The organism is Brevundimonas sp. Marseille-Q4549, from assembly GCF_976940555.1.
Window position 1 is genome coordinate 1 of the sequence record NZ_CDRHXG010000002.1, and the last position, 50,227, is coordinate 50,227.

Below are 50,227 nucleotides of genomic sequence, written 5' to 3' on the forward strand. Positions count from 1 at the left end.
CAGCCAGTGGGCCAGGACCAGGCCGGAGAAGCCGTGTGCGGACGCCGCCGCCTCCAGCGCCTCGCGTGTGCCCGCCGTCGCCCGAGGCGCAAACGCGCGGAACCTGTCAGCCGGTATAAGGCTCATGGTCAGTCTCCAGATTTGGAGGTTAGCTGGCCGCCATGAGGGCAGCCGGTTCGTCAGTCGGCGGGCGGAGTGGCAGGCGGGACCGGGTCGATGCGGATCAGCCGGTCGTAATCGGGCGCAGGTTCGGCGAAGCTGGTGACGACCTTCTCCAGAGAGCGCTCCACGGCCGGCGGGATCGTCTCCTCCACCGCTTCCTTCATGTCCTGAACGTCGGCGGCTCGGGTCTCTGCCCGGCGCACCTCCAGCACCTCGCGCCCATCGTGGACGAACATGCTGATCAGCATGGCGGTCGAGGTCAAGGCGGCGATGACGAAGAACCAGGCGACGGCGTCGGGCACATGCGCGCCGCCGACGATTTCGAAGATGACGAACACCGTCACCAGGGCGACGGCGTCCATGCCGAACCGCACGAACCCGTTGCTGGCGTAGGAACTGCGAACGCGCGGCGAAACCAACTCCGCACGGGCGAGAACGGTCAGGCCGACCAGCCCGGCGGCGATGACGGTGACGATATCGACAGGGGTCATGGGTTGGCCCTCGTGCCGCCCAACCAGCGCAGGGCCAGATCGCGAAGGGTGGCAGGGTTGGACAGCAGTTTGACGGCCCCAAACAGACCAGGCGCGAAGCGCCACGCCCCCATCCCGATCCCGAAGCCGATGGCTCTGAGGTCGGACGGGTTGATGTCAGGCGCCAGTCGCAGGGCGATGGGCGCGGCCCAGAACCGGGCGACCAGCGCGCCGACGACGACGGCGAACACGCCCTCGATCACCGCGCGCATGATCTCGCGCGAGGTCGCCGGTTCGGACCCCAGCGAGACCACGCCAACGTGGACTAGGGCGGACACGATGCCGCCCGCCGCGCCCGCGAGGAAAATCCAGTCGGGGTCGATCCGGTCCGCCCCGATGACGCCGGCATAGGCCGCCGCGCTCAGGATCAGGTTCAGCAGCGCGCCGATCCCGAACACGGTGAAGGGTTCCGCCACCCAGCGGATGAATCGAGCCATGGAGGTCTCCGAATGTCAGGCCGTGGTCGAACAGCCGTTGGGCGGCTTCGGTCGGGGTCAGTCAGCGCCTTGCGGCAGCGGATCGGGATGCAGCACGGGACCGTGCAACTGGGCATGGACCAGCACCCGATCCAGCGGCGCGGTCAGGCCGTCGCGGAAAAGGTCGGGATCGGCCTTGGCCTCGGTCAGAATGGCCGCGATCTCGCGCAGCTTGGCGCCGACGGCCAAGGCCACGGCCTCGCGCGCGGCGTAGTTCTGTTCCAGCTTGTTCGTGGCCATGGGGCGCTCCTTGTCTCGGCAGGCTCAGCCCGCCTTGGTCCATTCGGCGTAGAAGGTGACGTGGGCGCCCGCGCCGCCGATGTAGTTCGACCCCGATGCCCGGCGGACCTGAAGCACCAGCGAGGTCTGCCCCGTGGCGGCCGGGATGATCGGCGCTGTCGGCATCAGCAGGGCCAAGCTGGCGTCGCCGCCCGACGCGAAGGCCGACACCGAACCTGTCGCAATGGTGGCCCCGGCCTGCTGAACCCTGAACTCGCCATCGAATGACGACCCCAATCCTTCGATGGTCATGCCAGGGTTCGCGGACGCCTCGGCGAACAGCTTGAAGAGGCCGCCGCTGGGCAGGTTCGAATAGGAAGCCGTGCACCAGGTGGTCCAGTTCGTGTCATCGGTCGTTCCTGCGGCGCCGTTCACCGCAATCGACGACAACAGGGCGCTGGCCTGGATGGAGACGACATTGTCGAACACATAGGGCGCCGTGGTCATGCGACCGTTCAGGCCGTTCGCCGGGGTCATGGCGCCTCGCGCAACGGTCTTAGGCCCCCACCACTCCACGAGATTGGACGCCGCACCGAACGGGGCGCCGAGCGCCAGCACGCGGATGTAGTCGCCAACCGTCGTTTCCAGCGTGTCCGACGCATCGACGAAGACGGTGTTCTCGCCCCAGAAGATGTAGGGGGCCTCGAAGGCTATGTAGGAGCCCAAGGTGGAAGAGACCCATCGGCCCCGCGCAGGCTTGCCGCCCTCGGCGTCCGCGACGATCTCCACCCGCGCCAACGCCTGCTGACCTTCCAGATCGAGCACGGCCGCCTTGGTGATCGACGCTTCGGCCTCCAGCACGGCCGCCGAATAGTCGTCGCTGAAGTCCGTGGCCACATCGCCGAAGTTGACCTTGATGGCCCACACCGGCAGCACGCCGCCGGCCGGCGGCGCGACGACCAGACGAAAACCGGTCGTTCCGGCGGGCGCCGTCGCAGGCGTGACCGACCGTCGCCGTTCGGCCTTCTCCGCGAGCGTGTTGTCCACCCGCACGCCCTCGACCAATCCCCCGGACGTCACATATTGCAGGCGAACATGCCCCCCGCCGACCGGCGACGCGTTGTAGCCCAGACTGTGCTTCTGCCCCGGCGAGGCCGGATAGACCTGCGACACCATGTAGTCGCCGACCACGAAGATATGGCCCACCTCGGGGTCGTTGATCGCATCCGTGTTCGGACCGCCCTCCTTGATCCAACTGCGGAAGTCCGCTGCGCCGTTCGGATTGTCGATCAGGTTGGCGGCGTGGTTCGAACGGGCCGCCAGCGCGTCGATCTGCTCCTGACGAATGATCGTCTCGCTCGCCTGCAAGTCCGCCAGCGCGTCGATCTCGCCTCGGATGCCGATGATGGTGGGAGCGTTCGGACCAGGGTCTAGGGCCGGCGCTGTGAACGGCCCGTAGACGTGGCGTTCCGAATAGTTCTGGTTCCGCTGATACTGAATCGCAACGAAATAGGGCGCACCCGGCTGGAGCCCGTCGACCGGGATGTTCGTGACCGTCGGCGGACCTTGATAGGCCTGCGTCCACGGACCATCGGCGGCCATACCCGTCTCCACGATGATCGCCGTCGCCGTGTCATTCGAGACAACTCCGGTTACGTCGAAACCGGGAATCTGACCACCACCCGACGCGGGTGGGCGCGGGGTGATCGTCCAGTCTCCGGCCCCCGGCGGGCTGACGAAGCGGGGATCGACCGGCGTCAGAACCTGCGGAACCGGCGGCGTCGGGTCCTGCCCCAGGGCGAAAGGATATTTGGCGTCGGTCTCGCTGACGAACGACACCCGCACCACGCCCGTCGCTGGATCGTAGTCGGTGTTCAGGCACAGGCACTTCAGCCCGTTCAGGACGAAGCCCGCCTCGGTGATCGTGAACGCGTCGCCTGGGCGGATGCGTTGCAGGTGCGGCTTCAGCGGGATCACGCCCGCGACGCCTTCGCGCGTGTTGGCGATCTGCAGCGCGGTCAGCTGAGCGGTCTGGGTCGCGTCCGACACGAACGGCCAGTCGATGCCCCGCGAACGGGTTCGGCCGCCGTCTTCGTCCCGATAGGCCTGGGCAGTGATCTCGCCGTCCAGCGCCGTCATCTGCCATCGGTGCGCCGGGCTCCAGAAGCGGGGGCGAAGGGTGTTGATGCGGTCGATCCGGCTGGCTGCCGTGTCGATCTCCAGGGGGCCGGCCGTATCGCGGACCGAGATCGTGACCAGGCTGGCTCGTGGCGCGGCCCGGCTGATGCAGCTGATTTTGCCCGCCCGCTGCGCATAGGTCGCGCCGCCGGATTGAAGGAACGTCTCCAGCACCTGGTGCTTGTCGTCGTCGGTGTTGGGATAGGCCGAGACGGTCCAGTTGTTCGCCTTGGCCACGTTGGACGCCGCCACGAAGGCCGGCACGTCCACCCCCGACAGCCTAGCGCCGATGCCGCCGACCTGATGATCAGTCGCGCTGTCGTGCGCGGGCGCGCCCTTCAGTTCGGGACCTTCCCACAGCCCGAGAGCCCACTTCAGACCCCACAGGATGGGACAGGTCAGCGTGACCCAGGTCGAGGCGTCGTGAAGCCGGCACGGGCCGTCGCCGCCGGGATAGGTGCTGTCCAGCGTGGGGTCCCACCCCTTCAGGCCGAGCAGCTGGATCAGCGGCTTGATCTCGCCGGTCGGGAAGGCCGAACCCTTGCTGTTCTCGGCCATGACGATCAGCCCGGCCGCCTTGCCCGACAGCTTGTGCGCCGACGTCCATCCGGGCAGCGTCGCGCCCTTCTTGAGACCGCTGGGCGTGGTCAGGGCGGCGGGGGCGGGCTGGAAACCCAGGACGGACCGGAAGAACAGTTCCTGGCGGTAGGGTTCGGTCGTCGCGCCGCCGTTGGCGTCGAACGCCATCGGATGATCGTCCGCCATGAAGGACTCGATGGCGGTGATCGGCCCCGCGCCCGACAGGACGAACGGGATGCCGTAATACATCAGGTCGGGGCCGAAGGTGTCGCGGTGGATCACCGAGCCCGACACGCCGACGCGGCCGGCGGCGAAGGGGATCGGTCCGTCCGGATCGATAACGAACTCGACCTGCCGCGCCGACGCCCCCACGGCGGGCGAAAAGACCGACAAGGCCGAACTGATCGCCAAGCTGGTCAGGGCGTTGAAAGCGACCGACTTCAGCGTCCCCATGACGGTCGCCTTGGCCGCCGTGGCGGCGGCGGTCGGCGCGGCCTGGGCGATGGCGCTGGCGGCGGCGGGCAGAAGGTGCGGCACTCAGACCCTCCAGGCGCAGACGAACAGGTGCGGGATCATCGGCTCGATCAAGTTCGTCGCCGGGTTCAGACCCAGCACCCGGCCGTTCTCCAGCGCCACGGCCAGTGAACAACCGAAGCCGTTCGCCTCATCGGTCGGCATGGCGATGATGTCGCCCGGCAGGGCCGCGGCCGGCGGAATCCGCTGCAGCTCCATGGCGTCGATCAGCTCGACCAGGGACGCGAACCCGGTTCGTTTCAGATAGGCCAGGGCCCCGCGCCAGCTACGGTGTTTCGAGGCGTTCAGCAGTTTGGCGGATCGGCCCTGCTTGTGCAGGGCGTGAGCCGCCAGCTTGCCGCAATCCCGCACGCCGGGTTCGACGGGCTTGTAGGCGAAACGGTCCATGCAGGCCTGCGTCGCCGCAGCCCGCTTGAGCATCGTGTTCATGATGGTTTCCCTCAGTCGGGCAGCAGCGGGACCAGCGACTTCAACAGACGTTTGAACACGCCCGGGTTTTCGGGTCGGCTGCGCCATTCCTTTTTACGGGTGACGCCGTCGACGTAGGACAGGCCCAGTTCGCCGGGCCAGATCAGTTGATGAAAGGCGTTGTTCAACCGCCAGTCGGCGTTCGGCTCCAGCTGGCGCTCGGCCTGGGTTCCGCATTCCAGCGTCAGGCTCCAGCTGTCGCTGACCTGGAACCGCGCCTTGTCGATCTCCCCGTCGAACTTCAGTTCGGGGACGCCGATCAGGAGACCGCTGTCAGGATCGACGGCGCCCTCCCACCACTGGATACGCGTGCCTTGAGTCGTTGGCGAAGCCAGAGCTGCGGCGGCGGTGTCCGAGGCGGGCAGAAGAGCGATGTCGATGCGTGTGGTCTGGGCCTCGGCGCCGTCTTTGACGCCGCCGACAGTGTCCAGCGATCCATAGACGGGATGGTAGGCGACATACCCCTCCGGCCCATCGCCTTCGCCGGCGTCGAACACAACGAAACCGCCGTCCGTCAGGCAGACGGCGCCGCCCGCCATATCGAACCGCACCAGGGTCGCTTTGACAAAGGCGGGCTGCTGATAGGCGGCGATCAGGTTCGCGTCCATCAGCGCTCCCTCACCGTGAACTGCAGCCCGACCAAACGATCGACGCCGACCGACCATTCGCCCAGGTCACGGACGAAGCCCTCGATCATCGGCTGAGCGATCTCGACCACGTCGTTATCCGCCGGCGGGAAGCGCAGCATGGTGCGCAGCAAGACGTTGGCCCGACCGTTCTCCAGCACCAGAGCGGCGCTCGCTGCGCGATACAGGAACCGCCGGCCCTGCGTGACGATCGACAGGAACTGGCCTTTGTGGATCACATAGCCCGGCGTCATACCCTTCAAGGCGATGATGCGACCAGATTGGCCCGACGTGTTCACACGAGGCGTGCCCGGCGCGCCGGTGTCGAAGCCGGGCTGATGCACCTTCATGACGACCGTGTCGCCTTCGGCCATCAGGTCGTCCCAGTCCATCGACGTGACGTAGCGCATCGGCGGCATCTGGAAGGTCAGGGCGTAGCGGCTGCCCTTGCGCAGAAGCTCTTGTTCTCCGTCACCAAAGGCCGGAGCCAGGACATTCTTCGCCGTGATCATGGCGATGCCCATATTCGCGGGCGCCGGATCGGTCGGCAGGACCAGAACGGCCATCAGCGACGACGCCCCAGCGTGTAGCGGTCAGTTCGCGCCATGTCGGCCGGGACGGTCTTGCGAGCGGTGCTGAAGGCAGCAGCGGCCGGCCGGGCGGCCCGGTCGTCGACGTAGGCGTTGAACCGGTCGTCGTTCGTCGTCACCACAATGCGCGACACGCTGCTCCTGCTGCCCATAGCCTGGACCGCATGAGCGGGGATCACGTCCGTGCCCTGAGGTAGATTGGCCAGGATTTCGCCGGCATGGACATAGGCGAGCCCTCCGCCGAAGTTGCTGACGCCGCTGGAGAAGCCGGGGATCTTCAGCGCCGACTTGATGGCCGAAAAGATCGACGAGCCGATACCGCCACCTGATCCAGACCCAACCCCAGAGCCCGAGCCGCCGAACAGCATGTCCGCCAGCGGCTCGGTGATTCCCCTGCGAACCGAAATCTTCAGCAAATCGGCAAGGATTTGCCGCGCCACGTTAGAGAAAACTTCACCCAGGTTGCGGCTGTTCATGATCGCATCGACGAGGCCATCGTTAAGCGCGTCCAGGCCGCGGGCCGCGACATTCTCATAGGCTTCCGCGATCTCGTCAGCCGTCTTCAGGCTCTCGTCGCGCCAGCGTTCCAGGGGTGACAGATTGTTGCGGATGACGGCGTCGCGCTCGCCGCGCTCGATCCGGCCATTCGTCGCCATGGCGGCTTCGCGCTGCGCCTGGGTCAGATTGGGGTTGCGCTCCAGCTCCAGACGGAGAGCTTCGCGTCGCTCCCGCTGCCTGATTTCCAGCAGGTCGAGTTCAATCCGCTGGCGCTCCTTGGCCGTACGGGCGGCGCCGGATTGAAGCGACAGCAGGTCAGCGGTCAGTCCGGAGAGCAGCTTCTCCGTCGCCAAGCGCTCGTCTTGGATTTCGCGGAAGGCGTTGTCGGTCAGCAGACGATCTTCGAGGGCGTCGGCCTCGGCATTTGCGGCGTCGAGCTGGCGGCGCTCAGCGGCCTTGATCTCGCCCCGGTCGGCTTTGCTCTGGATCTCCGCATCGCGTGCCTCGCGGTCCATTTTCAGCTGCTCACGCGCCAAGTCATAGCGCTGCTGGGCAGTCAAAATGTCGTCTTCGGCAACGCGGAGCAGGCGCTGGCGGGCTTTGAAGATTTCCTGCTCGACACGTTCGGCGCGGCGCGCTTCACGCTCGGCGGCCCGTTGGGCGCTGTTGTCGGCGCGGGGCGGCGGAAGGGTTAGGCTTCCACCTGACGAACGGTTTGTGAGGGAAGGGGCTGCAGTGTCTTCTCTCGCCTTGATCTGCTCGAAAATCTCGTTGAGGCGGCGCTGGTTGTTCTCATAGGTCTCGCGCGCGCCCGGCTGCATGCTCCGCACGACCATGGCGCCCCCGACACCGGCCGCACCCCCGGATGATCCGGGTACCGTGGGACGGTCGGCTTCCCGGCCGTTCATCCCGAGCGGAGAGCCATATCGGCTGATCAGGTTGTTGTTCTCAGCAGAGAGCCGAGCGGCTTCGCGTTGAAGGCCTCGGGTCGTCTTGCTGTCGAGGTCACGCCAAGCGTCCATGGCATCGCTGAGAGCGCGAGCCAGATCAGCGACCAGGCCAATGGCGGCCATGATGGCCGGCGCCAGATCGATGAAAGCGCTCTTCAGATTGACGTCGATGATCTGGCTGAGGGTATCGAACTCGCCTTGGGCCTGGCTGGCGCGACGGACCATTTCCTGGTCCATCACGATGCCAAGGCTCTGGGCTTCATCCCGCAGCTTGGCGATGTCCACAGCGCCGTCGCGTAGCGCGGATGAGAGCGAGCCCAGTCCCAGCGCTTCAGCAACGGCGGCGCGGTCGGCTTCTGACTTCAGCCCCTTGATGCGGTCGGTGATGGTGTCGAGGGCGTCCTCAGTGGATTTGAACGACCGCAACTCCTCCGGTCCGATGCCCAGCAGATTGAACGCCTTGGTCGCGCTCTTTGACGTTCCCGCCGTGGCCTGGGCCAGCTTGTCCGCAAACTTGTCCAGGGCAGCGTCGGCGTCCTTTGCGTCACCGCCTGTCTGCTTTGCGACGAAGCGCCACTCCTGCAGCGCGTTCGTCCCGACGCCGATTTTGCGGGCGGTGTTGGCGATGTCGTCCGCCATCTGCATGCCCTGCATGCCGAGATTGAACGCTCCGACAGCAGCCAAGCCCAGCAGCGTCACAAGGCCGGTCAGAACCGTCGTGACGGACAGCGCCATGGATGAGATGGCACCCCCGATCCGTCCAGCGCCCGCGCCCGCTGTGCGCTCCGCGCCGTCGACGAAACCCTTGAGGTCGCGCTCCGACTCACGAAGATCTTGCTTCAGCTTGTCCTTGGTGGCGCGAAGCTCGAACGACGCGGAGCCGACGACGGGAGAATCGGTCATTCAGCGCTCCATGCGAAAAGGGCGATCCAGATGGACCGCCCTTCGTTCAGATCATCGTGTCAGCGCCGGGAGGCTATTAGTCTACCTGCCGGTGCGAGCGTCTGAGACGCCCTTCAGGGCCGAGCATCGCTCAGCGGAGTCGTCTTCGCAGACCACTTCCACGGTAACGAACCGGACGCGGTCGCCTTCAGTCACCGCGCATTCCAGGATGGGAAAGGTGTCTGTTCCGCCAACCTTCACGATCGACCAAGGCACGACGACCGCTGACCGATCCGCATTGATCTGACCCTTGCCGCCCGCTTCGACTAAGGCATTCGCGCAATGGCTGGCGTAGGTGAGGCGGTTGAAATCTTTGCCGCTGTCGTCGTCACGTTTGTCGTTCGCAGGGATGACCGCGGCGCAATGGCTGAGCGTTGCGAAGCCTACGATGACGAACACAATCGCCGCCAGGACGCCGAAGCATCCGAAGAACCCGCGCGTGAAGCCGGTTTTCGCTTCGCTCATCCATTCCTCCCGAAAGAGGGACAGGCTAGGGCGCCGCGCCCTCATCCGACAAGTCCACGATCTCCACGCCAAAGACGCGGGCGATGCGGTTGAACTCGGCGTCGGCCATGGCCTCGGCATCTGAGGCGTTGCCGGACAGATCGAAGAACTCGCGGAAATAGTGCTGCGGTCCTGACAGGGTCGGCTCTCGCTCAACAGCGAGACGGGCGACCATCCATCCGGTCCAGAGCGCCGAGGCAGCTTCACCGCGCCCGCGTTCGGTCAAGATCATGCCCAGACGATAGGGCGTCAGCTTCCAGAACTCGGCTTCGGACAGTCCGCCCTTCAGCGCCGCCCGAAGAGCCGCCTCCACAGCGTCGGCCGGCGCGTCTGAGGGTTTGCGGGGCCAGCTTCGGCGGACCTCCCGCCCGGGCCGTATTGGGCAAGCTCCCACGCATCCCAGCAGGCCTTCATGCAGGGCGACAGAGGGAAAGCGGCGACCGGCGCGCCGATCACGTCCGCCTTGGTGATGGCGCCGTCGGTCAGAACCTCCAGCAGATCGCCGAGCGCAGACGACGCCCCGGCTCGGCCCTTCTGAAGCACCTTGAAGCGGTCAAGCAGCCAGTCATGGCCCTTGGCGTCCAAGGCGGCGAAGGTCAGTTGCAGGGCAACCTGCCGCCCATCCGGGAGCGGCAGGCGCACAATACCAAGGCGGGCGTCGTTCATGTTACGGCGTGACCGTGGTGCGAGTCGGCTTGGCGTCCGGGGTTGCTGACACGCTGTATGTCACCACGCCATTAACGGGGGCGGCCAGCGACACGGTCGGGACGCTCTTGAACTCCTGGGCCTTGGCACCGCGCAGCAAGCGGAAGCCAATCGGCTCGTTGTCGTCACAGGCCTCATGGATGGCCATCTGGGCTTCATCCGTGGGCTCGTCGTGCATGGTGAAGGTCAGGGGCACGTTCGGCCGGGGGCCCGAGATGCTTTCCTGCGTGCCAGGGGCGGTGTCGAAGTCGGTGACGTCGATGCGGTTTTCGGAGAAGCCGAGGCCATTGGCCACGGTGACGCCGGGAACGTTCGTCCAGTCGGGCGAGCCGTCGGTGCCGAGGTTGACCTCGACCTTGATCGCCCCTTGAGCCAGATAGGCCATAGGTCAGTCCTTTTTCAGTTGGAGCCGGAGCTGAACCCGCCGACCGACCAGCGAGGGGTCAGTGGTCGGCGCTGCAACCGGCCCGGTAGCGGTCGCGAGTGAGCAGATTCCATCCTCGACCTCGATCTGTGAGGCCTGGAGGTGGAAGAGGTCGCGGATGTCGCGGCCCAGCGCGTCGATGGCGGCTGTCGAGCCGGTGTCGTGGGCGTAGAGGCGAACGTCCTGGGTGATGTCTCGGATGATCTCAGAGAAGGTGCTGGCGTCGATGTCAGCCGACGGCGCGGCGATGACCAAGGCGGCCTGCCCCGAGAACTGGAAGTCGTCAGGAGCGCGGTCGTTGAAGATGGCGGCGCGGCCTTCGAAGATGTCGAGGCGATCGATGATCGACAGCGAGCCGTTCAGGCGGGCGAAGATGGCGGCGGTGCTGTTCATTCTCTCGCCCCCCTGACGAACGCCTCGGTCAGCTCGCGCTGGTTCTCTTTCGCCGGCACATCCATGAAGGGGCGGGCCGCGATGCGCTCGGTGCCGTTGTGGAGGGGCAGGGCATAGGCGGCGTTGGCTGTGACCGTTCCCACCCTCTCGTCCCCGTCGTCGCGGATGGTCGGATCGGCGTTGGTGTTGGCAACGAGATTGCCCAGGTCGCGGGCAGGGGGCTCGCCGGGGGCTGAGGCCTGATGCTTGCCGTATTGCTTCCCAGTCCCTGCCCGGTTCAGCACGTCGGTCTTCAGGATGCGCTCGTATTCGCCCAGGGCCTCTCTCAGGCCACCTTCAGCGGCTCGATCCGACATGGCCTCGATGGCGCCGAGATCGAGCGTGACCTTCGCCATTATCGCGCCTGGAGCTTGTAGAGGGCCGCCGCCGGGTCGCCTGTCTTCGCGATCACGTCGAAGGTCGTGGGGAGGAGGCCCTTAGCGGGATCAGGGGCCGTGATCTGGTGGCCCTTGGCAGGGATGACGCCGGCGGGGAGACTGGCGCCCAGGACAAGTACCTGACGATCAGTGGCGGGGATGCCGAGCGACTGCCGCCGATAGTCGCTGTAGTCGGTCAGCAGCACCTTGCAGGGATAGACCGTCGCCGGGCCGGTCTTGAACCCGCCTTGACCATCGGGAACACGCGCACCAGGCACGGTCAGAGACCCGTCTTCGAAGTCATCTCCGAAGTCTTCCAGCGCCTCTTCGGCGACGCCTGTGATGATGCTCATCGAACGCCTCGGTCGAACTTCCAGTAGTCGAAAGCGGCTACCCAGGCGAAACGCCACGACATTCCTTTGCGGCGGAACATGAGGAAGGCGCGGACCAAATAGTGCAGGTACGGGATGTAGCCCGTTGATCGGTAAGGCTTCATATGGGCCACTTCCTGATCGTGATGAACTCGTCGCAGCGACAGGCCACGATCTCGGACGCCGGCGCGCCGCGTGAGGTGTCGCCGGGGAACATCATCTGGGCGCCGCTCGGGCTGGTGAATGGCATGTCCAGGCCGCGCACCTCTTGCCCGTTCATCGCGTCGTGAGTGTCGCGTTGGCGTCCGTCTTCCGTGGTGGACCAGCCGCGTATGATGTCCATGACCTCGACACGGCCGTCATCGACGAGCTGTTGAAACGCCTCATGCTTGGCGGCGCGGATAGCGGGCAGGCCTTCAGTGCGGGCGATGACCTCGCCGCGGAGGCGAACCAGGCGGGCGGAATAGCGGGTCACGGCCGTGCGGGCGGTCTCGGGCGGGACAGGCTTGCCTGTCTCGATAGCGCGGGCCACAGCCTTGTCGTAACGGCGGTCGCGCTGTTTGCGGGTCAGATAGTTGCGGAGCAGGGCAGGGTCCGTCGACGCCAACTCGGCGCGAGCGGTGGCGACGTAGTCACGATAGGGGCCGGACAGACCGATCAGGCCGCCTTCGCGGTTCCCGGTGGCCCGGTTGATGCGTCCGACCAGATCCAGCGCTACAGACCGAGGGCCGGCGCCGCGCGCCATGCCGTCGGCGAGGAAGGCGCGGGCCTGATCGATCTCGCCCTGCGTCAGGCGGGTGATGAGCGTGGCGGCCGTCTCGCGGACGATCGCAGCGGCGCGCTGATTGCCAGGGTCGAAGCGGAAGCCGATCGACACGGCGGCCGGCATGGTCGCTACAGCGCCTTGGCCCCCGGCGGTGAAGGCTTCGACCAGCCTGGCTTCGACTGGCTGGAAGGCCCCGCGGTTTATGTGGAGCGCCGCGATTGCGTCTTCGAGGTCGCCGCGCCGTATGGCTTGCTCCAGGCGGTGAAACTCGACGCCGCGCGTCAAATCCCGGATCGCCGCCATGAAGGCTTCGGCGACTTCTACGCCAAACTTCGCCGCCAGCTCTCGGAAGAGCCGTCGTTGGGACAGGCGCTTTGCCATGTCGGATTAGGGCTTCAGTTGCCCGGCGTGGTGGCCAGCCTCGGCCATGAGATCGAGATAGGCCTCAAACTTGGCCTGGGCCTGCTCGCGATGATGCAGAACGACCGTTTGGTCCTCATGTTTGGCGACCGCCATCATCATGGCCTCAGCGCTGTCGAGCATGGCGCTGAACGCCGCGTCTGCGAGATCCATCGGCTCGCGGTGCGCAGTCAGGCGCGGATCATCGTTGTCGATGCGGCGGGTCACGGCCGGGAGAGTCGCACAGGTCAGCATGTCAGCCAACCGCCCATAGGCCGAGGCCTGCCGAAGTGGTTTCATGTGTGAGAAACGGGGCGAGCAGGCCTTCAACAGCGCTCAGCCGCAGCGTGTTGTCGGTGACGGCGTTCCCACTGCCCTCGAAGTATTCCTTTTCGATCACGTCCACCTTCTTGCGCTTCAGGGCGCCGGAGTTGGCTGCGGAGATCGAGAGCGAACCGGGCTTCAACGCTTCCTGGATGGCCGCGTGATAGCTGGCGATGATGACGTTGCGCGGGATCACGTCGACGGCGACCGGCGTCTTCCATGCCGTCGCGTTGATCCGGGGCCAGGCGCGTTCCTGGTCGATTCCGCCGGCTGGCTCGCCGCGGAACCGGGTGCCGTACAGGCCGTCGACGTAGTCGCTGGCCCGCTGGCGTAGCTGGGCCACGGTCAGGTCTCCGGTCGAAGTGTAATAGCCGTTCTCGGCCGCCCACTCGGTGAATCCTTGATCTGATCCGTAGCCCGCCACGTCTTAGGCCTTGGCCTGCGAGGCGACGAACGCCTGCTTGTCCTCGTCGGACAGGGCATTGAAGGCATCGGCGTCGGTCTTCGAAATGCCTTCCAGCAGCACCTGTTCGCCTTGGGTGATGTTGAACTTGCCGCCGCCGTGATGCTCGGCCTTCAGGACGCCGTCGTTGGTGACACCCTTCTTGCCCTTCTTGCCGCCGCCGATCGCGACGAACCGGCCGCCCCAGGGGTGGGGCTCGACCGGCTGGCCCTCGTCGTTGACGTCGAAGTCGGCGACATCGAGTTCGGTGCCGACCGGAATTTCCTTGCCTTCGCCATCGTAGATGCCGCCGGCGGTGATGCGGATACGCATTGCTCTTTCCTTTCAGTCTGCCAAACGCCGTTTCCGGCTGCTTCTAGTGCGGGTTTGGGGCATACTGAGCGGGCCGACGAGGTGCTGGACACACCAACATCGGCCCTAACCAAAGCGATCTCGGAAGGATCAGCCATGGCTACCAGAGCCCTATGTTCTGTTGACGGATGCGGCAAGCCCACAAGAACGCGGGGCTACTGCGCGACCCATTATCTTCGCTACTGGAGAACCGGCGAGGCCGGTGGAGAAATCATCGAACGGGGTGAACCGCTCGTTTGGCTGAGGGCGCACGTCAATCACGTCGGCGACGAATGTCTGATATGGCCCTTCCAGCGCAACAACGTGGGCTATGCGACCATCTCTAATAGGGGGCGGAAGACTTCAGCCGCCCGCATGATGTGCGTGCTCGCACATGGTCAGCCTGAAACGCCCGAAATCGACACCGCGCATTCTTGCGGCCGAGGGCATCTCGGTTGCGTCAATCCCACGCACGTCCGGTGGGCCTCTCGGTCAGAGAATATGAAGGACGCGGTTAGTCACGGGACGACGACCAAGGGAGAGCGGAATGCTCAGGCGACCCTTACCGAAGCCGACGTGCGAGCAATCCGATCAATGGCAGGTGCGCCATACAAGCAGATCGCTCGCCAGTTCGGGATAAGCCCCAGCGCCGTTGGCCTAATCATGCGGCGTGAGCGCTGGGGCTGGTTGGTCAGTTGACGATGGTGGACGCAAACACACCGCTCTTTCCTGCGTAGTCGCCGCGGATCTCCAGTCCCATCGCGCCCATGTTCAGGAACTGGTAGTTGTCCGTCGGGTTCAGGCGCGTCATCGCCGTGGTGTTTACGGCCATGCCGATGATCGGGCGGATGTACCGAGCGTTCGGCACGAAGCCGAAGAACTGGTTGCCCGTCAGACGCCACGTCACTTCGATTTTGTTGATGCGGCGGTTGCGAGCGACGAACTCGCGGATGGTGCCTTGCTTGAAGCCTTGGGCGTTCGAATAAGAACGGTCCCAGGCGCGGGCGATGTCGGGGCTGATGTAGAGGTTGACGGACTCGGTGATCAGATTTGCGTCCAGCATCGCGCCGAAGGGCCCGACGAAGAACGCTTCCAACTGATCCGGGGTCGCCGTGGTCAGGTCGATGTTCGCCCCGCCCGCACCGATGTTGATCAGCTTTGTCAGCGGCGACGTGCGGATGCCGTAGCCGGTGTAGCCCTGGAACTTGATCGTGGCGTCGCCGTCGAGGGCATAGCTGGCCATGTCGCGGTTCAGCTTATCGATCGAGCCTTCCTGATCGTCAGCCAGAGCGTCGAAGTTCTCGGACTGCAGGGTGTTCCATTCCCGCCATTCGCGGCCATAGCCGTCGGCGAAGATCGGAACGACGGTGCCGGCGTAGTTGTAGACCGTCTTGTCCATGGCGACCGGCACCTGGCCCGACAGCGAGCGGAACACCGGGTTGGCGGTGTCCGAGGCGGTGCGGGTCATGTGGACCAGCTTGCCGATGTTCACCGGCTTGGCCAGCGGCATCAGGTCGGCCATGAAGACGCTGCCGCCATCGTCCCGCAAGACGCGGGTGGTGATGGTGTCCAGCTCCAGCCAGGCGTCCCGAGGCAGGACGGCCGAGGCGTTGGTCACGCCCGACATCTCGCCGTAGAGGGCGGCGTGCTGGTCTTCGACCCGGTGGAAGTGTTCGCGCGCCACGCTCAGCTCGCCCCACCATTGCTGGTGCGGGCGGGAGTTGGCGACGAGCTGTTCGTCGAAATAGCGCATGTTCGCCCTCCTTAGGCGGCGACCACGTTCCGGCCGGCTTTGCGCGCACGCACAAGCTGGTCAGAACCGGTGTTGTTGTTGAAGGCCTCTTCGGCGACGAAGGCGACGTTCTGGCCCGTGGTGGCGAGGACGAACTTGCCAGCCGCGCTGGTGGTCAGTTCGGCGCCGCGAGCGACATTGGTGCCGGTCGGGACGCGGATGTTGAAGAACTGCTCGTCCAGCGCCTCCATGCCGATTACGGTGTCGCCGGCGGGCCAGGCGTCGTCGGTGCCCTTCAGCGCCAGGTAGTTGTCCTGAGCGATGTAGAGCTTGTCGCCGCTATTGGCGCCCGCGATGGCGAAGGCCGAACCGGACTCCACCAGGGCGATACCCGGCAGGACCGCAGCAGCGCAGATGCGCTCCTGGACCTGCGGCGTGACCTCGGTGACCGGGCCGGCGTAGATCTTGTTGAAGCGGGGCATGTGCTTAGGCCTCCGTCTTCTGAGCGGCCGGGGCCTTGAAGGCGGGCTTGGCAGCGTTGGCGCCCGGCAGCTTGAAGCCGGGGGCGATGGCGGCGGCCTTGCCCGGCTCGGCCTTGGGAGCCAGGGCGCGGGCGGCGTTCAGGGTGAGTTCGCCAGCTGCGGCCTCGTCCATGATGTTGCCGGCGACGATCTTCTCGCGGAGCGTCTTCAGCTCCGCTTCTTCCGTCGCCTTGGCGCTGTTGGCCTGGGCCTCCAGCTGGTCGTTGATCGGCTTCAAAGCCGCCGCGACCGCGTTGGTGATGTCCTCCTTCGTGGGGAGGTTCTTCTGGCCATCCGACAGGGCTTTCACCTCGTCGGACAGCGCCTTGAACTGCTCATCAGAGACAGCCATGTCGTTCTCCATCTGGTTGGTTGAGGTGGCCCGCGCGGAGCCAAACAGTTTGGCGAAAAGGGCTTTGAACTCCCCCATCGCCGTCTCCATCAGCGACGCTCGCTGCTGGCGTTCGAGCGCACGGAATGCAGATTCCAGCGCCCATCCGAGATCGCGCTCGGCATCATCTTCGATGACCGAGTTGACGACTTGGATGTCTTTGCCCGCCGAGTTGACCATCATGCCGACGCCCTGGTCGGGAGTGGCGGCGCCGTCTTCGTCCAGAAGAATGGCGTCGTGGTCGAACTCGATGTCGCGAGCGGTAAACTTGTAGGGAACGTCGCCATTGGCGGCGTCCATGATGGCCAGCAGGCCCGTCGAGGTGTGAACCGGATCGCCGGCGTCGATGGCCGCGAGCACGCGCTTGCCGCCCTCTGACTGATTGGCGCGCTCGATGTCGATCACCTTGTCCAGCAGGACGCGGCCGCCCTCTTGGCGCACGTTCTCGTTCCAAGCGCCGATCCAGCCTTGGTTCAAGCCCTCGGGGTCGCGGGCGGAGAGGAACTTGCCGTTGACCGACGGATGACCCAGAGGGGCAGGCGTCCGCTCCAGGGTCTTGAACGACTTGGCGATCTCGGCGGCCGGATAGAGGATGTCGTTCATGACGACGTCGTCCGGCAGGGTCGCCGAGGGCACGATGATCACGTCGCGACCGTTGCGCTTCTCGCGCTTGATCGCCGCCGAGTTGGCCAGGGTGCGGATGTTGACGCGGACCTGATCACCGGCCGTCAGGCCCTTGTTGACCAGGAAGGCGCGCGTCGGCGCTGCGGGCTGATGCACGCGGGCCTCCTTCGATTGTGGGTGGGTCAGGCGGCCGGAGCCGGCTCGTCTTCGGTCTCGGGCAGGTCCAGAGCGTCCTGCTCTTCGTCAGGGTCGGGCTGCTCGTCCCGATACTTCTCGGCGTCCTTAAGCGGCTCGCGTCCGGTCACGCCGCGCATTTCCTCGGTCGTGAAGACGAACTCGCCCGTGTCCTTCATCTTCTGGTTCACGTCGGCCATCTTGTCGGCGAGCGCGACCTTGGCTTCCTGCGAAGTCTCGGTCAGGTCGGACCAGTCGAGGTTCCAGTCTTTGTCGGCGAGGATGCCGAAGCGGACCAGGCGGCGGACGATGTCCATGATGTTCGGGATGACGATGCCGGTGCGGCGCGCCATCACGGTCTTGTTCCACTCAGCGGCGTCTTCGGTGCTGGCCCGCTCGCCGGACTGCGAGCCGACCAGGATCTTCAGCGGCATCGAGATCGAGGCAGCGTAGGACTGAAGCGGCGCGGCCCAGAAGTGCTCAGGCGAGGGCAGGGAGACCTGCATGGGCGTCGCGGTGATGCCCTGCATCAACAGCGAGGCATCGAAGCCCGCGTTGAAGTCCTTCACCTGCTCTTCCATCTTGTCGACGACTTCGGACACCTCGACGTTCATGGCCTGGGCCATGCTCGTGATGTTCGCGTCCTTGTCGATCTGCAGGCTGAGGCCGGACTTGGCGTTCTTCCAGAAGCCCTCGCCACCGGCTCCGCTGATCTTCTCCAGCGTCAGCAGGTCATTGTAGCCCGGCGCCAGGAACGACCGGCCGTTGACCGATCCATCCTTGGACCAGATCACGACCCGGTCGGGGTGGACGTTGAACTGCCGAGGCTGGGAGGTGGAGCGATCGACGGCCGCCTCTTGGAAGGCGAACATCTTGGGCTTGCCGTAGGTCTTGGCGTCGTTCTGGTTGGTATGCCACTCGCTGATGGTCAGCTGACCTTCCCATGCCGGGATGATCTCGACCAAGCCCTCAAGGCCGCCACTGACGCGCGTGACGGGCTGATCGAACGCCCTGTCGTCCGCCAGCTGGAGAATGACGCCGGCAAAGGACCCAACCAGTCCGCGCCGATCCGCCTCGGCGAGTTGCTGCCAGAAGCGCAGTTCAGCGAAACGTTTCCGGATTTTGCCTTCGAGTTTGGTCTCTGGGGTGTCGTCGCCATTGTCACGGGCGAACTCTTGGAGCCAAGGCGCGTCCTGCCAGGTCTTAGCGACCGTCTTGTCTACCCCGGCGCTGCCGAGGCCGGTGCGGGTGTAGGCGTGATAGGCCAGTTCGAACGTGACCTCAGCCGGATAGCCGAAGTCCTTGTAATGGTCGTGCTTCGCCGTTCCAAAAAAGGCGGGGAACATGCCCTGCAAGGTGCGGGTCGCCCGGTTTACGAGCATCTGGCGCGCACTCATCCGCGGTGCCGGCTCTTCAGGAACATGGCGACGGTGGAGACCTGACCAAGGGCCAGCTCATTGAAGGCGTCAGCCGCGGCGTCCACCTGATCGTCGTGCGCGGCCGACGGAAACGCGCAGAGTTCGTCGATGAAAGGCTCAATCCAGGCGTCGCGCATCGGGTCTCCTGTCGTGAGAACGAAGACATTGCCGGCCTCGGCCTGTGTAGCCAGTCCGGTTGCACGGGTGAGCTTGGAACCGGTCGGCTGTTCGGTCCGGACGGTGTAGCCAGGCAACTTCTTGACCAGCGTCTGGACATAGCCCTTACCGGCCGCGCCGGGATCTTGGGGCAGTCGAACGGTGACTTCGGTCGTATCGGCCGCCGCCGTCAGCTTCATCTGGGCTTCGAACTGCGCCGGGCTCCACTGCCCGACACGGGCGTCGGTGAAGTAGTAGAGGGCTTCCTCGCCTGATCCTACCTGTGTGCATCGGACGCCGGCGCTGGGGTCGCCGCCGCCTTCCGTGGCGCCCACGTCCCAGGCCCGCACGGTGCGCTTCGGTCCGGCCGGTATGACGGCTGCGGGCTTGAACCATTCCCGCTGGAAGATTCCGCCGTCGCGCGGGGAGGGGCGCTGCTGATATTGGCCCGCCCAGGCGTATGACCCTTTGGCCTTCTTGAGCTTGGCGACCTCGGGCGCCGGGAAGCGCTCGGGGAAGAGCAGTTCGCCTTCAACGGTGCGTGGGTCTTCGAAGAATAGCTCGCCGTCGACATAGGTCCGGCAGGGCCCGCCTGAAACTCTGCCGTCGTCGCCGATCCGCTCGGCCTCGAACTCCATCGGCAGGTTCAGGTGGACGAACCCGATGTCCAATTCCAGCGCCACGGCCGCCACGTCCTTGGCGTGCAGGCGCTGCATGATGATCACGATGGCCGACGTGGTGACGTCGTTCATCCGGTCGGAGATGCCTTCGCGGAAGATGCGAACAGCGGTCTCGCGTTCGGCGTCAGATTCGGCGCTCTCGGTCGAGTGGGGGTCATCGACCTTCACCCGGTCGCCCCGGCCGCCGGTCATCGAACTGAACGGCCGAGCCTCGCTGAACCCGTTGTCGGTGTTTTCGAACTTGCCCTTGGCGTTCTGGTCGGCGCGCAGGGTGAGGGGCCAGAGGGCGCGGTACTGGTCGCTCTCGATCAGGCGCCGGAGCTTGAGATTGTCGCGCAGGACGTTGGCCTGGCTGTAGGACGTGGCCAGTGTCTGAAGATCGGGCCGGCCTTTCGGGCCCCATTCCCATGCGGTCCAGAACACCAGGACCAGCGATTTCATCATGCCGGGCGGGATGGTGATCAGCAGGAACTGGATCTGCCCAGCCGTGACCGCCTCAAGGTGTCGGCACATCGCCCGCAACGCCCAGCCGGACTTGAACGGACGCTTGGGCTCCAGAATGTGCCAGTGTTCTTCGATGAAGCCGTGCAGGCTATCGCAGCGGGCGCGTATCTCGCCCTGGCGCTCGATCAGCCGGTTGCGGTCAGTCTCGGCCTTCCGCCTCGCCCGTTCCGCCCTGATCTCCTCCAGCGTTGGAAGCTCGACGACGGATGAAGCCTTCAAGGACATCAAGCTCCTCGTCGGTCGCGTCGGTCAGGTCGAAGGCGTGGGAATGCCGGATCGGCGCGTCGTCCTTGCCACCACCCACCAGAGCGACCTTGTCGCCATATGCCTTGGGCTGGCGCTTACCGGCCGTCCACTTCAGCGCGTCGATCGCGGCGCGGCCGGCGGCTGGGTCGATCTCGCCCTTGATGATCCGCTTGGCGATGTCCGCGATGGCGTCGGCGTCAGCGTGGCCCTGGTCCTCGCGCGCGGACGCGTAGTTCTGCCGAAATGTCGGGTCGTCCTTCAGCCACCGCATGACGGTGCGATAGGCCGGCATCTCTTCGTCGCGGCAAATCTCGGCGAGGCTGTCACCGCACATGATGCGGATGCAGATTTCCTCGGCCATGGCGTCGTTGAAGAGGCTGGGGCGAGCCATTCGGCCTCCTACGTCCACAGGATTGCGGATCTGTCCACCGCAGCGCGTGGCTGGCATCTTCCATAACGAGCGTATCGGCGCAGCCTGTGCGTGTCAGCGAATCACGCTGTCGCAGCTAAGGAGGCCAATATGGCCAGATACCTCATCCGCGTCGTCTTGCACGGCGCAACCGCCGTTCACTACTCGATGCTCCACGACCAGATGGAGCGGGCTGGTGCGAAGAGAAGGGTCATTGGAACCGACGGCGTTGTCTACGATTTGCCCGATGCGGAATACGTCTTGGAAAGCGCCTACAGCACTACGAAGGTCCGAGATGCAGTTATCGCGATCGCATGCGGGGCTAAGGCTAAACCCGATCCTTCAGTCCTCGTCGCAGCCTACAACGACCTAACTTGGCAACTTCGCCCCGTTCCCGGCCAGTCCTGATCCAGCCATTCCCGTAGGTCCGAACATGGTCAGTGGGCACGAAAAAGCCCCGGCCGTTGCGGGTCGGGGCTGATCGGGCGCGTCTTGCGCTACTAATGGTGGCGTTACTCTACATGTCCATCAGGCGTCAAGAGGGTGCCCACAACATCTAGGGCGGCGAACAGTTCGCGCTTTTGCCGTTCTCGCTGCACAGATGTTCCTGTTACATCGCTGAAACATCGTCCTTTTCCAATCACTTCTATGGTCAGGGTAGCGGCGCGTTGGCTGACTTCAGAGCGGATAGCCGCATCAAGTCGAGCCACAAGATTTCGTGCGGTCAGGGCTTCGCCCGGGTGCGATGCCCGAGGGTCGGGCTTTCCGCTGCTGATCTCAAGGGCGGTGTCGAACAGTCGGCGATATAGCTGACCAGCCCTTGCCTGCGCTGGGGTGAGGCTTCCTCTTTGGATCAGTGATCCAAGCCCATCCCTGCTGACCTTCGGCCTGTCCCCACGCCCTTGGCGGTCGATCATGCTTGGCGCGCGGGGCAGGGTGCCAACCTGCACGTCGTTCGCAGCCTGCATCACGGCATCAATCGCCATCAGGGCGGGAACGCGGAACCACTCGCCGCGAACTCTATGCCGAGCCAGAATGGTGTGCGCATGCTTTTCGACGACATAACGGGCCGAGAACGGCACCACTTCTCGATGCTTGATCACCAGCGGCCGAGACTGATCAATCTGGATTTGACGAAGCCTGATCTCAACGTCGTTTGCCACTCCGATTTTGAATGGCCCGCCGTCGGGACCGATCACGTAGACATGGGAAGTCTCGTCGTTGCCCGGCTCGGCGGCCTGGGCTAGGGCTTTCTCAGCCATCGTTCGCTCCTCACAGCGGATAGGGTTAGGTCTCCGGCGGCGTTGGCGCGCCGCCGGTGTTCCGCTCTTGTTCTACCCTTTCAGATCACTCCAATCCATAGGCGATGGCGCAAGCGTCCAAGCCAAACAGCAGGTCTTCCCGTATGCGAGACCTCACGGATCCGCTGGTCGCCATTTCCAAAATATTCGCCCCTTTTCCCGCAATCTCGACCAGCGCATGGATCGCCCGCATGGCCGGGTGATTTGCCAGCAACCTGGGCAGGGCCCGCCGCTCCGTCTCCGTAGGCGCATCGACGCCGCAGATCATGAGATGGATGCCGAAGACTCGTTCCTCGATCTCCCGGCGCTTCTGGTCCCAGCCGTCGCCGCCGCGGACGACGTTCAGCTTCTCCGGGTCCAGCTGGGGCGGGGTCAGCATCTTCTCCGGGTCGATCCGCTCGTAGTCGGCGCGGTAGAGCAGGCCGGCGGCGTGCTGGGTCCGGCTGATGGAGTTGGCGGTCAGCAGAGTTTCAAGACCATCACGGGCGATGCGCGGCGCACCGACGGCGCCCTCGACGTTCGACTTGTCGATGATGACGCCGCGCAGGGCTTCGAGGCCTCGGCGTTCTTCCAAGGCGTCGCCGACATTGTCCGCCAGCACCTTGGCGCCCAGCTCGGCGTCGAGCAGTTCCAGCGCACGGTGGCCGGCGCGGCGCGTCTCCAGGCTCTCGCTTGCCAGATCGTCTTGGGCCTTGGCGAACCGATAGGCCTGGCCCTGGGTCAGCCGGACGCCCCGGATCATCACCGGCGCCGCGTTGTCGTTCACCGCGGCGGGGTGGTTGTCGTTGGCCCCGATCATCCGGGGCGGGGACGGCTTGGCGTATCGGCCCTTGCGGATGCGGGCCTTGGCTTTCGATTGCTTGCTCATGCGGCGATGCCTTTTGGTTGGGGCGTGTTCTGATTTGCATGGAAGGGAATGACCGGGACGCTGCGGTCGGTTCGCCAGTCGAAAGTCCGAGACGCGGCGAGGGCATCCCAACGGTTCGCTGCCTGCTGAACCTTCCAAAGGTAATGCTCGCTAACCGCCTCGCCGGGTTCGGGCACCGGGAGATCGAACAGGGCTTCGCGTGTCGGCTTCATCAGGCCGGCCTTCACGCGTCGCGGCGGCTTGGTCGTTCCCGCGTCCTTCAGCAGGTGATGATTCCGCGCGATCATTGTGCTGTCCCAGGACGATGCCGGCCAAGGAAACTCCGGCTTCATGAGCTGAAGTGCGCGGAACAGGTGGATGTCGGGGATGTAGCCGAAGAAGTTCCAGATCGCGTCGAACAGTTCGTCCATCCGAGCGCAGAAGGCTGCCGACGGAATGACGCGGTATTCACCGGTCGCTCCCACGCAAAGCACGCCATAGCGGTCAAGCAGGCGCAGGGCGCGGTCGATCGGTTCATCGAGGTGATAGACCGGACGACCGAAGGCGGCGAGGTCCGAAGGCCACTCGCGGAGCATAGCGTCCAGCTCTTGCGTGCCTGTGCCGATGGGGTCGGGGATGACCACCCATTGGCACCTTCCGCTTCCTTCAAGACACCAGCGTCGGCACCACTGCACGTACGCCTGATAGCGCTCGCGGGTGTAGACCATCTCCACCCCAGCCTTGAGGCTCGCCTGCCACAGGGAGAAGATACCGTTGTCTCCGCGCCAAGAGCGCGAGTTGGCGTCGATCCACTCGACATCGTCAGGACGGAAATGCGAGACGAAATAATCACGCTCGCCAAGCGCTTCTAGGACCGGCCTTGGTGTGATCGGCGTCCCATGACAGGCGATCCCCTTTCGATTTCCCAACGTCATCGGACGAACCTCGCGCCGCACGGCTGGCGACCTCCGCGCCAGACCTCGACCTGAGAGACATCAGGCATGGCGTCGGCGATGGCGACGGCAACCCCGTAGTTCGTGGGCGTGACCTTGTCGTCCAGCAGGGTGTGATCCCACGCCTCAATCGTGGCGCTGAGCTTCGCCAGCATCCAGCGCGCGTCCACCTGGGGAAACGCCGGCCAGAATATCCGCACGTGCCACGTATGGCCGTGAATCTGATCGCCGAAGGGGCCGTGATGGGCCGCCTCGAACGATGCCTCAGTCCACTCGACAGAAGTCACGCCGCCGCTCCTTCTGCGAACAGGTCAGACCTAGGGGAGTCGTTGGCAGGGGTCGGGCCGAACCCGAACTCAGCGAGGATGGCTTGCGGGACGCAGCAGCCGGGCGCGCCAGGGGCTGGGCCAGCGTCGTCCTTGGGCCAGTAGCGGTTCTGGCGGTACTCGCGGATCCAGCGGCGCCAGCGTTCGTCGGCGGGCTGGGCCTGGGCGTGGCGCTGGGCCAGCGAGGCGACGGCGGTCTTCGGAGCATCGCGGATCGCGCGGTCGCACCAGTTCCGCCACGTCGCAGGCCAGTCGGCGTAGCGGCTGTCCTTGCTGATCGACCAGTTCCTGAACCGCTCGGCCTGATTGGCGATGTCGATGTTGGCCCCGGCTGCTCTGGCCTTAGCCTGCTGCTCGTCGATGAGAGGCTGTTCGGGGAAGCCATCAGGGATCGACAGCTTGGGCTTGCGGCGTCCCCCTTGGGGGGTAGGGGGGTCTTTCTTCTCTTCCCTATTCTTCTCTGGGGCGGCAAGTCGTTGTTTTTCCTCATCCGAGTGGTCTAGAACTCCGGGGTTCTGTTCGACACCGGCCGACTTCTCTCCGACTTCTCCTGACTTCTCCCCGATCTGAGCGCGTCCCGAGCGGGTTTGAGCATCGCCTTTCACAGCCGAGCGCTCGACTTCGAAGGCCTCATCCGAAAGGTAGGTGCGACCGCCTTCTTCGAAGGTGATCAGGCGGCCTTTCTCGATCAGCCGGCGCACGATGGGGTTCAGCTTCTGGACCGCGCAGCCGCACCAGTTGGCCAGGAAGGCGCGATCATCCTCAAGCGGGCGCCAGGTGCTGTAGAGCAGGTCGAGCACGGTATTGTAGACGCCCCGCTCTTCCAGGGTCAGGCCAATCATGCCCGACAGCGCCTTGGACGGATCGCGACGATAGAAGTTCTGACCCTTCTTCATCAGGTGCGCTCCGTGTTGGTGATGAGGTCGATGTCGGCCCGGTATTCCTGGGGCTCGCTGCCCTCGGACCCGTGGCGGTTCTTGGCGATGATCACGTCCATGCGCGTGCGCAGGCCGGCGACCTCCATTTCCCATTCAAGATGGGCGTCGGTGTGTGCCTTCGGCTCAGCCTTCTGGAGGTAGTAGACCTCGCGGAAGGGGAAGAGGACGGCGTCGGCGTCCTGCTCGATGGAGCCCGACTCTCGAAGGTCGGACAGCATGGGCCGCTTGTCGTCCCGGCTCTCCACGGACCGGTTCAACTGGCTGAGCAGGATGATCGCGATCTTCGCTTCGCGGGCCAGGGTCTTCAGGGCGCCGGTCATCTCGGCAATGGCGCTGGCCTCGTTGCGGCCGGCGAGGGCGGGGCGGCGCATCAGTTGCAGATAGTCGATGCCGATGGCCGCCAGGTCGCCACGGCGCTTCATGGCCCAGACTGCGCGGCTGACATCCTCGACGGACACGCCGGCACGGTCGCGGAGCCACAGGTTCTTCGGAATGGATTGTTTCGCGCGGTGAAGAGCTTGCAGGTCGAAGCTCGTCAACGGCTGGACCTTGGCGATGTCGGAGAAGCTGACTGGCTGGTCTTCATCGACGGTCAGGCGCGACAGGGCGCGGTCGTTCAGCTGGTCGGTGTCCATCTCCAGCGAGAAGCCGGCGAAGAGCTTGCCAGGGTTCCGCAGGGCGGCGCCGTAGAGGACGTTGCCCAGCAGCGCCGTCTTGCCCATGCCGGGGCGCCCGGCCATGACGATGACCGAACCGGGCAGCAGGCCGCCGAGGCGCTTGTCGATCGACGACAGGCCGGTCTGAACGCCCTTGGGCTTGCCCGTGGCCACTTCCAGTTCCAGCCGGTCCATGCGGGCCTGGGCTGCGTCCCACGCGTTCACGAAGAGGGCGTCTTCGGGGGCGGCGCCGCGCTCAGCCTCTTCAAGCTCGGCACGCGCCTTGGCCACGGCCGAATAGCCGCTGTGCTCCGGGTCACGGGCCGACGTCAGCGTCTCCGTCGCCATCTTGATCAGGCGGCGCCGCACGGCGGTGTCTGCGATCTGCTCCGCATAGGCGCGAATGGTGTTGGCGGGTGGCGCTGCATCCCAGAGGCGACGCAGATACGGCAGGCCGCCGAAGTGTTCGAACGCAGGATCCGGCGCCAGGTCGTTCTGGATGGTGGCGGGCTCAGCCAGCTTGCCGGCGACGATCAGCCGTCCGATCAGAGCGTAGATGCGCTGATGATAGGGCTCGGAGAAATCTTCAGGCGTGACAAGGTCGTGGACCTGTCTGTGCGCCTCGTTGCTGAAGAGCAGGATGCCTAGCAGCGCCTGTTCAGCTTCTAGGTTCAGAGGAAGGTTCGGACCCTCGTCCTGGTCGCGCGGGTCCATCATGCCGCCTTCTCCGTATCGAAGAGCGGGCCCGATCGGATCGTCTCGGCGCGAGCGTCCGAGGCGTCCGCCCAGCGGTTCAGCTGCTCAGCGACGGCCGGATAGCGTTTGGACCGGCGCTTGGCCTCTGCGCGCAGCTGGGCGCCGTAGAACCGCTCAAAGCTCAGGATGTCCGAGCGGTTCATTGATCGCCTCCATCGTTGGCGGCCTTGGTCAGAGTGGCGAAGGCCTGCTCAGCGGCGGCGCGCCGGATCGGCCCCGTGTAGATCGAGACATGGGCAAAGCGCCCGAAGGTGGAGGCGGCGCCCTCGGCATCCAGACGCGCGCACAGGGCGTCCTTCACCGCCGAGAGCACGCCATCGCAATGCAGCACCAGGTCAGCATCGCTGATACCGGCGATGGCGACGGCTGTAGCCATGCGCGCATCGGCCCTAACCTTGGCGTCCCGCGCCTTCTGGGCGGCGGTGCGGCGGTCCTTGTCGATCTGGGTCAGGACGCGGTCGGAGAAGTCGCGACGTTGGGGGCGAGACATCAGGCGGCCCACCGACGGTTCGCACGCTCAAGGTTCTCCTTGGGCTTCGGCTGGGTGATGTCGCGGACGTAGGCGCGCTTGGCGTGGGCGAGGCAGTAGGCGCACTTCTCGACGCCCTCATAGATCGGGGCGCCGCACGCCAGCTGTTCGGAGGCGCGAAGGGGCGTTCCAACAGGCCAGGGGCACTGACCGAAACGACGACCGATCAGCGGAATGGCGTTGTCGTTCGCTGGATCGCTGGCCTTCTTGATGATGACCCGGCCGGCGGCTGCCTTCTCGGAGCGCTGTTTCGGCGTGCTGTCTGTCTTCGACTTTGTCAGATCGAACGGCTTGGCTTTTGAGGTCTTGCCGCTACGAGCGTTCAAGCCGTTTCCAGCATATCGGTCGCGCTTGACCGTGGGCGCCCGTGTCGTCGGAACTTCCGGTTTTTCGCGGTGGGAGATACCCAGCCGATGCACCATGCCGATGACAGCGGCCCGAGACCGGCCGGGCAATACGCGCGAGATTTCAGAGGCGCTTTTGCCCGTGGGCCAAAGCATCTTTACCTTCGCCAGTTCGTCGTCAGTCCAAGAGCAGTTCATGCGGCCCTCCCGGCCATGAAGTTGATGGGGTTCCAGCGGCCGGCGTCTTTCGGGAAGCGCGTCTTCACGGCGTGCAGCCAGAGACCGAAAGCGTCCGCTTCGTCGGGAACCGCTGGGTTGAAACCGTACGCGCGGGCGGCGCGGACCATTTCGTCCTTGTCCGCCCGGCCGGAGCCAGTCAGGGCCTTCTTGACCGTGACCGGATAGACTTCGCAGCACTCAATGGCAGCGCGGACGGCGACCATCTCAGTAATGCCGGCGAGGGCGTGGAGCTTGCGCGTGACGTGCGGCGTCGCGCTGGACGCCAGGATGGGCGCCTCGAATAGGAGAAGGCTCGGCCCGACCTCGCGGACCTTGGACGTCAGCCAATCCTCAAAGGCGATGAGGAAGGAGCCGACGTCGTCGCCGGTCTTCGGCAGGCGGATGTGACCGATCGCCGGCAGCTCGCCGGTGTCGGGCATTCCGAAGCAGAACCCGGTGCAGGTTGCGAGGTCGAGCGCGAGATACATTAGGCAGCGCCCTGAACTGCGGTCGAGGCCAGATCATCGTTGGCGGCGGACTTGTCGAACTTCTCAGCCAGTCGGGTCTGGGCCCGGCGCCAGCCTTGCGAGAAGTCGGGGACGTGGGCCGGCAAAACCCATTCGGGCGGGATTTCGTCCTCGCCACGCAGACCCATGGCATAGCCCTGAGCTTCGGCGTCGACGGAATCGCGGGCGGCGTCGCCCAGGTTGAACAGGTCCGGCTGGGTGCCGGCCGGAAGGCCCGCCCAGGTCCGCAGCTTGGCGCGACGCTCTTCCTCGGCCGTCAGGTCGCGGCGGCTGGCTTTGCCGTCGTCCAGAATGGCCTGCAGTTCCTTGCGCGAGAAACCGTCCGCCTTAGCGACGCGGAACAGATCGGTCAGGGCCTGGGCCTCAACGTCCAGCGCCGCCTTGGCGACCGCCTTCTTGGCTTCCTGCACACGCAGCTTGTTCAGGTGCGACAGGAAGACAGCTTCCTCATCGCGGTTAGGGATCGACTTGGGTTCGCCGCCGTCAGGGCTGGCGCTCAGCTTCTTGGCCATCTGGCCCTCCATCAAGACCGCTCAACGGGGCGGTCGGTCCCGTTGGTCAGCGCTCTCGCGGGCGCGAGGCGAAGGTGGTCAGAGAGAGTTCGGCGCGCAGCTGAGCGGTGCGGGCCTGGCGCAATACAGCCGCAGCCGCGGCCTGGGCGCGGGTATCGCCGCGGACCTTTGCAGACCGATAGGCGTCCTTGGCATTGGAGACGGCCTGCAAGGCTGCAAGGGCGCGGCGCTCCCGGAAGGGACGGGTCACAGCCTGAAACGCGACATGGGCGAGATAGAGGACGTGGCCGATCATCAGGCAGCCCTCCGATCATCGCTGGCGTTCTCGGCGGCGCGGCGAACGGCGCGGACACGCTCAAGCGCTTCCTCGGCATCACGCTCGGCGCGAGCGATGGCGTCGAGGTCGTTGGGAGACAGCCGGTCGTCAGCCAGGGCCTCACGAACGGCTGTGACCACGTCCATGCTCTCCTGGGCGAGATCGAAGGCCAGCTCTTTGATGCAGCCCGTCACGTTGGTCGGGAACATCCGGCGTTCAGCGATGGCGCCGGAATAGACCGGGCCCTGGCCCGCGTATTCCTCCAGCGCGTCCATGACGTCGGCCGGCATGGTCGAGGGGTCTTCGGGGTTCTGGTAGCCGGACAGGGCCGACTTGCGGACCCGGCAGGCCCCGGCCGCCTCTTCCAGGCCGCCGCAATGGTCGATCAGCTCGCGGGCGAGCCGTGCGTGTTCACGATGGCTGAGCTTGTTCATGTGCTGCGGATGTTCCGGGCGGTTTTCCAGATGACCGGCGAGGGCTGGTCAGGCGACAGACGGTGAAGGTTGTTCGGGAGCCGGAAGGTGATCATTCGCGGCGTGGAGATGTTCTTGGGTTGGGCGCCGGAAGACCCGTCCGATGGTGGATGCAGTCCGCTCAGACGCATCACGCACCTGTGCGGCCTGACGCTCGGCGGCGAGGCATCCCCGGATGATGGGGCGGTGCGAGGCGACACCCTCAGCCAGCATCGCCAGAAGGTGCAGGGCATCCGCTTGGCGACCCTCGGTGGACAGCTTCTGGATCTCGATCACCGTCCCATAGGCGGCGTCGGCAACGACCAGGGTTTCGACGACCAGAGGGAGGCGGGCCGGTGAGGGGGACACGTCAGGCCGCCTTCTCGGTGGCGGTGTCGTCGTTGGCGGCGGTCAGCGCGATCCGGCGGTCAAGGGCATGAGCCACGTCCCGCAGAGTTCCGAGGCGAGGCTCGACCCCGCCCTTCCGCCAGCGCCACCACGTGGACTGAGCGACGCCTACCTCCGACAGGATGGACGCCATGGTGAGGCCCGCATCCTTGGCGCGCTGCTCGACTTCGATCACTTCGGGGGCGACGTTCTGCATGACGGGCAGAATGTGCAGGAATGCACAGTAAGTCAATGCGTAAATGCACGGTCCGTTGAGTGCGAGCATGTGCACAATCACACAATGGCTGATGCAACCGAAGATGCCCGCGCATTCCTGGCCCGCGCCCTAGAGGTGTCGGGGCTGAAGCCGTTCGCGCTCGCCAAGAGAGCGGGCGTCGCGCCTACAACGATTACTCGCCCTCTGAACGATCCAGAGTTTAAGTTCACGCCGAAGCCGGCCACCTTGCGGAAAATCGCCGAGGCCGCCGGGCTAGACCTTCCTCAAGGTCTGGCTGTCGCGCCGATGGCGGCGCCGTCAACGGACGAGCTGCCGCTGATCGGGCCGATCCAGGCGGGCAAATGGGCCGAGATCGACGAGACGAACCAAGACGAGCCTTTGTTGCTGTCGGTCATCGCTGACCGGCGCTACCCACATGCCCGCCAATGGATCCGTCAGGTGCGCGGGGACAGCATGAACGCGCGAGGCGTCATGCCTGGCCACTACGCGCATATCGTGGACATCACCGATGCGGGGGTGAACCTGAACTCAGGCATGATCGTTGAGGTGACGCGCAGTCGGGACGGCGGTGCCCTTCGCGAGATCACCCTGAAGGAGGTTGAGATCGGCCCTGACGGAATGCGCCTGTGGCCGCGCTCAACCAATCCGCGTTGGTCGGATCCTGTTGTCCTCGATGGCGGTCACAACGGAGACATCGAAGTCCAGATCACCGGCCTTCTGCTTCAAGCCTTTCAGCGCTTTATCTAGCGGCGGGCCTACCGACCGGCAGCGGCGTCCAGGATCACGCGCTCTAGGCTGCCCAAGCTGGCGCAATCGGTCGATGAAACCGTGCCGGTCCAGCCGCTTGCGCGTGTCTGCCGGAACCGGGCATTGACCGTGGCGGTCACGCCTGTTCCAGTTTCGCGGACGAAGACGTTCAGGTCAGCGGCGCCGCCGACCGGCGCGGACATCGCGTCGGTTCCGCAGTCGGCATACGCTGACAACTCATTGCCGCGAGCGAACATCCGCTCCGCATAGATGATGCCGCTGTCCTTCTCGATGGTCTTGATGGCGATGTTCCCGCCCGCGAAATACTCGACAAGGTTGCTCCACACCGCGTCCTTGGACAGCGGAATGGCTCTGCTGTTCTCGATGGGGATGATGGCCGGCGCGGTCGCGCAGCCTGACAGAAGGGCGGCCAAGCCAAGGGATGCTGCGAACTTCTTCATCGGATCTCTCACGGGTGGATCGGCGTGCCGGATTGGAGCGCGGCGCGCTGTTGGCGGGCCAAGGTTCTGATGTCGACAGACGAGGGGCAGGAGAACGTCGTCTCCCACGACCCGGGGCCGAGAGATGCCGACGGCCCGGCTGTGCAGCCTATAGGGTCAAGGAAGGTCTGGGCGGCGATGGTGATCAGTTCCGGCCCGTCATGCGCTGATGTCTGCATCATTCGGCGCTGGATCAGCAACGTGTCGTCCTTGGGGTGGATGTAGATCGAGAAGGCGGCCGGCCCCATCCGAACAACTGCGTCCGACAGATCTGTCCCGTAGGAAAGCATTCGCCCGGTACTGGCGCATCCGGCAATCATCAACGCCGCCGTCACCGCGAATCCTAGCCGTTTCATCGCAACCCTCCCGTGCCCGCAGTCACCCTAGCGGAACGTCGGTTCGGAAAAACTGTGCATTTGTGCATTGACACCGAACGTGCAGGAATGCACAGTCTCTCCAACGAAGACAGGAGAGCGCGATGCAGAGCGCGACGTGCCGAAAATGTGGAGCTGCCTTTGACCAGACGCCGGCGGCGGCTGCGCGGGGAGTGCATCAGTGCAACGCCTGCCGCGCAGCTGCGAACCAGGTGTGGCGGCTCAAGCAGCGCGCCGAGGGAAAGCGCGAGATCAAAAAGCCAAAAACCGCAGAGGCGAAGAAGAAGGCCTACCTGCGCGATGCAGCCGCCTATCGAGCCGACCCAGAACGGCGCCGCCGCACCCTCATCCGGTCTGCCGCCCGATACGCAGCCTCGGTCGGAAAGCTCACTAAACAGCCCTGCGAGGTGTGTGGCGGATGGCCTGTCGAGGGCCACCACGACGACTACGAGAAGCCGCTCGAAGTCCGGTGGCTCTGCCCCGAACATCATCGCCAGCACCATCGCAACCTTCTGAACAAGGCAGCGTGACCCATGTCTATCCATCCCGCCAACATCGACCGATCCGCCGCGCTTGAAACCGCGCGCTCGCTGATCGGTCACGCCTACGTGTCGTCACCGGTCCAGGCTGACTGCTTCAACGGCTGGACCTTCATCGCCCAATGCTTCGGCGGCCGGGCTCCGGTGTTTCAGCCCGGCTGGGGTCCGCGCGATCGCTGGATGGCCATGGGCCATTTCTTCAACCGCGGCATGAAGCTGATCACCCTCGCTGCGGCTCGGCCCGGCGACGTGCTGGTCTTCGACATGGGCCGTGACGGTCATCACGCCGGCGTCGTGTCCGAGACGGGCGGCGCCGAACCCAAGATGATCTCCTGCCAGTTCGGCAAGGCCGCGTCGCAGTGTTGGCTGGGCCGGTTCTGGACCGATCGTCTGGTCGGCGTCTTCACCTATGCCGACGCTGCGGTTCCGGCTTCGAACGACAACGCTCAGGTCGAGGAAGCGGCCTGATGACCCGCGCCATGATCGAAGCGAACTACATCGCGTGGAAGGCTGCTGAGCTGTCGTCGGCCATCGCCATGTCCAAGGGCTGGTCTGACGCAGGTTGCCCCTCACCGGACTGCGTTTACCGCGACGAGGCGAAAAAGCTGATCGCCCAAATCCGCGAGACCGTGGATCGGGTTGAGGCCTGCCTCGTCGCTCCTGTGAAGGACGCGGCCTGATGCGCCATATCTCCGCAATCCTCCCCGGCGTTCTGGCGAACATCGCCGCCGCCGCTGATCTGGACCCATCCACGGTCCCGTTCACCCAGCGCCCGCTCTTCATCGTCGAGGGCCCGAAGGTTTTGGACCGCCGGACCCGCCGCTGGATGACCGTCGATCAGGCCACGCAGGAGCTGATGCGGTTGGCCTCCGAAATGGCCGTAGCCGAAGACCCTGGCCTGATCATCCCGGTTTCCAATGCGCTGGCATGGGCGATCCGCGACGCGCGGGAGGCCGAGAACGATCCGCTTCCGCCAGCTGCGATGGCGAGGGCTGCCTAATGGACGTCGACAAGTTCTCAGTCCGCATGGGCGCCGCGATCATCTGGATGTCGGTCCTCACGCCGCTGAACAGCGCGCTGGAGGCTTACATCGCAGCCGACTGGTTCAAGCTCTTCTGGATGGCGTTTGCCGTCCTTGGTGCGATCTCCATCGGCGTCAAAGTCTGGAGGGCTGCGTGATGGAAGCCATCGTCTGCCCTGGCGCCCAGCGTCTCTATGCCGTGGCCCTTGTCGGCCCTGCCGGCGAGTTCACCCGAATTTCCGAGCATGACTGCCCGGCATCGGCCATTGCCGCCCGCAACGCCGCCAATCGCGCGGCAGAGGACGCGGTGAAGGCCCTTCGTCTGGTGCTGGCATGACCGACCGTCCGCACCCTCTGGGCCTGACCTCGCACCCGGCTTGGGACGCCGCTGAACGCAGGCTGCTCCAGCTTCGCGCCGCCCGCCGTCGCCTGCTGTTTCCCGCCCGTCGGCCGCTTCTGGCCCAACTCAAGTCCTGGCTGACCGAGTTCGTCGCCTAACCGCCTTCCAACCTTCAACTGAGAGCAAGACAATGAACTATTCGACCGCCATCTTCCTGATCAACAACGACGTCCGCGCCGTCACCGTCTCTTATGAGCAGGACGCCGAGGGCAAGGGCGTCAAGCCGTTCACCACTTTCAAGACCTTCGATCCGGCCGTGACCGTGGGTGACTATGTGGCGGTTCCGACCGGCACCCGTCACGGCATGACCGTGGTTCGGGTCGAGCAGACCGATGTCGAGGTCGACGTCGATTACAGCGGCCAAATGAACTGGCTTGTTGACCGGGTCGATACCTCGCAGCGCGATGCCATTGAGGCCCAAGAAGCAGCCGCCATCGCCACGATCAAGTCGGCCGAGAAGAAGGCTCGCCAAGACGAGCTGCGCGCCAAGCTGATCGCGGACAACCCGTCGCTGAACGTGCTGGCGAACATCGGCAGCGACGGCGTCGCGGCCCTGCCGGCCGAATAGCCATGAGATTTGCGGCTCCTGCCCTCATGCCCTCAGTCCCAGAGGATGGGCCGCACGGGCTGACATTCGTCAGCCCGGAAAGAGATCTCAGGATCTCAAGCAGAAGCGGGGCGAAGGGGAGAGGTCCGTGGGACGGACCGGGCGAAGGCCCTCTCCCTGTAACCCGCATCGCCATTCACTCGGAGGTCTCCAATGAACTGCCCCAAGTGCGGAAGACGCAAGGTGCCGAAGCGTCAGGACGGGACGCGTTCCTGCCGCCGCTGCGGGCCGCTTCAGACCTTCATCTACTCGCCGAAGCCACCTGAATGTCCGGTTGGCCTCTCCTGATCATCGTCATCGGCCTTCTGGCCATCCTGCACACCCCGCTTCGGAGGAAGCCTTGAGCCTTTCCAACCCCCTACCACTGCCACCTTCCGGCAAGGTTTCGGTCCCTGGCGTCTATGCGCTGTCGATGGCCGAGTATCACGGCGACCTGTGCGTCGGCCCTTCGATCTCGTCGTCCGGCCTCCGCACAATCTGGAGCCAATCGCCGGCGCATTACTTCCACGCCAGCCCCTATAATCCGGCGGGCTTCGTCCTGCAGGTCGTGGACGGCGTCGAGGTCATGGTCCCGAAGGATCAGCCTGAGCGCCCGCACTTCTCCATCGGGAAAGCCGCGCACCATCTGCTCTACCTCGGCCGCAAGGGCTTTGACGCCGAGTTCGTCATCCGGCCGTCGAAATGGAAGGACTGGCGCACAGACGCGGCGAAGGAGTGGAAGGCCGAGCAGATCAAGGCTGGCCTGACGATCATCACCGACGCCGAGCTGGAAGCGATCACCGGCATGGCCCGGTCGCTGGGAGCCCACCCGCTGGTCAAGTCGGGCATCCTCGACGGCGCCGTGGAGCGATCCCTCATCTTCAAGGACGAGAAGACTGGCGCATGGCTCAAGAGCCGCCCCGACAACATCCCGTCGTCGTCTGGCCTGTTCGCGGACCTGAAAACCGCTGACAGCGTGGCGGACGACAGCCTGGAGCGGTCGCTGGCCAACTACGGCTATCACATGCAGGCCGCGCTGGTCGGCATGGCCTCTGAGGCTGTCCTCGGCCGCCCCATGGAAGAGTTCGCGTTGGTCTGGGTCGAGAAGGCCCCGCCGCATTGTGTCCGCGTGACCGTGCTGACCGGCGCCGATCTGGAGCGCGGCCGGACGCAACTGCGTCGATCCATCGATCAGTTCGCCGAATGCGTGGCGACCGGCGAATGGCCGGGCCCCGGCGGGACGCGCCGCGACGCCGAATATCTGACCCTGCCGCCGTGGGCCGCCAAGCGGATCGACGAGCGCCTGGAAGTCGCCGCCGCCGAGGCCAGCGACAACGACAACACCCCGAACAAGGAAGCTGCCTGATGAATGCTATCGCCATCCAAGGGCCCCGCTTGCCCTATCACCCCGCCATCTCTGAGCGCTTCCCCGGTGTCGATCAGTCGTCGTGGCGTGTCCTCACCGACGCCGTGTTCCCGGCCGCTGAGCGCCCCGAGAGCATCATCATGGCGCTGGCCTATTGCCGCGCCCGCAACCTCGACATCTTCAAGAAGCCTGTCCAGATCGTCCCGATCTACGACCGCAAGCGCGGCGGGATGGTCGACACCGTCTGGCCCGGCATCGCAGAGCTGCGCACGACGGCCATGCGCACCGGGTCGTTCGCCGGCTTCGAAGACACCGAATACGGCCCGATGGTCGAAGAGAAGCTGGGCGGCGTCGACGTCCGCTATCCAGAATGGGCGCAATGCACCGTCTATCGCTTGATCGCAGGTCAGCGCGTCGCTTTCGTCGGTCCCAAGACGTACTGGATCGAGACCTACGCCACCGCCAAGCGCGACACGAAAGCCCCGAACAGCATGTGGGCCAAGCGTCCACGTGGCCAGCTAGAGAAGTGCGCCGAAGCCGCCGCGCTCCGTCGGGCATTCCCCGAAGAAATTGGCAACGAATATGCGGCGGAAGAGGTCGAGGGGCAGGCCTTCGGCTCCGTGCGCGACGTGACCAACCGCCCGGCGCCCAACTTGGCTGCCCGTCTCGCCGCTCCGAACGACGGCCCGCGCGAAGGCTTCAACACCGTCCACGGCTCGCCGCTTGGCGAAGACGACATCCCAGATTTCGAGGCGGCCCCCTCCGACGCCTCGGAACCGCCCGCGTCCGATGGTGCCTCCGACCAGACCGACGCGGGCGAACCCTTCCCCGGTGATCTCCCCATCACTGGAGAAGGCGAGACAGCCGGGCCCGCTGAGGCCGACGCCGTTGTAGGAACGGGCTCGGCTGTCGACGTCATCGCCTGGGCCGACAAGCTGATCGACGACCTGCCGTTCATGCGACCGGAGCAGATCGCGCACCTGGAGCAGGACCGGAAGGAGCTGGCCAAGTTCGCCATCCTGAAGGCGACCGACCTCAGCAAGGCCAAGGCGCTCGAAGCCGCCATCAACGCTGCGAAGGAGGGCTGAGCATGGTCGTTCTCCGCGTCATCGACTTCGAAACGACGGGCATGGAGCCGCCGACCGCTGAAGTGGTCGAGGTCGGCTACTGCGATCTGATTGCGACCGAGGGCGGCAACTGGACCGTCGGAGTGCCTGTGTCATGGCTGTGCGGCGTCGGCGCCATCCCGCCCGAGACCCGCGCCGTCCACCACATCGGCATGGCCGAGGTCGCGGGACTGCCGACGTTTGCCGAGACCCGCGCCCGACTGTTCGCCAGCGTCCCGGTCCTGACCGGCGTCGTCGCTCACAACCTGGACTTCGAAAATCGCTTCCTCGGTGATCACGGCGCCCACTCGATCTGCACGCTGAAGGCTGCCCTTCGGGTCTGGCCCGACGCCCCAGCCCATTCGAATGGCGTGCTGCGCTACTGGCTGGAAGATCGCGGCCTGCTGGCCCTGGACCACGACACGGCGATGCCGCCGCACCGTGCCGGGCCTGATGCCTACGTCACCGCCCATATCCTCAAGGCGCTCTTCGCCGCCGGCGCCACCGGTCAGGATCTAGTTGCCTGGACGAAAGAGCCGCGCGTGCTGCCGACGTGCCCGATCGGCAAGTTCCGGGGCAAACCGTGGCCCGAGGTCGATGCCGGGTTCCTGTCGTGGATGCTGGCCCAACCGAGCATGGAAGCTGACCTGAAGTGGAACGCCCAGCGCGAGCTTGATCGGAGGGCGGGACGATGAGGCCCGATGTCTCTCTGATCCCGGCGCCAGATCGCTCGACCGAGAAGCGCGTCCCCCTGACGCCGAAGCAGCGCGCCCAGCTCGCCTTGGACCAAAACGGCCGATGCGGCTGCGGATGCGGTGAACGCCTTGACCACGCCCGCGAAGGCACCATCGATGAGCATATAGTTGCCTTGGCTCTGGGCGGCTCCAACGACCTGTCCAACCGGGCGATCTGGCGCAAGCCGTGCTCTGCGGTGAAGACCGCCAAGGACATGGCCTTCATCGCTCGGGCTAAGCGCCGGGCCGGCGAGACCTGCCAGGGCGAACCCGCGCGGAAACTGCAGGGCAGGGGCTTCGGCTCCGTCTCCCGCGGCTTCGACGGCAAGATCAAGCTGACGAAGAAGGCCGCTCGTACCCAAGCTGCGAACGATGCCGCCGCCTCTTCCTCCAACAGGGAGGGCTAGAGGATGGCAGACCCGTATCGCGATTTCATCGCGTCGAAGGTGCCGCCAGCGCAGGAGACGGGTTTCGACATCAATCCGGCGCTGATCAATCCAGCCATGAAGCCGCACGCCGCCGCTCTCACCCGCTGGGGCGTCCGTGGGGGCCGTCGCGCCTACTTCACGGCCTTTGGCCTGCACAAGACCTCGATCCAGCTGGAAACTGGCCGGCTGACGCTGGACGCGGCGCACCAGGCGCATGGCATGGACCGGCGTGGACTGATCGTCCTGCCCCTGGGCGTGCGCCAAGAGTTCAAGCGGGACGCCGTGCAGGTCCTGGGATGGGATGCGGCGCCCGAGTTCATCAGGTCCACGGCCGACGCTGGCGAAGGGATCAGCCTGACCAACTATGAGAGCGTCAGGGACGGCAAGGTCGATCCGGCCGCTTTCACCTGGGCTTCGCTTGATGAGGCGTCATGCCTTCGGTCGTTCGGATCGAAGACCTTCCAGACGTTCCTCCCGCTGTTCGACAAGGTGCCGTATCGGCACGTCGCCACCGCCACGCCTTCGCCTAACCGGTTCAAGGAGCTGATCCACTACGCCGGCTTCCTCGGCATCATGGACACCGGCCAGGCCCTGACGCGCTTCTTCCAGCGCAACAGCGAGCAGGCCGGCGATCTCACGCTCTATCCGCACAAGGAACGCGAGTTCTGGATGTGGGTGAACAGTTGGGCGACCTTCCTGCAGCGGCCTTCAGATCTCGGCTATTCGGACGAAGGCTACGCGCTGCCTGAACTCGTGGTCCGCTGGCATGAGGTCCAAGCTGATCTGGTCTCGACTGAGGTTGATCGGGACGGGCAGGGCGCGCTCTTCCGTAACGCCGCCATGGGTCTGCAACAGGCCGCCAGGGAGCGTCGCGACACGCTGCCCGCTCGGATCGCCAAGGTGGCGGAAATTCGCGCCGCCGCTCCCGACGATCATTTCATCCTTTGGCATGACCTAGAGGATGAACGCCGGGCCCTGGAACAGGCCATCCCATCGGCCGTGTCGATTTACGGCACGCAGGACCTGGACGACCGCGAGCAGGCCATCATCGACTTCTCCGACGGGAAGATCACGGACCTGGCGGCGAAGCCGGTGATCGCAGGATCCGGCTGCAACTTCCAACGCCACTGCCACCGCGCCGCGTTCGCCGGGGTCGGCTTCAAGTTCAACGACTTCATCCAAGCCATCCACCGCATCCAGCGCTTCGGGCAAACCCGGCCGGTCGAGATCGACATCGTTTACGCCGAGACCGAGCGCGAGGTCCGCCGCGACCTGGAAGCCAAGTGGGCCAGGGACAAGGAACTGCGCACCATCATGACCGACATCATCCGCAAATACGGGCTGAACCATCGTGAGATGGGCGCCGAGCTGGCCAGAGCGTCGGGCGTGGAGCGCATCGAGGCGGCCGGCAAGGATTGGACCGTCGCCAACAACGACTGTGTCGAGGAAACGCGCAGCATGGAGACGAACTCCGTCGACCTGATCGTGACCTCGATCCCGTTCGCCAACCACTACGAATACAGCCCGAACTATAACGACTTCGGACACACCGACGACAACGACCATTTCTGGTCGCAGATGGACTTCCTGACGCCGGAGCTGATGCGCGTCTTGGCGCCCGGCCGATGCGCCGCCATTCACGTCAAAGACCGGATCTTGTTCGGCAACGTCACTGGTTTCGGCAGGCCGACAGTCTCACCGTTCCATGCCGAGGCGATCCAGCACTATCTCAAGCACGGCTTCCTCTTCGCCGGCATGGTGACGATCGTCACCGACGTGGTTCGGGAGAACAATCAGACCTACCGCCTCGGCTATACCGAGATGTGCAAGGACGGGTCAAAGATGGGCGTCGGCTCGCCCGAATACCTGCTGCTGTTCGCCAAGCCGCAAACGGATCGGTCGAAGGGTTACGCGGACAAGAAGATCGCTCGCGCCAAGGCCGACTACAGCCTGGCCCGCTGGCAGGTCGATGCGCACGCCTTCTGGCGGTCTTCTGGCAACCGCGCGATGACGGCCGACGAACTGGCCCAGCTGCCGCCTGACAAGCTGGTCAGGGCCTTCACGGCTTCTAGCCTTGCCGGCGTCTACGACTACGAAACCCATGTGAAGATCGGGGAGGCTCTGGAAGCGCGCGGCGCCCTGCCGTCCACCTTCATGGCCCTGGCGCCCGGCTCACACGACCCTGATGTCTGGCACGACGTGCTGCGCATGCTGACGCTGAACGGCGAGCAGACCAAACGGGGCCTCGAAAACCACATCTGCCCCCTGCAGTTCGACATCGTGGACCGCGCCATCGAGCGTTGGAGCATGCCGGGCGAGACCGTCTACGATCCGTTCGGCGGGCTATTCACGGTGCCAAACCGCGCCATCCGCCTAGGGCGCAAAGGCAGGGCCGCCGAACTGAACCCGGCCTACTTCATGGACGGCGTGAAGCACCTGCAGGCGGCCGAACGCGAGCTGTCGATCCCGTCTCTCTTCGACCTCCTGGCGAACGATGACGCCGAACTTCAGGGAGCCGCCTGATGTCTGACCAGACCATCACATCGCTGATCGAGAAGCTGGAAGGGGCTGTAGCGTGACGACGAAGCACGAAGTTTACGCGGCTCACCGTGAAAACCCAACCTGGGGTTCCGGCGATATTGCGCGGCATCTGGGATGCTCTGACGCCTATGTGCGCGCGACTGCTCAGCGGAACGGGTGGTCATTGCCCAAGCGCGATAGAGCAACGCCAGAAGAAGCGGCTGCGCGGCGCGCGGGGCCGGAGCTTCTGGCGGCCTTGGACGATATTCTTCACTACGACGGAGGCGCGGCGTCGGCACTGGACGACGAATACGTCATGCAGCGTGCCCATGAGGCTTTTCTGAAGGCTCAGCCCCTCCGCGCCCAATCGGAGGCCCGCTGATGTCGCGCCGCTACCACTTCACCACATGCCTGTCGTTCGGAACCGATGGCGAGGCTGACTACTGCGAGATCGACGCGACGGTTTCGTACACGGTCGCATGGGGAACGCCCGCCGACCCTTGGGGCGATGACCCAGGATCAGGTGACGAGATCGAAGATTTGCGGCTTGAAAAGGTCGACGGAGGCCCATTCACCGGGAGCGCGACCTACGCCGCGATGATTCTAGACGAAATGGAGCGCGTCGCGTCGGCTGAAATGCTGGCCCATGCCGGTGAAGTCGATTGGGCCGATGCCGACTCCTTTGCGGAGGCCCGCGTCTGATGGGGGAGAAGCAGGGACATACGCCGGGGCCGTGGGCTTGGATGGGGTCGCCGCACGGCCTTTATCTGGCGACCACGCGCACCGGACGGCAGCACGTCATGGGCTTCCGCCGCATGGGGTTCAGCGGCGCGCAGCCCGTCTTCCGCGATAATCATCGCATGGTCCCGGCCGCTGACATCGTGCAGTTCGAAGTCGGAGACCGATCGGTGCGTGGCTTCGCGCAGGCCAAGGAAAACGAAAGCGTCTATAGGTTCGATGTCGATGGCATCGACAACGCAGACGCCCGCCTAATCGCCGCCGCGCCTGAATTGCTGGCTGCTGCGCAACAGGCGCTCAGCCACTGCGACCCCAACGGCTATCTCGACTGCGGGAAGCCTGCGACCGACGCCCTCCGAGCCGCCATTTCTCGCGCCACCGGAGAAGACGGCCCCGCCAATGAGGGGGAGGGCGCGTCGTGAGGATCTTGGACCTCTTCTGCTGCCAGGGTGGGGCCGCTGCGGGGTATGCACGCGCGGGCTTTGATGTCGTGGGCGTCGATCTGGCGCCACAGCCGCGATACCCGTTCGCCTTCATCCAGGCTGACGCCCTGGCGCTCGACATGCGTTTCGTCCGGTCGTTCGACGCCATCCACGCTTCGCCGCCGTGCCAGGGATTTACGCTGGCGCAGCGCATTCAGAACCGGACGCATCCCGACCTGATCGAACCCACGCGAGCGATGCTAACCGCCTCGGGCTTGCCGTGGATCATAGAGAACGTGGAAGGCGCGCCGCTGATTGATCCCGTGCTGCTGTGCGGCTCGATGTTCCCTGGCCTGCAGGTCTACCGGCACCGACTGTTCGAAAGCAATGTCGCCCTGGCGGCGCCACATCACCCGCCCCACGCCGCGCCGCTGCGCAAGATGGGACGCCCGCCGGCCGAAGGCGAATTCATGCATGTGGTCGGCAACTTCTCAGGCGTCGATCGAGCCAAGCGCGCGATGGGCGGCCTCGACTGGATGAACCGCGATGGACTTCGCGAAAGCATCCCGCCCGCCTTCACCGAACAGCTGGGCCGCCAACTGCTGGCCCACATCCAATCCTCTCGCCAGGACCAAGCAGCATGACCGCGACCCAAGCCTCCACACCCGGCCCGCTGGATGCCAAGCACATGATATTGCAACTGGCTAAGCTTCAACGCGAACAAGCTGGATGGGCGAGCCGTCTCGGCCAGCCTGGATGCGCGGCAAGACTGAATGCGGCAGATAACGCCGAAGCGCTGGCGTGGGCCGTCAAGAAGCTTTGCGACCATTCTGCCGACGCTGGCAATATGGTCGCCCCCACCGCTCCGGTCGAAGCGAGCGGGTCGGAGCGACTATGGCCGGTCGGGTCGTGGTTGTCCGCCGCACTGGACGACCCGAAGGTCTGCGAAGCCATGAAGGCCGACATTCGGGAGTGGTTCGACAACGGCGGACACCTCCGCCCCCAACCGAGCGGAAAGACGCGGGAGCATGGTCCGAAGTGCTGGGGAAAGACCTCAGCATCTGACGAAATGGCGCATTGCTACTGCGGATCGGAAGACAGTCCCCAACTGCGGGAGGCGGTTCTAAAGGGCGTCGGTAAGATCAACGGCGACGGCTGGAAGGACACTACGACCGAGGGCGAGGTCGTCTTCGTTTGGAACGCAGAAAAGCCGACGCCCTATGCGCCGGGTCAATACCCGCGCGTCGGAAACGAGGGCTGGTCCGCCAGCACGTCGCAATACGACTTCACGCCTGCAACGGCTAAGGATGTTCCTGCCATCCTCGCCCTCCTATCCGCCCGCCCCCTCGCCTTGGGAGGCCAGCAGGGGGATCATGCGGCTTTAGTGGATGAGCTGCGCGAGGAACTGAAGATCGCCATCAGTCCTCAGTGGCACCCTCGGCTTGCTGCTAGGGTTGATAGTATTCTTTCGCGCCTATCCACCACTCCCGCCCGAGCCGAGGCCCATCCTTTGGGCCGCCTGGTCCCCGAAGAAATCACGGACGAAGATCGGGCATGGGCGGCTTCCGAAATCGAAAAGATCAAGGATATGCCGTCACCTTGGGAGGATCGCCCGAACTTAGACCGAGCCGAGGCCCAGGACGAAGGGGCGGCGGGGGATTTTGAGACAGCCGAGGCGATGGCCGAGGCATGGTCTGATCGCGTCGAAATCCAGCACATGGTCGAGACGACTTCGGCTGTGTTCGCCAAGTGCACTAGTCCCGAAATCCTATCGCGCTTCCGCCAGCAGATGATGGCCGTGATCCAGCAGGCCTATATCGAAGGCGTTGGTGCGCGGATCGAAGCTATGCGCTCCCACCCATCCCCGACCCCCGCCGCCGATGCCGACAGGGTGCGGATCGCGGTGGCGGCGTTCCTCAAGGCGGAGGATGAGGCGCGCGACAGGCTTCGTGAAGCCGGAACGCCGCTCCCGTCCACCCCCGAGGTTGACGCCCTGCGCGAAGCCCTCGCCGCCCTGAAATCGACCGCCGCGAAGGAAGGAGGAAAGGTCTGATGCCGATTGAACCTGGCGACAACGAATATGGGCCAACGCCTCGCTCCATTGCCCGCAATGCATACGAGCAACGGTTGCTGGAAAAGGGCTGCTCGCCCCGAAAAGCAGTCGCTGTCTCATGGAGGAAATACCCATGACCGCCCCCTCTAACGCGAACACGTCGGGGCTGGCCCCATGCCCGTTCTGTGGCGGCGAAGCTTGGCTGAACGACTACGAGGCGAAACACAGCGACTTGCCACCCAAGAGCCGGTGTCCGCAATGCCGGTCATGCGGCGCGTCACTTGGCTATCTGGCGACGCCAGCAAAGGTGACTGAAGCATGGAACCGTCGCGTCACCGCCGCATCCGCTCAAGCCAGGATCGGTGAGCTAGAGTCGCGGCTCGAATATCTGCGCAGATCTCGTGACGGTCACGCCGCTCAGGCCCATGCCGAGTTTGAGAAGCGGGTAATGGCGGTCGATGCTCTGATCTCCGCGCGCGAGGCCCTGCACCATCACTACGTCGAGTGGGACGGCGAGCCTGAGGATGCTGTTCCGTTGCAAGAAGCGCGATCCGAATGCGACCGCGTCCTAGCCGCCCTACAGCAGGAGGGGTGACGTGGCTCGAACCCTTGAACAGCAGCAGTCCGATTGGAAGCGCCAGCTTGAAGGCGCGAAGACCGGCAATCCCTACGCCACGCTCTGCCAGCATTGCTACGGACGCCATGCGCCTCCCTTCGACGAGCTATGCCCGAATGAGTCTATCGACGACCTGAAGCGTCGTCTCGCCAAGGACACACCCCAATGACCCAGACCCCCACCGATGCGCTGCGCCTGGTGACGACTCCGCTGGACAAACTGGAAGCCGTCTATGACTGGCTTAGAGAGCCTGACCACGGGGACACATTCAACAAGAACGATTTGGTCGAATGGCTGAACCGTCGTCCGAGCGGCTTGCTGATGAAGGCCATCGGAGAACTTCGCCAGTCCACCCGTGCAGCCGCTCCCGCATCGCCGCTGCCCTTGACGACAACTCCTGAGCCTATCCCGCCATCAACCGGCGTTGCTGACAATGGAGCATCGCCGCTGCCAGAAGGGGGCGGGGCAAACCATCTCGGAAATTTGCTCGCTCGCATTCATCGTGACGGAGGACACAGACAGGAAGAGATCGGAACCGACCAGGCTTGTGACGAAGCAGAGCTTATTGTGTCTGATCTTCTGCAAGACCAACAGCAATGGCAAAAAATCGAGACCTTTACTGAGAGCGGTCAGGGCAACCCTGTGATCGTCGCTGTCCCAGCCAAGGAAGGCGGATGGATTGTGGGCGAGGCTTGGAAAAGCGTCATGGAGCCGGATGACGCATATCGGGGAAATGACGGATGGTGGTGGGCTGGAACAAGCACTGGCGACGCCTGCAACGACCCTATTCGGTTCATGAACCATGGCGACGCGGAATGGTGGATGCCGCTTCCGGCCGCCCCGACAGGTGCGAAATGAGCGCGGATTTCAGAGCCTACGTGTTCGAGGTCGTGGACGACATGATAGCCGAACTTCTCGCGCGGGTAGAAAAGGGCGGCAGACTGTCACGGGAGGAGCAAATCGCGACCCTCAAACAGCTTCAGAAAGATCGCCAGAACCTGAGCCTAGCAGGTCAAAAGCCAGCAGGTGAAGCATGACCGCCCCCGACCTAGACGCGCTGGAGAAGCTGGACCGGCTGTCGAGCGCATCGGCAAAGGCCATCAACCTCGCAATGAGCGGACGGGCAACGCGAGCGGCCATTCGGGATATTCTGTCTCGACCAACCGATGAAGCCCGCGCCTTCCTCGCCCGCAATGGGAAGGGGGAGGGATGAGCACGCAACGAGCCTCCGTCAGCAAGATGGTCCGGTCGCTTCAGAAGTGCGGCCTGACCGTCACCGGCGTCGAGGTCGCGCCCGATGGGACTGTGAAGGTCTTGACCCAAGCCGCCAATGAGAGCGCAGATGACGAACTGGAACAGGCGAGGGAGCGCAGGCGTGCGCGCAAGGCTGGTCGGACTTCACAAGGCCACGAAGCGGCTTAGCGATGGCCGTGTGGCCGTCTACGCCTACGCCTATCGCGGCGGGGACATGGTTGCGCGTGCTGAGGGGCGGACGTTGGACGCCGCCAACCGCGCCATGGAGGCAGAGCTGGGCCGGCCAGAGACGCTTGACCGGATCGAGAAAGCGCGTCGGCCCGTCCGACAAGCCGACAGCAAGGCCTACATCCGGGGCCTGATCGCCGCTTTCAAGATGTCTCCCGAATGGGCCAAGCTGGGCGAGACGAGCAAGACCGAATATTCCCGATACCTGAAATCCTTCTCCGACGAATTTGGAGACTGGAAGGTCAGCCTGTTCGAACAGCCGAAAGCTAAAGTTGAGCTGCTGGACTGGCGCGACGAATGGGCGGATCGCCCCCGCGCCGCCGACTATGCGCTTCAAACCGTGGGGCGCCTCTTCAAGTGGGCCAGAGGGCGCGGCCTGACCGAGGCCCGTCCAACGGAAGATGTCGAGCGCCTTCACAGCGCGGATAGATCGGATCTGATTTGGACTGAGGAAGACCTAGCGAAGGTGCTTTCGAAAGCTGGCCCAGAGGTCGGCCTCGCTATTCGCCTCGCCGCCGAGACCGGTCTTCGCATGGCCGACTTGCTCAACCTCCCGTGGGGGGCCATAGGCGAGCATGGGATTGTGTGGCGCACGGCAAAGCGGGGCCGCCAGGTCGTCGTGCCTCTGACGCCGACTGCCCACGCTTTACTGGACGCCGCGCCGAGAAAGCACCTCGTGATCCTGACCAACAGCTTGGGTAAGCCGTGGACGACCGACGGGTTCAAGACCATGTTCGGTCGCGCCAAGGCGGACGCTGGGATCGTCGGGCTGCGGTTTCATGATTTGCGCGGGACTGCCGCCACTCGACTATTCCTTGCAGGATCACCGAAGCGGGACATCGCGACGATCATGGGTTGGTCGGAGGCCGCCGTAGACGCCCTTCTGACAAAATACGTCTCCGGCGATGCTGTCGCCCTTGACCTCTTGTCGAGAATGAACCAGAAACCCGCCTCGCAAACCGGCGACAAACCGGTTCTGCGGAGAGACAGCTAAGTATTTGTTTCTAAAGCGTGCGTCCTTAGCTCAGTTGGTTAGAGCATCTGACTTTTAATCTGACCGTCAGATTGAATTGTCTGCACAATTTCCACAAACCGACCACGATCTGACCTTAACGATTTCAGTTGCTTGCAGGTCGGCGGCAAACCGATTTCTTGCTGATTGCGGCTCAAAACAAAACGCCCCCGGCATGAACCGAGGGCGTTGAGACTGCTTAGGGCTTCGCGGGAGGCCCCTCTCCATGTCTGGCGCTGTGTCTCGCCGCGCCACTGGCTTGAAATGCAGAGCGGGTTGCAACGTCCCACCGGATCAACCAGCAGGCCGCTCGCCGGAGAATTAGGCCACAGGCAGGGCCTGAACGCAAGGAACCGGAGCCTACTGCTTCGCTGCCTCCCGGCGTTCTAGTTCGGCCTCCACAGCCTCTCGGATGAACTTGGACCGCTGATACTTCGGCGAAGTCCCCACCAGATCATCAATCCGCCGAAGCAGATCGGGCGACAACTGCACCGTCGTCGGGCGCGGCTTCGATTTGAACGGCGTTCTTCCCATGGTCGCGCCGTTACCGCTTGCTCCGAGATTCGACAAGAAAACACCGCTGTTTTTGTTGACGGGATAAACACCGCTGTTTAGATAAACGCCATTGTTTATCGAGGCAAGCCGTGACCGCTCTGGACTGGACCGAGACGACCTTCGACGCCGCCCACAAGGGCGAGTTCGCCGAGCAGGTGCACGGTCACACCTGGAACGTTCGCGTTTGGTGGCCGGCCTCGCCGCCGAAGGATGCGCGGTTCATGCACGCGCGACTGCGTCAGTATCTGGAAGCTTCGTTCGATCACCGCCTGCTGGATGACGTGATCCCGGACCCGACCAACTACGGGGTCGCGAAGGCTCTCCTCCAACTCATGGGCGACGACATCAAGATTATTGAGGTCTGGCGGGGAGGGTCCGTGCCCTGCGGCGCGAGGATCGAGCTGTGACGATCCACCGCCATGCTGGCCCGATCACCGGAGCCGACGTGTTCGCCACGGTCGCGGGCCGCAACTTCCTCGCCTCCTACGAGACCTCGGCTCGCTCCTGGGCCGACAGTGCAGAACAGGTGGCCCAGACCCTCTGGTTTGATCCTGGCGCCTATACGATCTACCGCCGCCTTCAGGAGGCGATCCGTAAACGGCGTGCGGCAGGGGAGGTCGTCACAGCCGACGAAGAGCACGAGCTTCTTCATGCTCCTCGCGACTGGCGAGGCTATTACGACTGGCTTGACGCCCGACTGGACCGGCCGACGACACTGGCGATCATACCCGACGTCATCGACGGGGCCTCGCAGCTTCAAGACTCGCTCATCAAGGAATGGCCCTACGGCAAAAAGGGCGTGCCGGTATTTCATATCCACCACAGCGCCGAACGGATGCTGCGCCTGCTTGATGAATGGGATTGGGTCGCCTTCGGCAGTGCCGGTGAATACTGGGAAATCCTCAGCGCAGAATGGGAGGAGCGGATGCACTTCCTTTGGAACGAGATCGCCAAGCGCCACCAGCGGACGCCCCAGGTCCACATGCTACGCGGCATGCAGCTCTGTCTGAAACCCAACCCGTTTCCCTTCGCGTCGCTCGATTCCTCCGACGTAGGCCAGAACCACAATCGGCCCCAAAACACGGCGCTGGACATGATCAACCGTTGGGACGCGGCTCAGTGCCCCGCCCGCTACACGCCGCGCGCCCATCAACTCAGCCTGTTGGATATTGCCGCATGACAAATGAAACAGAAGTCGAGCGCTGGACGCGCCTAGTCGCCGGAGCAGAGGCCGAGGTTTCGAGGTATCAGCAGGACGGTCCGAGAGAGCACATCCGCGAAGCGCGGGACGCTCTGGATGACGCGCGGATAAGTCTGGTTCGGGCGAAGAAAGCCGAGGCCGCCAAACAACCCGGCTTGCGGCTCAAGCCCTGCCCCTTCTGTGGAGGACCGGCTCAGATCGAGCGTTTCGGCAACACGCGCGTTTCGACGATCTACGCCTGCGACGAGTGCGGCTGTCGCTTGGAGACCGGCGAAGAATTCCGCCACGGCCGGTCCTGGAACCGCCGGGCCAATGATCAAACGAAAGCCGACCTGACTGATGCGCTTTCCCGCGCGCTGGCGGAGATGAAGGCCCTCTGCGGCAGTCATTCGATGGCTGAGATCGCGCTTGCGGAGAAGGTCTTGGCGAGGGCGATCGGGGAGGCGGGGCAATGAGCGATGGCGACGAATACGAGTATGATGATCGTGACGGCATCACATGCCCTCGCTGTCAGGGCGACGGGACGGTCGACTGCCATTGCGGCGGTGACCTGTGCGTCTGTGAAAACGACGGCGAGCGCGATTGTCCGGTTTGTGGCGGTGACGGCGAGGTGTCCGAAATGGTGGAGGCGCAATACGAGGAAAGTCGCCGCCAAGCCTATGAGGCTATGCGGAAGGTCTGGCCGGACCCGGAATAGCAGAAAGGCCCGCCCTCCGAAGAGAGCGGGCCTCGATAGCGGAGCCGAGGCTCGACGCTGAATGGTGGGATAATCCCTCTTTTTGCCTAGCCCGGTCGCGGAGGTGGCGGACAGTCCAGCCCTCGCATCCCCATGGTGTCGAAGAATCGGCACAAGCGCCCAACCTGGGCCGCCAGCCGGTCGCCGCGCGCCTCGATGGCGATGTCGTAGGCGTCGAGCGCGGCCTCCGAATAGATCGCCTCGGGCGCCAGCACCGGCTTGGGCTCAACCAACAGATCCGCACTCGGCGGGAAGGCGGGTGTTCCCTTGGTGGCGCAGCCGCTCGCAAGCGAGACGGACGCGGCGAGCGCTAGGGACAGCATCAGGGAGCGAGTTGACCGCATCGGAGAGATCCTTTTCGCGGGCGTTGATGATGGGGGTTTCGACCGTGCGTTCATCGGCTGCGGTTTCCCGCGCGCTGGAGGCCTTGGCCTCGGTCTTTCGGGTCTGCGCCGCCTGACGGTCCCGTTCGCCCTGTGCGCCCCTGTGAGAGCAATAGGCGCCGGTCAGGACGAAGGCGGCGATCATGGCGACGATCAACCAGCCGGTCGGGCTGAGAAGGCGGGGGATGGAACGGAGGAAGGCCAGGGCGGTCACAGCCCGACGACCTTCTTCGCAGCTGTCGTCGCGGCGATGCGCGCGTCGAGGCCATTGATGCCGCCGTTCACCTTCAGCGTCACGCCCTTCACGTCATCGCGTAGGGCCGGGACAATGCACCCGTGCTTGACGAAGAAGTTGGCGGCGGCATTGGCGGACGCGACCGGGTCAGTCCGCAGCGTGTCCGGATCGTGCTCATGACCCGCCTCACGATAGTTGGCCCGGCCTGTGATTTGCTTCTCGCCGCCACCCCGGAACCGCCAGCCATCGCCCGGCTCGGTGTTGCCCAGGTTCTTCCGTCCCCACTCGCCGCCGTAGATGATATTGGCGATCGCGTTCTGATGAGCTGGACGGCCGGGCGCGCGGCCGAACTTGCGGGCATCAGCCTCGCTGATCCGGTGCCGGCCGAACATTTTCAGCAGGCCGTCGACCGAGTAGTTCAGGTTCTCTTCGCGGGTCGTGAACCCGGCGCTTTCGACGAACATCTGACC

Annotated in this window: 75 protein-coding genes; 32 read left to right on the forward strand and 43 right to left on the reverse strand. The window is 64.8% G+C overall.

Annotated features, from left to right (window positions below; all coding sequences use genetic code 11):
* Positions 1-179: 179 nt before the first annotated feature.
* The 16 genes from ACWPV3_RS15915 to ACWPV3_RS15990 all read right to left on the reverse strand — a co-directional run bounded on the left by ACWPV3_RS15915 (position 180) and on the right by ACWPV3_RS15990 (position 12,454).
* Positions 180-653, reverse strand: coding sequence for a hypothetical protein (locus ACWPV3_RS15915; RefSeq protein ID WP_453978545.1), 474 nt, complete (start codon positions 651-653; stop codon positions 180-182).
* On the reverse strand, positions 650-1,129 hold the full coding sequence (locus ACWPV3_RS15920; RefSeq protein ID WP_184278499.1) for a hypothetical protein: 480 nt from the start codon (positions 1,127-1,129) through the stop codon (positions 650-652). Before ACWPV3_RS15920 ends, ACWPV3_RS15915 begins: the two co-directional genes overlap by 4 nt.
* A 57-nt stretch (positions 1,130-1,186) precedes the next feature.
* The gene (locus ACWPV3_RS15925) at positions 1,187-1,408 is read right to left on the reverse strand and encodes a hypothetical protein (protein ID WP_453978546.1); all 222 of its coding nucleotides are present in this window, start codon (positions 1,406-1,408) and stop codon (positions 1,187-1,189) included.
* A gap of 24 nt (positions 1,409-1,432) precedes the next feature.
* Positions 1,433-4,681 (reverse strand): hypothetical protein, encoded by a 3,249-nt coding sequence (locus ACWPV3_RS15930; RefSeq protein WP_453978547.1) that lies wholly within the window; start codon positions 4,679-4,681, stop codon positions 1,433-1,435.
* Positions 4,682-5,107, reverse strand: coding sequence for a DUF6950 family protein (locus tag ACWPV3_RS15935; RefSeq protein WP_453978548.1), 426 nt, complete (start codon positions 5,105-5,107; stop codon positions 4,682-4,684). It lies immediately after the preceding gene.
* Positions 5,108-5,118: 11 nt separating this feature from the next.
* The gene (locus ACWPV3_RS15940; protein ID WP_453978549.1) at positions 5,119-5,754 is read right to left on the reverse strand and encodes a hypothetical protein; all 636 of its coding nucleotides are present in this window, start codon (positions 5,752-5,754) and stop codon (positions 5,119-5,121) included.
* Entirely contained in the window at positions 5,754-6,338 is a 585-nt protein-coding gene (locus tag ACWPV3_RS15945) for a hypothetical protein (RefSeq protein WP_453978550.1), read from the reverse strand. Before ACWPV3_RS15945 ends, ACWPV3_RS15940 begins: the two co-directional genes overlap by 1 nt.
* The gene (locus tag ACWPV3_RS15950; protein WP_453978551.1) at positions 6,338-8,713 is read right to left on the reverse strand and encodes a hypothetical protein; all 2,376 of its coding nucleotides are present in this window, start codon (positions 8,711-8,713) and stop codon (positions 6,338-6,340) included. Before ACWPV3_RS15950 ends, ACWPV3_RS15945 begins: the two co-directional genes overlap by 1 nt.
* 81 nt (positions 8,714-8,794) lie before the next feature.
* Positions 8,795-9,217, reverse strand: coding sequence for a hypothetical protein (locus ACWPV3_RS15955; RefSeq protein WP_453978552.1), 423 nt, complete (start codon positions 9,215-9,217; stop codon positions 8,795-8,797).
* A 25-nt stretch (positions 9,218-9,242) separates the two neighbouring features.
* Positions 9,243-9,569, reverse strand: coding sequence for a hypothetical protein (locus tag ACWPV3_RS15960; RefSeq protein ID WP_453978553.1), 327 nt, complete (start codon positions 9,567-9,569; stop codon positions 9,243-9,245).
* Positions 9,542-9,922, reverse strand: a complete 381-nt coding sequence (locus ACWPV3_RS15965; protein WP_453978554.1) for a hypothetical protein — start codon at positions 9,920-9,922, stop codon at positions 9,542-9,544. The genes ACWPV3_RS15960 and ACWPV3_RS15965 overlap by 28 nt, the downstream gene beginning before the upstream one ends.
* A 1-nt stretch (position 9,923) precedes the next feature.
* A complete protein-coding gene (locus ACWPV3_RS15970; RefSeq protein ID WP_453978555.1) occupies positions 9,924-10,346 on the reverse strand; it encodes a hypothetical protein in 423 nt (140 codons plus the stop codon).
* Between the two features lie 3 nt (positions 10,347-10,349).
* Positions 10,350-10,778, reverse strand: coding sequence for a hypothetical protein (locus ACWPV3_RS15975; protein WP_453978556.1), 429 nt, complete (start codon positions 10,776-10,778; stop codon positions 10,350-10,352).
* Positions 10,775-11,173, reverse strand: coding sequence for a hypothetical protein (locus ACWPV3_RS15980; protein WP_313014652.1), 399 nt, complete (start codon positions 11,171-11,173; stop codon positions 10,775-10,777). The genes ACWPV3_RS15975 and ACWPV3_RS15980 overlap by 4 nt, the downstream gene beginning before the upstream one ends.
* Complete coding sequence (locus tag ACWPV3_RS15985) at positions 11,173-11,547, reverse strand: hypothetical protein (RefSeq protein WP_453978557.1); 375 nt, start codon at positions 11,545-11,547, stop codon at positions 11,173-11,175. Before ACWPV3_RS15985 ends, ACWPV3_RS15980 begins: the two co-directional genes overlap by 1 nt.
* 139 nt (positions 11,548-11,686) lie before the next feature.
* Complete coding sequence (locus tag ACWPV3_RS15990; protein ID WP_453978558.1) at positions 11,687-12,454, reverse strand: phage minor head protein; 768 nt, start codon at positions 12,452-12,454, stop codon at positions 11,687-11,689.
* 15 nt (positions 12,455-12,469) lie between these two features.
* On the opposite strand from ACWPV3_RS15990, the gene ACWPV3_RS15995 reads away from it, so the two are divergent.
* Complete coding sequence (locus tag ACWPV3_RS15995; protein ID WP_453978559.1) at positions 12,470-13,036, forward strand: hypothetical protein; 567 nt, start codon at positions 12,470-12,472, stop codon at positions 13,034-13,036.
* Here the strand turns inward: ACWPV3_RS15995 and ACWPV3_RS16000 are convergent.
* From ACWPV3_RS16000 to ACWPV3_RS16035, 8 genes are all read right to left on the reverse strand, one after another.
* Entirely contained in the window at positions 12,987-13,478 is a 492-nt protein-coding gene (locus ACWPV3_RS16000; RefSeq protein WP_453978560.1) for a DnaT-like ssDNA-binding protein, read from the reverse strand. The genes ACWPV3_RS15995 and ACWPV3_RS16000 overlap by 50 nt on opposite strands.
* Positions 13,479-13,481: 3 nt before the next feature.
* Entirely contained in the window at positions 13,482-13,829 is a 348-nt protein-coding gene (locus tag ACWPV3_RS16005) for a hypothetical protein (RefSeq protein ID WP_453978561.1), read from the reverse strand.
* Between the two features lie 709 nt (positions 13,830-14,538).
* On the reverse strand, positions 14,539-15,600 hold the full coding sequence (locus tag ACWPV3_RS16010; protein ID WP_453978562.1) for a major capsid protein: 1,062 nt from the start codon (positions 15,598-15,600) through the stop codon (positions 14,539-14,541).
* A gap of 11 nt (positions 15,601-15,611) precedes the next feature.
* The gene (locus tag ACWPV3_RS16015) at positions 15,612-16,061 is read right to left on the reverse strand and encodes a hypothetical protein (protein WP_271041011.1); all 450 of its coding nucleotides are present in this window, start codon (positions 16,059-16,061) and stop codon (positions 15,612-15,614) included.
* Positions 16,062-16,065: 4 nt separating this feature from the next.
* Positions 16,066-17,271, reverse strand: coding sequence for a hypothetical protein (locus tag ACWPV3_RS16020; protein WP_453978563.1), 1,206 nt, complete (start codon positions 17,269-17,271; stop codon positions 16,066-16,068).
* Between the two features lie 26 nt (positions 17,272-17,297).
* Positions 17,298-18,671: an anti-CBASS protein Acb1 family protein gene (locus ACWPV3_RS16025; protein WP_453978564.1), complete on the reverse strand. Its 1,374-nt coding sequence runs from the start codon at positions 18,669-18,671 to the stop codon at positions 17,298-17,300.
* Between the two features lie 11 nt (positions 18,672-18,682).
* The gene (gene terL, locus ACWPV3_RS16030; protein ID WP_453978565.1) at positions 18,683-20,266 is read right to left on the reverse strand and encodes a phage terminase large subunit; all 1,584 of its coding nucleotides are present in this window, start codon (positions 20,264-20,266) and stop codon (positions 18,683-18,685) included.
* The gene (locus ACWPV3_RS16035; RefSeq protein ID WP_453978566.1) at positions 20,187-20,654 is read right to left on the reverse strand and encodes a terminase small subunit-like protein; all 468 of its coding nucleotides are present in this window, start codon (positions 20,652-20,654) and stop codon (positions 20,187-20,189) included. The genes terL and ACWPV3_RS16035 overlap by 80 nt, the downstream gene beginning before the upstream one ends.
* Before the next feature lie 159 nt (positions 20,655-20,813).
* Between ACWPV3_RS16035 and ACWPV3_RS16040 the strand changes: the two genes are divergently transcribed.
* A complete protein-coding gene (locus ACWPV3_RS16040; protein WP_453978567.1) occupies positions 20,814-21,110 on the forward strand; it encodes a hypothetical protein in 297 nt (98 codons plus the stop codon).
* Between the two features lie 104 nt (positions 21,111-21,214).
* On the opposite strand, the gene ACWPV3_RS16045 is transcribed toward ACWPV3_RS16040, so the two are convergent.
* The 13 genes from ACWPV3_RS16045 to ACWPV3_RS16105 all read right to left on the reverse strand — a co-directional run bounded on the left by ACWPV3_RS16045 (position 21,215) and on the right by ACWPV3_RS16105 (position 29,360).
* The gene (locus ACWPV3_RS16045) at positions 21,215-21,964 is read right to left on the reverse strand and encodes a GIY-YIG nuclease family protein (protein WP_453978568.1); all 750 of its coding nucleotides are present in this window, start codon (positions 21,962-21,964) and stop codon (positions 21,215-21,217) included.
* Positions 21,965-22,049: 85 nt separating this feature from the next.
* Positions 22,050-22,871: a hypothetical protein gene (locus ACWPV3_RS16050; protein WP_453978569.1), complete on the reverse strand. Its 822-nt coding sequence runs from the start codon at positions 22,869-22,871 to the stop codon at positions 22,050-22,052.
* Entirely contained in the window at positions 22,868-23,785 is a 918-nt protein-coding gene (locus tag ACWPV3_RS16055) for a hypothetical protein (protein WP_453978570.1), read from the reverse strand. Before ACWPV3_RS16055 ends, ACWPV3_RS16050 begins: the two co-directional genes overlap by 4 nt.
* Entirely contained in the window at positions 23,782-24,090 is a 309-nt protein-coding gene (locus ACWPV3_RS16060) for a hypothetical protein (protein WP_453978571.1), read from the reverse strand. The genes ACWPV3_RS16055 and ACWPV3_RS16060 overlap by 4 nt, the downstream gene beginning before the upstream one ends.
* A complete protein-coding gene (locus tag ACWPV3_RS16065) occupies positions 24,087-25,025 on the reverse strand; it encodes a DUF1376 domain-containing protein (RefSeq protein ID WP_453978572.1) in 939 nt (312 codons plus the stop codon). Before ACWPV3_RS16065 ends, ACWPV3_RS16060 begins: the two co-directional genes overlap by 4 nt.
* Positions 25,025-26,440 carry a DnaB-like helicase C-terminal domain-containing protein gene (locus ACWPV3_RS16070; protein WP_453978573.1) on the reverse strand — a complete coding sequence of 472 codons (1,416 nt, stop codon included), beginning with the start codon at positions 26,438-26,440 and terminating at the stop codon, positions 25,025-25,027. Before ACWPV3_RS16070 ends, ACWPV3_RS16065 begins: the two co-directional genes overlap by 1 nt.
* Positions 26,437-26,622: a hypothetical protein gene (locus ACWPV3_RS16075; protein WP_295169750.1), complete on the reverse strand. Its 186-nt coding sequence runs from the start codon at positions 26,620-26,622 to the stop codon at positions 26,437-26,439. Before ACWPV3_RS16075 ends, ACWPV3_RS16070 begins: the two co-directional genes overlap by 4 nt.
* The gene (locus ACWPV3_RS16080; RefSeq protein ID WP_453978574.1) at positions 26,619-26,969 is read right to left on the reverse strand and encodes a hypothetical protein; all 351 of its coding nucleotides are present in this window, start codon (positions 26,967-26,969) and stop codon (positions 26,619-26,621) included. Before ACWPV3_RS16080 ends, ACWPV3_RS16075 begins: the two co-directional genes overlap by 4 nt.
* The gene (locus ACWPV3_RS16085; RefSeq protein WP_453978575.1) at positions 26,969-27,550 is read right to left on the reverse strand and encodes a GcrA family cell cycle regulator; all 582 of its coding nucleotides are present in this window, start codon (positions 27,548-27,550) and stop codon (positions 26,969-26,971) included. The genes ACWPV3_RS16080 and ACWPV3_RS16085 overlap by 1 nt, the downstream gene beginning before the upstream one ends.
* Positions 27,547-28,059 (reverse strand): hypothetical protein, encoded by a 513-nt coding sequence (locus tag ACWPV3_RS16090; protein WP_453978576.1) that lies wholly within the window; start codon positions 28,057-28,059, stop codon positions 27,547-27,549. Before ACWPV3_RS16090 ends, ACWPV3_RS16085 begins: the two co-directional genes overlap by 4 nt.
* Positions 28,059-28,610 (reverse strand): hypothetical protein, encoded by a 552-nt coding sequence (locus tag ACWPV3_RS16095; RefSeq protein WP_453978577.1) that lies wholly within the window; start codon positions 28,608-28,610, stop codon positions 28,059-28,061. The genes ACWPV3_RS16090 and ACWPV3_RS16095 overlap by 1 nt, the downstream gene beginning before the upstream one ends.
* A 46-nt stretch (positions 28,611-28,656) precedes the next feature.
* Positions 28,657-28,905 carry a hypothetical protein gene (locus ACWPV3_RS16100; protein WP_453978578.1) on the reverse strand — a complete coding sequence of 83 codons (249 nt, stop codon included), beginning with the start codon at positions 28,903-28,905 and terminating at the stop codon, positions 28,657-28,659.
* Positions 28,905-29,360 (reverse strand): hypothetical protein, encoded by a 456-nt coding sequence (locus ACWPV3_RS16105; protein WP_453978579.1) that lies wholly within the window; start codon positions 29,358-29,360, stop codon positions 28,905-28,907. The genes ACWPV3_RS16100 and ACWPV3_RS16105 overlap by 1 nt, the downstream gene beginning before the upstream one ends.
* Before the next feature lie 87 nt (positions 29,361-29,447).
* Between ACWPV3_RS16105 and ACWPV3_RS16110 the strand changes: the two genes are divergently transcribed.
* On the forward strand, positions 29,448-29,738 hold the full coding sequence (locus ACWPV3_RS16110; protein WP_453978580.1) for a hypothetical protein: 291 nt from the start codon (positions 29,448-29,450) through the stop codon (positions 29,736-29,738).
* Positions 29,739-29,748: 10 nt separating this feature from the next.
* Here ACWPV3_RS16110 and ACWPV3_RS16115 read toward each other — a convergent pair whose 3' ends face one another.
* Positions 29,749-30,051: a helix-turn-helix domain-containing protein gene (locus ACWPV3_RS16115; RefSeq protein WP_453978581.1), complete on the reverse strand. Its 303-nt coding sequence runs from the start codon at positions 30,049-30,051 to the stop codon at positions 29,749-29,751.
* Positions 30,052-30,066: 15 nt separating this feature from the next.
* Here ACWPV3_RS16115 and ACWPV3_RS16120 point away from each other — a divergent pair, with 15 nt between their 5' ends.
* The gene (locus ACWPV3_RS16120) at positions 30,067-30,750 is read left to right on the forward strand and encodes a LexA family protein (RefSeq protein WP_453978582.1); all 684 of its coding nucleotides are present in this window, start codon (positions 30,067-30,069) and stop codon (positions 30,748-30,750) included.
* An 8-nt stretch (positions 30,751-30,758) separates the two neighbouring features.
* On the opposite strand, the gene ACWPV3_RS16125 is transcribed toward ACWPV3_RS16120, so the two are convergent.
* Together ACWPV3_RS16125 and ACWPV3_RS16130 are read right to left on the reverse strand one after the other, a co-directional pair.
* Positions 30,759-31,211, reverse strand: a complete 453-nt coding sequence (locus ACWPV3_RS16125; RefSeq protein WP_453978583.1) for a hypothetical protein — start codon at positions 31,209-31,211, stop codon at positions 30,759-30,761.
* An 8-nt stretch (positions 31,212-31,219) separates the two neighbouring features.
* Positions 31,220-31,606 carry a hypothetical protein gene (locus ACWPV3_RS16130; RefSeq protein ID WP_453978584.1) on the reverse strand — a complete coding sequence of 129 codons (387 nt, stop codon included), beginning with the start codon at positions 31,604-31,606 and terminating at the stop codon, positions 31,220-31,222.
* 122 nt (positions 31,607-31,728) lie between these two features.
* On the opposite strand from ACWPV3_RS16130, the gene ACWPV3_RS16135 reads away from it, so the two are divergent.
* The 28 genes from ACWPV3_RS16135 to ACWPV3_RS16270 all read left to right on the forward strand — a co-directional run bounded on the left by ACWPV3_RS16135 (position 31,729) and on the right by ACWPV3_RS16270 (position 49,100).
* Entirely contained in the window at positions 31,729-32,154 is a 426-nt protein-coding gene (locus ACWPV3_RS16135) for a hypothetical protein (RefSeq protein WP_453978585.1), read from the forward strand.
* Between the two features lie 3 nt (positions 32,155-32,157).
* Positions 32,158-32,631, forward strand: coding sequence for a hypothetical protein (locus ACWPV3_RS16140; RefSeq protein ID WP_453978586.1), 474 nt, complete (start codon positions 32,158-32,160; stop codon positions 32,629-32,631).
* Positions 32,631-32,843, forward strand: coding sequence for a hypothetical protein (locus ACWPV3_RS16145; RefSeq protein ID WP_453978587.1), 213 nt, complete (start codon positions 32,631-32,633; stop codon positions 32,841-32,843). The genes ACWPV3_RS16140 and ACWPV3_RS16145 overlap by 1 nt, the downstream gene beginning before the upstream one ends.
* The gene (locus ACWPV3_RS16150; RefSeq protein ID WP_453978588.1) at positions 32,843-33,163 is read left to right on the forward strand and encodes a hypothetical protein; all 321 of its coding nucleotides are present in this window, start codon (positions 32,843-32,845) and stop codon (positions 33,161-33,163) included. Before ACWPV3_RS16145 ends, ACWPV3_RS16150 begins: the two co-directional genes overlap by 1 nt.
* Complete coding sequence (locus tag ACWPV3_RS16155) at positions 33,163-33,342, forward strand: hypothetical protein (RefSeq protein WP_453978589.1); 180 nt, start codon at positions 33,163-33,165, stop codon at positions 33,340-33,342. The genes ACWPV3_RS16150 and ACWPV3_RS16155 overlap by 1 nt, the downstream gene beginning before the upstream one ends.
* Positions 33,339-33,521, forward strand: coding sequence for a hypothetical protein (locus ACWPV3_RS16160; RefSeq protein WP_453978590.1), 183 nt, complete (start codon positions 33,339-33,341; stop codon positions 33,519-33,521). The genes ACWPV3_RS16155 and ACWPV3_RS16160 overlap by 4 nt, the downstream gene beginning before the upstream one ends.
* Positions 33,518-33,682, forward strand: a complete 165-nt coding sequence (locus tag ACWPV3_RS16165) for a hypothetical protein (RefSeq protein ID WP_453978591.1) — start codon at positions 33,518-33,520, stop codon at positions 33,680-33,682. Before ACWPV3_RS16160 ends, ACWPV3_RS16165 begins: the two co-directional genes overlap by 4 nt.
* Positions 33,683-33,714: 32 nt before the next feature.
* A complete protein-coding gene (locus ACWPV3_RS16170; RefSeq protein ID WP_409733424.1) occupies positions 33,715-34,152 on the forward strand; it encodes a hypothetical protein in 438 nt (145 codons plus the stop codon).
* A gap of 379 nt (positions 34,153-34,531) precedes the next feature.
* The gene (locus ACWPV3_RS16175; protein WP_453978592.1) at positions 34,532-35,536 is read left to right on the forward strand and encodes a PD-(D/E)XK nuclease-like domain-containing protein; all 1,005 of its coding nucleotides are present in this window, start codon (positions 34,532-34,534) and stop codon (positions 35,534-35,536) included.
* Between the two features lie 29 nt (positions 35,537-35,565).
* Positions 35,566-36,624, forward strand: coding sequence for a phage recombination protein Bet (bet, locus tag ACWPV3_RS16180; protein WP_453978593.1), 1,059 nt, complete (start codon positions 35,566-35,568; stop codon positions 36,622-36,624).
* 2 nt (positions 36,625-36,626) lie between these two features.
* Positions 36,627-37,337 carry an exonuclease domain-containing protein gene (locus tag ACWPV3_RS16185; RefSeq protein WP_453978594.1) on the forward strand — a complete coding sequence of 237 codons (711 nt, stop codon included), beginning with the start codon at positions 36,627-36,629 and terminating at the stop codon, positions 37,335-37,337.
* Positions 37,334-37,783 (forward strand): HNH endonuclease, encoded by a 450-nt coding sequence (locus tag ACWPV3_RS16190; RefSeq protein ID WP_453978595.1) that lies wholly within the window; start codon positions 37,334-37,336, stop codon positions 37,781-37,783. The genes ACWPV3_RS16185 and ACWPV3_RS16190 overlap by 4 nt, the downstream gene beginning before the upstream one ends.
* A gap of 3 nt (positions 37,784-37,786) precedes the next feature.
* Positions 37,787-40,327 carry a DNA methyltransferase gene (locus ACWPV3_RS16195; RefSeq protein WP_453978596.1) on the forward strand — a complete coding sequence of 847 codons (2,541 nt, stop codon included), beginning with the start codon at positions 37,787-37,789 and terminating at the stop codon, positions 40,325-40,327.
* A 52-nt stretch (positions 40,328-40,379) separates the two neighbouring features.
* On the forward strand, positions 40,380-40,706 hold the full coding sequence (locus ACWPV3_RS16200) for a hypothetical protein (protein WP_453978597.1): 327 nt from the start codon (positions 40,380-40,382) through the stop codon (positions 40,704-40,706).
* The gene (locus tag ACWPV3_RS16205) at positions 40,706-41,026 is read left to right on the forward strand and encodes a hypothetical protein (protein ID WP_453978598.1); all 321 of its coding nucleotides are present in this window, start codon (positions 40,706-40,708) and stop codon (positions 41,024-41,026) included. The genes ACWPV3_RS16200 and ACWPV3_RS16205 overlap by 1 nt, the downstream gene beginning before the upstream one ends.
* A complete protein-coding gene (locus tag ACWPV3_RS16210) occupies positions 41,026-41,484 on the forward strand; it encodes a hypothetical protein (RefSeq protein ID WP_453978599.1) in 459 nt (152 codons plus the stop codon). Before ACWPV3_RS16205 ends, ACWPV3_RS16210 begins: the two co-directional genes overlap by 1 nt.
* Positions 41,481-42,128, forward strand: a complete 648-nt coding sequence (locus ACWPV3_RS16215) for a hypothetical protein (RefSeq protein ID WP_453978600.1) — start codon at positions 41,481-41,483, stop codon at positions 42,126-42,128. Before ACWPV3_RS16210 ends, ACWPV3_RS16215 begins: the two co-directional genes overlap by 4 nt.
* Positions 42,125-43,537 carry a hypothetical protein gene (locus tag ACWPV3_RS16220; protein ID WP_453978601.1) on the forward strand — a complete coding sequence of 471 codons (1,413 nt, stop codon included), beginning with the start codon at positions 42,125-42,127 and terminating at the stop codon, positions 43,535-43,537. The genes ACWPV3_RS16215 and ACWPV3_RS16220 overlap by 4 nt, the downstream gene beginning before the upstream one ends.
* A gap of 133 nt (positions 43,538-43,670) precedes the next feature.
* Complete coding sequence (locus tag ACWPV3_RS16225) at positions 43,671-44,132, forward strand: Lar family restriction alleviation protein (RefSeq protein WP_453978602.1); 462 nt, start codon at positions 43,671-43,673, stop codon at positions 44,130-44,132.
* A gap of 1 nt (position 44,133) precedes the next feature.
* Positions 44,134-44,322 (forward strand): hypothetical protein, encoded by a 189-nt coding sequence (locus ACWPV3_RS16230; protein WP_453978603.1) that lies wholly within the window; start codon positions 44,134-44,136, stop codon positions 44,320-44,322.
* On the forward strand, positions 44,319-45,011 hold the full coding sequence (locus ACWPV3_RS16235; RefSeq protein WP_453978604.1) for a hypothetical protein: 693 nt from the start codon (positions 44,319-44,321) through the stop codon (positions 45,009-45,011). The genes ACWPV3_RS16230 and ACWPV3_RS16235 overlap by 4 nt, the downstream gene beginning before the upstream one ends.
* The gene (locus tag ACWPV3_RS16240; RefSeq protein WP_453978605.1) at positions 45,008-45,190 is read left to right on the forward strand and encodes a hypothetical protein; all 183 of its coding nucleotides are present in this window, start codon (positions 45,008-45,010) and stop codon (positions 45,188-45,190) included. Before ACWPV3_RS16235 ends, ACWPV3_RS16240 begins: the two co-directional genes overlap by 4 nt.
* Positions 45,187-45,366 (forward strand): hypothetical protein, encoded by a 180-nt coding sequence (locus tag ACWPV3_RS16245; protein ID WP_453978606.1) that lies wholly within the window; start codon positions 45,187-45,189, stop codon positions 45,364-45,366. The genes ACWPV3_RS16240 and ACWPV3_RS16245 overlap by 4 nt, the downstream gene beginning before the upstream one ends.
* A 219-nt stretch (positions 45,367-45,585) precedes the next feature.
* Positions 45,586-46,629, forward strand: coding sequence for a tyrosine-type recombinase/integrase (locus ACWPV3_RS16250; protein ID WP_453978607.1), 1,044 nt, complete (start codon positions 45,586-45,588; stop codon positions 46,627-46,629).
* Positions 46,630-47,291: 662 nt separating this feature from the next.
* A complete protein-coding gene (locus tag ACWPV3_RS16255) occupies positions 47,292-47,609 on the forward strand; it encodes a 6-carboxytetrahydropterin synthase (RefSeq protein WP_453978608.1) in 318 nt (105 codons plus the stop codon).
* Entirely contained in the window at positions 47,606-48,382 is a 777-nt protein-coding gene (locus tag ACWPV3_RS16260; protein WP_453978609.1) for a hypothetical protein, read from the forward strand. The genes ACWPV3_RS16255 and ACWPV3_RS16260 overlap by 4 nt, the downstream gene beginning before the upstream one ends.
* The gene (locus ACWPV3_RS16265; protein ID WP_453978610.1) at positions 48,379-48,858 is read left to right on the forward strand and encodes a Lar family restriction alleviation protein; all 480 of its coding nucleotides are present in this window, start codon (positions 48,379-48,381) and stop codon (positions 48,856-48,858) included. Before ACWPV3_RS16260 ends, ACWPV3_RS16265 begins: the two co-directional genes overlap by 4 nt.
* Positions 48,855-49,100, forward strand: a complete 246-nt coding sequence (locus ACWPV3_RS16270; protein WP_453978611.1) for a hypothetical protein — start codon at positions 48,855-48,857, stop codon at positions 49,098-49,100. The genes ACWPV3_RS16265 and ACWPV3_RS16270 overlap by 4 nt, the downstream gene beginning before the upstream one ends.
* Positions 49,101-49,186: 86 nt before the next feature.
* Here ACWPV3_RS16270 and ACWPV3_RS16275 read toward each other — a convergent pair whose 3' ends face one another.
* The 3 genes from ACWPV3_RS16275 to ACWPV3_RS16285 form a co-directional block, all read right to left on the reverse strand.
* Positions 49,187-49,372, reverse strand: a complete 186-nt coding sequence (locus ACWPV3_RS16275; protein ID WP_453978612.1) for a hypothetical protein — start codon at positions 49,370-49,372, stop codon at positions 49,187-49,189.
* Entirely contained in the window at positions 49,365-49,736 is a 372-nt protein-coding gene (locus tag ACWPV3_RS16280; protein WP_453978613.1) for a hypothetical protein, read from the reverse strand. Before ACWPV3_RS16280 ends, ACWPV3_RS16275 begins: the two co-directional genes overlap by 8 nt.
* Positions 49,733-50,227: glycoside hydrolase family 19 protein (locus tag ACWPV3_RS16285; protein WP_453978614.1), on the reverse strand; the 495-nt coding region annotated here is incomplete at its 5' end. The genes ACWPV3_RS16280 and ACWPV3_RS16285, both read right to left, overlap by 4 nt.

Excerpts from the sequence above, each read along its gene's own strand:
- ACWPV3_RS16240 (WP_453978605.1), top strand. The coding sequence starts at position 45,008 with ATGAGCGCGGATTTCAGAGCCTACGTGTTCGAGGTCGTGGACGACATG.
- ACWPV3_RS16065 (WP_453978572.1), bottom strand. The coding sequence starts at position 25,025 with ATGAAGAAGGGTCAGAACTTCTATCGTCGCGATCCGTCCAAGGCGCTG.
- ACWPV3_RS15915 (WP_453978545.1), bottom strand. The coding sequence starts at position 653 with ATGACCCCTGTCGATATCGTCACCGTCATCGCCGCCGGGCTGGTCGGC.
- ACWPV3_RS16125 (WP_453978583.1), bottom strand. The coding sequence starts at position 31,211 with ATGAAGAAGTTCGCAGCATCCCTTGGCTTGGCCGCCCTTCTGTCAGGC.
- ACWPV3_RS16025 (WP_453978564.1), bottom strand. The coding sequence starts at position 18,671 with ATGCTCGTAAACCGGGCGACCCGCACCTTGCAGGGCATGTTCCCCGCC.
- ACWPV3_RS16055 (WP_453978570.1), bottom strand. The coding sequence starts at position 23,785 with ATGACGTTGGGAAATCGAAAGGGGATCGCCTGTCATGGGACGCCGATC.
- ACWPV3_RS16165 (WP_453978591.1), top strand. The coding sequence starts at position 33,518 with ATGACCGACCGTCCGCACCCTCTGGGCCTGACCTCGCACCCGGCTTGG.
- ACWPV3_RS16035 (WP_453978566.1), bottom strand. The coding sequence starts at position 20,654 with ATGGCCGAGGAAATCTGCATCCGCATCATGTGCGGTGACAGCCTCGCC.
- ACWPV3_RS16070 (WP_453978573.1), bottom strand. The coding sequence starts at position 26,440 with ATGATGGACCCGCGCGACCAGGACGAGGGTCCGAACCTTCCTCTGAAC.
- ACWPV3_RS15980 (WP_313014652.1), bottom strand. The coding sequence starts at position 11,173 with ATGGCGAAGGTCACGCTCGATCTCGGCGCCATCGAGGCCATGTCGGAT.
- ACWPV3_RS16010 (WP_453978562.1), bottom strand. The coding sequence starts at position 15,600 with ATGCGCTATTTCGACGAACAGCTCGTCGCCAACTCCCGCCCGCACCAG.
- ACWPV3_RS15935 (WP_453978548.1), bottom strand. The coding sequence starts at position 5,107 with ATGAACACGATGCTCAAGCGGGCTGCGGCGACGCAGGCCTGCATGGAC.
- ACWPV3_RS16075 (WP_295169750.1), bottom strand. The coding sequence starts at position 26,622 with ATGAACCGCTCGGACATCCTGAGCTTTGAGCGGTTCTACGGCGCCCAG.
- ACWPV3_RS15970 (WP_453978555.1), bottom strand. The coding sequence starts at position 10,346 with ATGGCCTATCTGGCTCAAGGGGCGATCAAGGTCGAGGTCAACCTCGGC.
- ACWPV3_RS16015 (WP_271041011.1), bottom strand. The coding sequence starts at position 16,061 with ATGCCCCGCTTCAACAAGATCTACGCCGGCCCGGTCACCGAGGTCACG.
- ACWPV3_RS15945 (WP_453978550.1), bottom strand. The coding sequence starts at position 6,338 with ATGGCCGTTCTGGTCCTGCCGACCGATCCGGCGCCCGCGAATATGGGC.
- ACWPV3_RS16140 (WP_453978586.1), top strand. The coding sequence starts at position 32,158 with ATGTCTATCCATCCCGCCAACATCGACCGATCCGCCGCGCTTGAAACC.
- ACWPV3_RS16045 (WP_453978568.1), bottom strand. The coding sequence starts at position 21,964 with ATGGCTGAGAAAGCCCTAGCCCAGGCCGCCGAGCCGGGCAACGACGAG.
- ACWPV3_RS16220 (WP_453978601.1), top strand. The coding sequence starts at position 42,125 with ATGACCGCGACCCAAGCCTCCACACCCGGCCCGCTGGATGCCAAGCAC.
- ACWPV3_RS16050 (WP_453978569.1), bottom strand. The coding sequence starts at position 22,871 with ATGAGCAAGCAATCGAAAGCCAAGGCCCGCATCCGCAAGGGCCGATAC.
- ACWPV3_RS16040 (WP_453978567.1), top strand. The coding sequence starts at position 20,814 with ATGGCCAGATACCTCATCCGCGTCGTCTTGCACGGCGCAACCGCCGTT.
- ACWPV3_RS16155 (WP_453978589.1), top strand. The coding sequence starts at position 33,163 with ATGGACGTCGACAAGTTCTCAGTCCGCATGGGCGCCGCGATCATCTGG.
- ACWPV3_RS15985 (WP_453978557.1), bottom strand. The coding sequence starts at position 11,547 with ATGAGCATCATCACAGGCGTCGCCGAAGAGGCGCTGGAAGACTTCGGA.
- ACWPV3_RS16105 (WP_453978579.1), bottom strand. The coding sequence starts at position 29,360 with ATGAACAAGCTCAGCCATCGTGAACACGCACGGCTCGCCCGCGAGCTG.
- ACWPV3_RS16130 (WP_453978584.1), bottom strand. The coding sequence starts at position 31,606 with ATGAAACGGCTAGGATTCGCGGTGACGGCGGCGTTGATGATTGCCGGA.
- ACWPV3_RS16265 (WP_453978610.1), top strand. The coding sequence starts at position 48,379 with ATGACAAATGAAACAGAAGTCGAGCGCTGGACGCGCCTAGTCGCCGGA.
- ACWPV3_RS16135 (WP_453978585.1), top strand. The coding sequence starts at position 31,729 with ATGCAGAGCGCGACGTGCCGAAAATGTGGAGCTGCCTTTGACCAGACG.
- ACWPV3_RS16120 (WP_453978582.1), top strand. The coding sequence starts at position 30,067 with ATGGCTGATGCAACCGAAGATGCCCGCGCATTCCTGGCCCGCGCCCTA.
- ACWPV3_RS16170 (WP_409733424.1), top strand. The coding sequence starts at position 33,715 with ATGAACTATTCGACCGCCATCTTCCTGATCAACAACGACGTCCGCGCC.
- ACWPV3_RS16205 (WP_453978598.1), top strand. The coding sequence starts at position 40,706 with ATGTCGCGCCGCTACCACTTCACCACATGCCTGTCGTTCGGAACCGAT.
- ACWPV3_RS16145 (WP_453978587.1), top strand. The coding sequence starts at position 32,631 with ATGACCCGCGCCATGATCGAAGCGAACTACATCGCGTGGAAGGCTGCT.
- ACWPV3_RS16080 (WP_453978574.1), bottom strand. The coding sequence starts at position 26,969 with ATGTCTCGCCCCCAACGTCGCGACTTCTCCGACCGCGTCCTGACCCAG.
- ACWPV3_RS16235 (WP_453978604.1), top strand. The coding sequence starts at position 44,319 with ATGACCCAGACCCCCACCGATGCGCTGCGCCTGGTGACGACTCCGCTG.
- ACWPV3_RS15920 (WP_184278499.1), bottom strand. The coding sequence starts at position 1,129 with ATGGCTCGATTCATCCGCTGGGTGGCGGAACCCTTCACCGTGTTCGGG.
- ACWPV3_RS16225 (WP_453978602.1), top strand. The coding sequence starts at position 43,671 with ATGACCGCCCCCTCTAACGCGAACACGTCGGGGCTGGCCCCATGCCCG.
- ACWPV3_RS16005 (WP_453978561.1), bottom strand. The coding sequence starts at position 13,829 with ATGCGTATCCGCATCACCGCCGGCGGCATCTACGATGGCGAAGGCAAG.
- ACWPV3_RS16100 (WP_453978578.1), bottom strand. The coding sequence starts at position 28,905 with ATGATCGGCCACGTCCTCTATCTCGCCCATGTCGCGTTTCAGGCTGTG.
- ACWPV3_RS16090 (WP_453978576.1), bottom strand. The coding sequence starts at position 28,059 with ATGTATCTCGCGCTCGACCTCGCAACCTGCACCGGGTTCTGCTTCGGA.
- ACWPV3_RS15925 (WP_453978546.1), bottom strand. The coding sequence starts at position 1,408 with ATGGCCACGAACAAGCTGGAACAGAACTACGCCGCGCGCGAGGCCGTG.
- ACWPV3_RS16115 (WP_453978581.1), bottom strand. The coding sequence starts at position 30,051 with ATGCTCGCACTCAACGGACCGTGCATTTACGCATTGACTTACTGTGCA.
- ACWPV3_RS16210 (WP_453978599.1), top strand. The coding sequence starts at position 41,026 with ATGGGGGAGAAGCAGGGACATACGCCGGGGCCGTGGGCTTGGATGGGG.
- ACWPV3_RS15955 (WP_453978552.1), bottom strand. The coding sequence starts at position 9,217 with ATGAGCGAAGCGAAAACCGGCTTCACGCGCGGGTTCTTCGGATGCTTC.
- ACWPV3_RS16095 (WP_453978577.1), bottom strand. The coding sequence starts at position 28,610 with ATGGCCAAGAAGCTGAGCGCCAGCCCTGACGGCGGCGAACCCAAGTCG.
- ACWPV3_RS16185 (WP_453978594.1), top strand. The coding sequence starts at position 36,627 with ATGGTCGTTCTCCGCGTCATCGACTTCGAAACGACGGGCATGGAGCCG.
- ACWPV3_RS15990 (WP_453978558.1), bottom strand. The coding sequence starts at position 12,454 with ATGCCGGCCGCCGTGTCGATCGGCTTCCGCTTCGACCCTGGCAATCAG.
- ACWPV3_RS15950 (WP_453978551.1), bottom strand. The coding sequence starts at position 8,713 with ATGACCGATTCTCCCGTCGTCGGCTCCGCGTCGTTCGAGCTTCGCGCC.
- ACWPV3_RS16085 (WP_453978575.1), bottom strand. The coding sequence starts at position 27,550 with ATGAACTGCTCTTGGACTGACGACGAACTGGCGAAGGTAAAGATGCTT.
- ACWPV3_RS15975 (WP_453978556.1), bottom strand. The coding sequence starts at position 10,778 with ATGAACAGCACCGCCGCCATCTTCGCCCGCCTGAACGGCTCGCTGTCG.
- ACWPV3_RS15965 (WP_453978554.1), bottom strand. The coding sequence starts at position 9,922 with ATGAACGACGCCCGCCTTGGTATTGTGCGCCTGCCGCTCCCGGATGGG.
- ACWPV3_RS15940 (WP_453978549.1), bottom strand. The coding sequence starts at position 5,754 with ATGGACGCGAACCTGATCGCCGCCTATCAGCAGCCCGCCTTTGTCAAA.
- ACWPV3_RS16150 (WP_453978588.1), top strand. The coding sequence starts at position 32,843 with ATGCGCCATATCTCCGCAATCCTCCCCGGCGTTCTGGCGAACATCGCC.
- ACWPV3_RS16190 (WP_453978595.1), top strand. The coding sequence starts at position 37,334 with ATGAGGCCCGATGTCTCTCTGATCCCGGCGCCAGATCGCTCGACCGAG.
- ACWPV3_RS16270 (WP_453978611.1), top strand. The coding sequence starts at position 48,855 with ATGAGCGATGGCGACGAATACGAGTATGATGATCGTGACGGCATCACA.
- ACWPV3_RS16245 (WP_453978606.1), top strand. The coding sequence starts at position 45,187 with ATGACCGCCCCCGACCTAGACGCGCTGGAGAAGCTGGACCGGCTGTCG.
- ACWPV3_RS16195 (WP_453978596.1), top strand. The coding sequence starts at position 37,787 with ATGGCAGACCCGTATCGCGATTTCATCGCGTCGAAGGTGCCGCCAGCG.